General features: G+C 73.1%; 33 protein-coding genes, 1 rRNA gene and 2 pseudogenes. 15 read left to right on the plus strand and 21 right to left on the minus strand.

What is annotated here, in order from left to right; translation table 11 throughout:
* Window positions 1-573: ribosomal RNA gene (locus ACFWEP_RS04690) — 16S ribosomal RNA — on the minus strand; the annotation flags it as partial.
* A gap of 697 nt (window positions 574-1270) precedes the next feature.
* Here ACFWEP_RS04690 and ACFWEP_RS04695 point away from each other — a divergent pair.
* Together ACFWEP_RS04695 and ptsP are read left to right on the plus strand one after the other, a co-directional pair.
* On the plus strand, window positions 1271-1720 hold the full coding sequence (locus tag ACFWEP_RS04695; RefSeq protein WP_387365532.1) for a PTS glucose transporter subunit IIA: 450 nt from the start codon (window positions 1271-1273) through the stop codon (window positions 1718-1720).
* A 76-nt stretch (window positions 1721-1796) separates the two neighbouring features.
* On the plus strand, window positions 1797-3467 hold the full coding sequence (ptsP, locus tag ACFWEP_RS04700) for a phosphoenolpyruvate--protein phosphotransferase (RefSeq protein ID WP_387365535.1): 1671 nt from the start codon (window positions 1797-1799) through the stop codon (window positions 3465-3467).
* A 72-nt stretch (window positions 3468-3539) separates the two neighbouring features.
* Here ptsP and ACFWEP_RS04705 read toward each other — a convergent pair whose 3' ends face one another.
* Window positions 3540-4505 carry a hypothetical protein gene (locus ACFWEP_RS04705; protein ID WP_387365538.1) on the minus strand — a complete coding sequence of 322 codons (966 nt, stop codon included), beginning with the start codon at window positions 4503-4505 and terminating at the stop codon, window positions 3540-3542.
* Between the two features lie 287 nt (window positions 4506-4792).
* Between ACFWEP_RS04705 and ACFWEP_RS04710 the strand changes: the two are divergent.
* Window positions 4793-5865, plus strand: a pseudogene (locus tag ACFWEP_RS04710) (IS110 family transposase).
* On the opposite strand, the gene ACFWEP_RS04715 reads toward ACFWEP_RS04710, so the two are convergent.
* A complete protein-coding gene (locus ACFWEP_RS04715) occupies window positions 5860-6384 on the minus strand; it encodes an SMI1/KNR4 family protein (RefSeq protein WP_387365542.1) in 525 nt (174 codons plus the stop codon). The pseudogene ACFWEP_RS04710 and the gene ACFWEP_RS04715 sit on opposite strands and share 6 nt — an antisense overlap.
* Before the next feature lie 80 nt (window positions 6385-6464).
* Here ACFWEP_RS04715 and ACFWEP_RS04720 point away from each other — a divergent pair, with 80 nt between their 5' ends.
* Entirely contained in the window at window positions 6465-6785 is a 321-nt protein-coding gene (locus tag ACFWEP_RS04720; RefSeq protein WP_387365545.1) for a hypothetical protein, read from the plus strand.
* A 55-nt stretch (window positions 6786-6840) separates the two neighbouring features.
* Here the strand turns inward: ACFWEP_RS04720 and ACFWEP_RS04725 are convergent, their stop codons facing one another.
* On the minus strand, window positions 6841-8817 hold the full coding sequence (locus ACFWEP_RS04725; protein ID WP_387365548.1) for an acetoacetate--CoA ligase: 1977 nt from the start codon (window positions 8815-8817) through the stop codon (window positions 6841-6843).
* Between the two features lie 261 nt (window positions 8818-9078).
* On the opposite strand from ACFWEP_RS04725, the gene ACFWEP_RS04730 reads away from it, so the two are divergent.
* Window positions 9079-11172: a TIM-barrel domain-containing protein gene (locus tag ACFWEP_RS04730; protein WP_387365551.1), complete on the plus strand. Its 2094-nt coding sequence runs from the start codon at window positions 9079-9081 to the stop codon at window positions 11170-11172.
* A 360-nt stretch (window positions 11173-11532) separates the two neighbouring features.
* Here the strand turns inward: ACFWEP_RS04730 and ACFWEP_RS04735 are convergent, their stop codons facing one another.
* On the minus strand, window positions 11533-12069 hold the full coding sequence (locus ACFWEP_RS04735; RefSeq protein ID WP_387365554.1) for an NUDIX domain-containing protein: 537 nt from the start codon (window positions 12067-12069) through the stop codon (window positions 11533-11535).
* Window positions 12070-12129: 60 nt separating this feature from the next.
* Here ACFWEP_RS04735 and ACFWEP_RS04740 point away from each other — a divergent pair, with 60 nt between their 5' ends.
* Both ACFWEP_RS04740 and ACFWEP_RS04745 read left to right on the plus strand, forming a co-directional pair.
* Window positions 12130-12933, plus strand: coding sequence for a M15 family metallopeptidase (locus ACFWEP_RS04740; RefSeq protein ID WP_387365557.1), 804 nt, complete (start codon window positions 12130-12132; stop codon window positions 12931-12933).
* Between the two features lie 73 nt (window positions 12934-13006).
* Window positions 13007-13372: an Mpo1-like protein gene (locus ACFWEP_RS04745; RefSeq protein WP_387365560.1), complete on the plus strand. Its 366-nt coding sequence runs from the start codon at window positions 13007-13009 to the stop codon at window positions 13370-13372.
* 61 nt (window positions 13373-13433) lie between these two features.
* Here the strand turns inward: ACFWEP_RS04745 and ACFWEP_RS04750 are convergent, their stop codons facing one another.
* From ACFWEP_RS04750 to ACFWEP_RS04770, 5 genes are all read right to left on the minus strand, one after another.
* Window positions 13434-13670: a hypothetical protein gene (locus tag ACFWEP_RS04750; RefSeq protein WP_387365563.1), complete on the minus strand. Its 237-nt coding sequence runs from the start codon at window positions 13668-13670 to the stop codon at window positions 13434-13436.
* A 205-nt stretch (window positions 13671-13875) separates the two neighbouring features.
* On the minus strand, window positions 13876-14481 hold the full coding sequence (locus ACFWEP_RS04755; RefSeq protein ID WP_387365566.1) for an ATP/GTP-binding protein: 606 nt from the start codon (window positions 14479-14481) through the stop codon (window positions 13876-13878).
* Complete coding sequence (locus tag ACFWEP_RS04760) at window positions 14462-14899, minus strand: DUF742 domain-containing protein (RefSeq protein ID WP_387365569.1); 438 nt, start codon at window positions 14897-14899, stop codon at window positions 14462-14464. The genes ACFWEP_RS04755 and ACFWEP_RS04760 overlap by 20 nt, the downstream gene beginning before the upstream one ends.
* Window positions 14900-14908: 9 nt before the next feature.
* Window positions 14909-15352 (minus strand): roadblock/LC7 domain-containing protein, encoded by a 444-nt coding sequence (locus tag ACFWEP_RS04765; protein ID WP_328722845.1) that lies wholly within the window; start codon window positions 15350-15352, stop codon window positions 14909-14911.
* Complete coding sequence (locus tag ACFWEP_RS04770; protein WP_387365572.1) at window positions 15349-18114, minus strand: nitrate- and nitrite sensing domain-containing protein; 2766 nt, start codon at window positions 18112-18114, stop codon at window positions 15349-15351. The genes ACFWEP_RS04765 and ACFWEP_RS04770 overlap by 4 nt, the downstream gene beginning before the upstream one ends.
* A 497-nt stretch (window positions 18115-18611) precedes the next feature.
* On the opposite strand from ACFWEP_RS04770, the gene ACFWEP_RS04775 reads away from it, so the two are divergent.
* Window positions 18612-19040, plus strand: coding sequence for a hypothetical protein (locus ACFWEP_RS04775; RefSeq protein WP_387365623.1), 429 nt, complete (start codon window positions 18612-18614; stop codon window positions 19038-19040).
* A gap of 66 nt (window positions 19041-19106) precedes the next feature.
* On the opposite strand, the gene ACFWEP_RS04780 is transcribed toward ACFWEP_RS04775, so the two are convergent.
* The 5 genes and pseudogenes from ACFWEP_RS04780 to ACFWEP_RS04800 form a co-directional block, all read right to left on the minus strand.
* Window positions 19107-23825, minus strand: a complete 4719-nt coding sequence (locus ACFWEP_RS04780; protein WP_387365575.1) for a hypothetical protein — start codon at window positions 23823-23825, stop codon at window positions 19107-19109.
* A 66-nt stretch (window positions 23826-23891) separates the two neighbouring features.
* A complete protein-coding gene (locus ACFWEP_RS04785; protein ID WP_387365578.1) occupies window positions 23892-24803 on the minus strand; it encodes a hypothetical protein in 912 nt (303 codons plus the stop codon).
* A gap of 91 nt (window positions 24804-24894) precedes the next feature.
* Window positions 24895-26424, minus strand: coding sequence for a hypothetical protein (locus tag ACFWEP_RS04790; protein WP_387365581.1), 1530 nt, complete (start codon window positions 26422-26424; stop codon window positions 24895-24897).
* 367 nt (window positions 26425-26791) lie between these two features.
* On the minus strand, window positions 26792-27676 hold the full coding sequence (locus tag ACFWEP_RS04795; RefSeq protein ID WP_387365584.1) for a hypothetical protein: 885 nt from the start codon (window positions 27674-27676) through the stop codon (window positions 26792-26794).
* Window positions 27677-27705: 29 nt separating this feature from the next.
* Window positions 27706-27795, minus strand: a pseudogene (locus tag ACFWEP_RS04800) (YbhB/YbcL family Raf kinase inhibitor-like protein); the annotation flags it as partial.
* Window positions 27796-27957: 162 nt separating this feature from the next.
* Here ACFWEP_RS04800 and ACFWEP_RS04805 point away from each other — a divergent pair.
* Window positions 27958-28653, plus strand: a complete 696-nt coding sequence (locus ACFWEP_RS04805; RefSeq protein ID WP_387365588.1) for a GntR family transcriptional regulator — start codon at window positions 27958-27960, stop codon at window positions 28651-28653.
* Window positions 28654-28798: 145 nt separating this feature from the next.
* Here the strand turns inward: ACFWEP_RS04805 and ACFWEP_RS04810 are convergent, their stop codons facing one another.
* The 5 genes from ACFWEP_RS04810 to ACFWEP_RS04830 all read right to left on the minus strand — a co-directional run bounded on the left by ACFWEP_RS04810 (window position 28799) and on the right by ACFWEP_RS04830 (window position 34416).
* The gene (locus tag ACFWEP_RS04810) at window positions 28799-29836 is read right to left on the minus strand and encodes an SGNH/GDSL hydrolase family protein (protein WP_387365592.1); all 1038 of its coding nucleotides are present in this window, start codon (window positions 29834-29836) and stop codon (window positions 28799-28801) included.
* Window positions 29833-30987, minus strand: a complete 1155-nt coding sequence (locus ACFWEP_RS04815; protein WP_387365595.1) for a glycosyltransferase — start codon at window positions 30985-30987, stop codon at window positions 29833-29835. Before ACFWEP_RS04815 ends, ACFWEP_RS04810 begins: the two co-directional genes overlap by 4 nt.
* Entirely contained in the window at window positions 30984-32117 is a 1134-nt protein-coding gene (locus ACFWEP_RS04820; protein WP_387365598.1) for a glycosyltransferase family 4 protein, read from the minus strand. The genes ACFWEP_RS04815 and ACFWEP_RS04820 overlap by 4 nt, the downstream gene beginning before the upstream one ends.
* Window positions 32118-32303: 186 nt before the next feature.
* Window positions 32304-33725, minus strand: a complete 1422-nt coding sequence (locus ACFWEP_RS04825; protein ID WP_387365601.1) for a HEAT repeat domain-containing protein — start codon at window positions 33723-33725, stop codon at window positions 32304-32306.
* A gap of 298 nt (window positions 33726-34023) precedes the next feature.
* Window positions 34024-34416 carry an ankyrin repeat domain-containing protein gene (locus ACFWEP_RS04830; RefSeq protein WP_387365604.1) on the minus strand — a complete coding sequence of 131 codons (393 nt, stop codon included), beginning with the start codon at window positions 34414-34416 and terminating at the stop codon, window positions 34024-34026.
* A gap of 391 nt (window positions 34417-34807) precedes the next feature.
* Between ACFWEP_RS04830 and ACFWEP_RS04835 the strand changes: the two genes are divergently transcribed.
* Window positions 34808-35002 carry a hypothetical protein gene (locus ACFWEP_RS04835; protein WP_275495276.1) on the plus strand — a complete coding sequence of 65 codons (195 nt, stop codon included), beginning with the start codon at window positions 34808-34810 and terminating at the stop codon, window positions 35000-35002.
* A 39-nt stretch (window positions 35003-35041) separates the two neighbouring features.
* The gene (locus ACFWEP_RS04840) at window positions 35042-36643 is read left to right on the plus strand and encodes a hypothetical protein (RefSeq protein WP_387365608.1); all 1602 of its coding nucleotides are present in this window, start codon (window positions 35042-35044) and stop codon (window positions 36641-36643) included.
* Between the two features lie 105 nt (window positions 36644-36748).
* Here ACFWEP_RS04840 and ACFWEP_RS04845 read toward each other — a convergent pair whose 3' ends face one another.
* Window positions 36749-38248 (minus strand): PLP-dependent aminotransferase family protein, encoded by a 1500-nt coding sequence (locus ACFWEP_RS04845; protein WP_387365611.1) that lies wholly within the window; start codon window positions 38246-38248, stop codon window positions 36749-36751.
* Window positions 38249-38349: 101 nt separating this feature from the next.
* Here ACFWEP_RS04845 and ACFWEP_RS04850 point away from each other — a divergent pair, with 101 nt between their 5' ends.
* From ACFWEP_RS04850 to ACFWEP_RS04865, 4 genes are all read left to right on the plus strand, one after another.
* On the plus strand, window positions 38350-39018 hold the full coding sequence (locus tag ACFWEP_RS04850; protein WP_387365614.1) for a YitT family protein: 669 nt from the start codon (window positions 38350-38352) through the stop codon (window positions 39016-39018).
* Window positions 39015-39779, plus strand: a complete 765-nt coding sequence (locus ACFWEP_RS04855) for a glycerophosphodiester phosphodiesterase family protein (protein ID WP_387365617.1) — start codon at window positions 39015-39017, stop codon at window positions 39777-39779. Before ACFWEP_RS04850 ends, ACFWEP_RS04855 begins: the two co-directional genes overlap by 4 nt.
* Window positions 39780-39834: 55 nt before the next feature.
* Complete coding sequence (locus tag ACFWEP_RS04860) at window positions 39835-41208, plus strand: MFS transporter (protein ID WP_387365620.1); 1374 nt, start codon at window positions 39835-39837, stop codon at window positions 41206-41208.
* 265 nt (window positions 41209-41473) lie between these two features.
* The gene (locus tag ACFWEP_RS04865) at window positions 41474-41848 is read left to right on the plus strand and encodes an RNA polymerase-binding protein RbpA (RefSeq protein ID WP_007262928.1); all 375 of its coding nucleotides are present in this window, start codon (window positions 41474-41476) and stop codon (window positions 41846-41848) included.
* Window positions 41849-41899: the final 51 nt, after the last annotated feature.

Genomic DNA, 41899 nt, shown 5'->3' on the forward strand with positions numbered 1-41899 from the left:
CCGACGTGACAAGCCGCCTACGAGCTCTTTACGCCCAATAATTCCGGACAACGCTTGCGCCCTACGTATTACCGCGGCTGCTGGCACGTAGTTAGCCGGCGCTTCTTCTGCAGGTACCGTCACTTTCGCTTCTTCCCTGCTGAAAGAGGTTTACAACCCGAAGGCCGTCATCCCTCACGCGGCGTCGCTGCATCAGGCTTTCGCCCATTGTGCAATATTCCCCACTGCTGCCTCCCGTAGGAGTCTGGGCCGTGTCTCAGTCCCAGTGTGGCCGGTCGCCCTCTCAGGCCGGCTACCCGTCGTCGCCTTGGTAGGCCATTACCCCACCAACAAGCTGATAGGCCGCGGGCTCATCCTTCACCGCCGGAGCTTTTAACCCCGTCCCATGCGGGACAGAGTGTTATCCGGTATTAGACCCCGTTTCCAGGGCTTGTCCCAGAGTGAAGGGCAGATTGCCCACGTGTTACTCACCCGTTCGCCACTAATCCACCCCGAAAGGCTTCATCGTTCGACTTGCATGTGTTAAGCACGCCGCCAGCGTTCGTCCTGAGCCAGGATCAAACTCTCCGTGAATGTTTTCCCGTAATCGGGATCACAACACGAGAGCGGAACGACCAGGTCGGAATATGACCGGTCGTTCACAGCGTCCTCGCTGTTGTTGCCCACCGGACCGTTAAGTGCCGGTAGGACTTTTCAAAGGAACCACCAACCTGCCGAAGCAGGCCGGGGTATCAACATATCTGGCGTTGACTTTTGGCACGCTGTTGAGTTCTCAAGGAACGGACGCTTCCTTCGGTCCCGTTTCACCGGGGCCCTCCGGGCGCTTCCCTTCGTTCTTGCGTTTCCGACTCTATCAGACTCTTTTGCGTCCGATTCCCGGTCGAAGCGGGTCAAGCAATTTTCACTTTCCAGTTCTTCGCTTTCGCGCTTCCCTTTCCGGCGAGTCCGACTCTATCAGGCAATTCCATTCCCTCTGACCCGGCCCCCGCAGGCATGCGGAAGCCCGATCCGGGCAAGATTTGACTGGAGATTCGCCGCCGACCCCAGGACACGAAGTCGCGGCGGGGTCAAGCAGGTTTACGACAGTACAGCCTCGCCGGGAGACGAGGCAAATCGCTCCCGGTGCACTTCTACGTCAGCCAAACGGGACATCTCAGGCGGAACCGCGCCTTAACATGACTTACTCTGCTGAGGAGTACGCCGCCCTGCGACATGAAGCGGGGGTGGTCGTCGAGCAGGCACGCCCCAGCTCCACCTCCCGGAGGCACCCATGACCCACGTGACGTCCCCCCTCAGCGGACAGGCCATCGGACTGGCCGCGGTCCCCGACCCGGTCTTCTCGGGCGCGATGGTGGGGCCCGGCACGGCCATCGACCCCGTCCGGGAGCCCGGCGAAGCGGTCTCGCCGGTCGACGGAGTCGTGGTTTCCCTGCACCCGCACGCGTTCGTGGTGGTGGACGGTGAGGGACACGGTGTACTGACGCACCTGGGCATCGACACCGTCCAGCTCAACGGCGAGGGGTTCGAACTCCTCATCAACAAGGGGGACACCGTCGCACGCGGACAGGCCGTCGTGCGGTGGAATCCGGTCGACGTCGAGGCGGCCGGGAAGTCTCCCATCTGTCCCGTCGTGGCCCTGGAGGCCACGGCCGACTCCCTCTCGGACCTCCTGGAGTCGGGCGAGGTGAAAGCGGGCGGCGCCCTTTTCGGCTGGCAGTGACCCTGCCTTTCCATGACGAACCAGTCCGACGTACACCGCGGGGGTTCCACCGCCGCACAACCGAAAGGCGGGTGAAATGGAGACAACGCTGCGAGGCGTCGGCGTGAGCCACGGGGTGGCCATCGGCGAGGTCCGGCACATGGGGACCGCGGTGCTGGAACCGCCGGTCAGGCAGATCCTCCCGGAGGAGACGGAACGGGAGAAGGGGCGCGCCCGTCAGGCCGTGGAGGCCGTCGCGGCCGACCTGGTCGCACGCGGCAATCTCGCCGGCGGCGAGGCGCAGGGGGTGCTGGAGGCGCAGGCCATGATGGCGCAGGACCCCGAGCTGATGACCGACGTCGAGCGGCGCATCGCCGAGGGGAGCACGGCCGAGCGCGGTCTGTACGACGCGTTCGCCGCCTACCGCACGCTGCTGGCCAACGCCGGGGAGTACCTCGCGGGGAGGGTCGCCGACCTCGACGACGTACGCAACCGGATCGTGGCGCGGCTGCTCGGAGTGCCGATGCCGGGGGTCCCGGACAGCGACCATCCTTATGTGCTCATCGCACGCGATCTGGCTCCGGCCGACACCGCGCTGCTCGATCCGGCGCTGGTGCTCGGTTTCGTCACCGAGGAGGGCGGGCCGACCAGCCACAGCGCGATCCTGGCGCGGGCGCTCGGGGTGCCGGCCGTCGTCGCGCTGCCCGGGGCGGGCGAGCTGGCCGAAGGCGTGGTGGTCGCGGTGGACGGCGGCACCGGAGAGGTCTTCGTCGAACCCAGCGCCGAGAAGCGGGCCGCTCTGGAGGGTGCGGCGGCGGCACGTGAGGCGGCGCTGGCCGCCTCCAGCGGCCCGGGCGCCACGTCCGACGGGCACAAGATGCCGCTGCTGGCCAACATCGGCGGCCCGGGCGACGTGCCGGCGGCGCTGCAGGCCGGCGCGGAGGGCATCGGGCTCTTCCGCACGGAGTTCCTGTTCCTGGACGACAGCGAGCAGGCGCCCTCGGAGGAGAAGCAGATCGCGGCGTACCGCGCGGTGCTGGAGGCGTTTCCCGAGGGCCGGGTCGTCGTCCGGGTGCTCGATGCCGGAGCGGACAAGCCGCTGGCCTTCCTCACCCCGGCCGACGAGCCGAACCCCGCGCTCGGGGTGCGGGGGCTGCGCAGCCTGCTGGACCACCCCGACGTCCTGCGCACCCAGCTGACCGCGCTGTCCAAGGCCGCCGGGGGGCAGTCGGCTCAGCTGGAGGTCATGGCGCCGATGGTCGCCGACCGCACCGACGCGAAGCACTTCGCCGACGCCTGCCGCGAGGCGGGGCTGCGGGCGAAGGTCGGGGCGATGGTGGAGATCCCGTCCGCCGCGCTCCGGGCCCGCTCGGTGCTCCAGGAGGTGGAGTTCCTCTCGCTGGGCACCAACGACCTCGCGCAGTACACCTTCGCCGCCGACCGGCAGGTGGGCGCGGTGTCCCGGTTGCAGGACCCGTGGCAGCCGGCGCTCCTGGACCTGGTGGCGCTGTCGGCGGACGGGGCGCGCGCCGAGGGCAGGAGTTGTGGAGTCTGCGGTGAGGCCGCGGCCGATCCGCTGCTCGCCTGTGTGCTGACCGGGCTCGGGGTCACCTCGTTGTCGATGGGCGCCGCCTCCCTCCCCTACGTACGGGCGACGCTCTCGCAGTACACGTTGGCGCAGTGCGAGCGTGCCGCCGCCGCGGCGCGGGCGGCGGACTCCGCGGAGGATGCGCGGAGCGCTGCACGGGCGGTGCTGGAGGGCGCGTAACGGCACCCGGAGGCAAGGGTGCGTGGGGCTCCCCGCCGCGGTGACGGAGAGCCCCGTGCGTGTGGGAGCGGGTCAGTGGTGGGGCCGGGGTTCCTCGGCTCCGATGTCGAATCCCGCGCGGTAGTCCACGTCCGGTTCAGGGCCTACCGGTTCACCGGTACCCGCGTCGGTGCAGTACGCGGAGAACACCTCACCGGCCGTCAGCGGGAGGAGGCTGCCCCGGTCGAGCCGCCAGCCGTGGACGCGGTCCGGCGCGTCGGGGGTGGCGGTGCGCAGGACGACTCCTCCTGGCGCCTCCAGCGCGACACCCACCGCGAGTACGGTCGCGAGCTCCGTCCCTTCGGCGGGTGAGAGAACGGGCGGGCGGCCGCCGTCCTGCCGGGTGTGGAGGACGGCGAGGAGCCGGTCGTCGGTGGAGCGGATGGAGCAGACGATGTGGTGGGTGCCCGCTCCGGCGGTTTCCAGAAGCCGGAGAAGCAGGTGCGAGGCGCGGTCGAAGGCGGCCCCGCCGATGTCCTGGCCGCAGTCGGCGCACGCGCCGAGGTCCGCCAGGAGCACGGTGGCGTACTCCCAGGTCGCGCGGCGCACCACGCGGGAGACGAGGAGTGGCAGGAGCCGGTCGAGCGGCTGCCCCGTGTAGGGGATCGTGGCACCGGCGGCCGCGATCTCGGCGGTGAAGCGGGTGCGGGCGTCGGCGCTGTCGGGGTCGAGCCGGTGTTCCGCGCAGAATTCGCCGAACTCTGTCGGGTCGAAGAGCGCCAGGCTGGTGTGGAGTCCCTCGGCCTCGAACCCTCGCAGCAGCCCCTCCACCTCGCGCAGGTAGGCGGCGTGGTCGTCGAACGGGAAGGTCTGGTAGGTGCGCATTGCCGCGAAGTCCTGCGGGTCGACCAGGACGCCGACCGTGCCGGGTACTTCGCGGCGCAGGGCGCGGCGGCCGGCCCGGGGCCGCCGCCGGTCGGGCGGGGTCCCGGTACGCCGGGTGCGTCGGGTGGTGCCGGCTGCGCGGTCGTCGCGGTCGGTGTGTCCGGTGCGGTTCATGAGCGGTGCTCCCCCTGGGTACGATCCAACTGTGCTCACTCAGCGTAACCAGAGGGTCTGACAGTGAGGATGTACTCGGCATTCCCCGGGGGCCTGACTCAGGGTCTGACTGACGCTTCGGCTGTCTGTCCGTTGAATCGTCGGCCTTCGAGGGATGCCACCGCGTGTGCTCGCGGGCGTCCGTGACCTCATAGGAGCTTGGCCGTCAGCCTCATCACTGTCTCGTCCGTCTGCCCGGGCAGCACACGCTGATCCTGTATCCATACGGAAGGACGGCAGAGCCGAGCATGTCAGCGCCCGAGATAGCGGTGATCGGTGGAATCGACACCCACACCGACGTTCACCAGGCCGCAGTGATCGACTCGGTCGGCCGCCACCTGGACACGCAGCCGTTCGAAACGAACTCGGTCGGCTACGAACAGCTGCTGGCCTGGCTGCGTGCCCAGGGCGAGGTCATCGCGGTCGGGATGGAGGGCACAGGCGCCTACGGCGCCGAACTCGCCCGGTTCCTCACGGCCAGCGGCATCACTGTCGTCGAGGTCGACCGCCCGGACCGAAAGGCCAGGCGGGCCCACGGCAAGTCCGACCCGATCGACGCCTACGCGGCGGCCACCGCCGTCCTGTCCGGTCGCGCGAGCGGAACTCCGAAGAGCCGGGACGGGATCGTGGAAGCGATCCGCGCGCTGCGTGTGGTCCGCAAGAGCGCGGTCAAGGCGCGGACGCAGACCATCAACCAGATCCGCGCTCTGATGGTCACCGCGCCCTCCGCCCTGCGGGACAAATTGCGAGGACTGCCCACCAGCCTGCTGATCGACACCCTCGCCCGGACCCGGCCCGTCGGTGACCTCACGGACCCGGCCTGCGCGGCCAAGACCGCGCTCCGCCGCCTCGCCCGGCGTTACCAGGCCCTTCAGCAGGAGATCAAAGAGGCCGACGCGGACCTGGCTCCCCTCGTGACTCGGGCGGCACCCAGCCTCGTCGCACTGCCCGGGGTGGGCACCGAGACGGCCGGCCAACTGCTGATCACCGCGGGGGACAACCCCGACAGGCTCCGGTCCGAAGCATCTTTCGCGCACCTTTGTGGGGCCGCCCCGATCCCCGCCTCGTCCGGCCGGACCAACCGTCACCGCATCAACCGCGGCGGGGACCGCAACGCCAACAGTGCCCTCTACACCATCGTCCTGGTCCGCATGCGGCACGACCAACGGACCCGGAATACGTCGCCAGACGCACCACCGAGGGCATGTCCACCAAAGACATCATGCGGTGCCTCAAGAGGTTCGTCGCCCGCGAGGTCTATAGGCACCTCAGGAGCACAGGCATTTTGAACACGGCGGTCTCGGGCGGAGGTGGATCATGATGCCGACTGGCTGCCGTCCGCGTCGTCGAGCGACGCGGCCGCGGCCAGCCGCTCGACGAACATCCGGAAGTCCGTTGCCAGCGGGAGCTCCGTGTCGGTGTCCACGTCGAACCACGTCACGGACGGCTCCCCGCGCTCTCCGCATGTCCGGTAATCGAGGGCGATCCAGCAGTGGCCATCACCGGAGAGCAGAACGAGAGGTGAAGGAAGACCCCATTCCTCAACCAGGTAAGGCGAATCCAGCAACGACGGCTGGCCGTCGTGACGGCCGATGCCCATCATGTCGTCGAGCGGAACGTGGTTCTCGCTCCACGACGTCGGCACATCGGTCGGGAACGCGTTCCACACCTCCGCCACCAGGCCGCCGTTCTGGACTCGCAGGATCTCCAGCAACGAGGCTGGCAGAAGGACACCGAGCTGGCGCTCGGCATCCTGAACGACCGCGTCGGTCAGCGGTAGCTGAACCCCGTACAGGCCCTCGCCCCAGAACGTCGCCTTAACCTCATCAAACCGAGCCACGAGCGCATCCTACGGACCTCGCCGCCCGACTTGACGATCTATAGGAGCTTCACTGGTACTCGCGACGGGGACCGGTGGTCGTGGCTGCGGGCCCGGCCGATGGCCTGCCGTGCGGGAGCACCACCTCGACCACGGTCGCCGAGCACTTCCGAGTTGATCTCCACCGGGGCCGGAACACCCGGTCGGCCGCTGCCGCCGGGTCCGAGCTCCGGCAGGAAGGCGACCGGGTGATCATGCGCGGCCACCTTCACCTGACCGACGACGAAGGCGCCTGCCTCCGGATGAGCCACTGGACTGTGCTGTTCGACCTGGCATCACCCGTCCCCAGCAGCCTGGACGGGTCCTGGGTGGAGATCGGCGTCGGAACACAGAGCGTCTCCCTTCACCCCTACCGGACCTGACCACCATCAAGTTCCCCGGTCCCTCGACTGCCCAACGGAGCGGCAACGGGTCGCGTCAGCGACGGGTGCGGGCCAGTTCGGCGTAGAAGGAGAGGAGGCCGACGTCGTCGATGGAGCCGGCGTTGACCGCCTTGTCCAGGGGCGTTCCCTGGAGAAGGCGCTTGACCGGGACCTCGATGCGCTTGCCCGTGAGGGTGTGCGGGATGGCGGGTACCTCGATGACCTCGTCGGGCACGTGGCGCGGGGAGAGGTTCTCACGAAGGGTGCGCGCGATCGCGGTGCGGAGCCCGTCGTCGAGTACGGCGCCGTCGGCGAGGTGGACGAAGAGCGGCATCCAGTAGCCGCCGTCGGGCTGTTCGATGCCCACGACGAGGGATTCGCGGATCTGCGGCAGCCGCTCGACGGCCTCGTAGATGTCCGCGGAGCCCATACGCACGCCTTGGCGGTTGAGGGTGGAGTCGGAGCGGCCGTGGATGATCACGGAGCCGCGTGGGGTGAGGGTGATCCAGTCGCCGTGGCGCCAGACGCCGGGGTAGGTGTCGAAGTAACTGTCGTGGTACCGGCTGCCGTCCGGGTCGTTCCAGAAGCGCAGCGGCATGGAGGGCATGGGTGCGGTGACGACGAGTTCGCCGACCTCCCCCAGGTGTGGCTTGCCCTCCGCGTCCCAGGACTGGAGGTCGGTGCCGAGGCAGGGGGCCTGCAGTTCGCCGATGTGGACGGGGAGGGTGGCGACCGCGCCGGCGAAGCAGCTGCAGACGTCGGTGCCGCCGCTGACGGAAGCGATCCACAGGTCGTCGGTGATCTCGTCGTGCAGCCAGCGAAACCCGTCCGGGGGCAGTGGCGAGCCGGTGGTGGCCACGCACTGGACGCGGCTGAGGTCCAGGTCGCGCCCGGGGTGGGCGCCGGCTTTGCGGCAGGCCATGACGTAGGCGGCCGAGGTGCCGAAGAAGGTGGCTCCGGTCTGTTCGGCGACGCGCCACTGGGCGCTGATGTCGGGGTGTCCGGGGCTGCCGTCGTACAGCACGACGGTGGTGCCGGTGAGGAGGCCGGATACGAGGAAGTTCCACATCATCCAGCCAGTGGAGGTGTACCAGAAGAAGCGGTCCTCGGGACCGAGGTCGCAGTGGAGTCCGAGCTGCTTGTAGTGCTCCAGCAGGATGCCGCCCTGGGACTGCACGATGGCCTTGGGCAGTCCGGTGGTGCCGGAGGAGTAGAGGACCCAGAGCGGGTGGGCGAAGGGGACTTGTTCGAAGCGGGGTTCGGGGTCGCCGGCGGTGAGGTCGCCCCACGCGAGGGTGCCCTCCGGGGCGGGGGTGCCGAGGAGCGGTACGTGGACGACGGCACGCAGGGTGGGGAGTTCCCGGCGGAGTTCATCGACGGTCTCGGTCCGGTCGTGTTCCTTGCCGCCGTAGCGGTAGCCGTCGATGGTGAAGAGGACGACGGGTTCGACCTGCTGGAAGCGGTCGAGGACGCTGCGGGCGCCGAAGTCGGGGGCGCAGGAGGTCCAGACCCCGCCGACGGCGGCGGTGGCGAGAAACGCGACGACGGCCTGGGGGATGTTCGGGAGGTAGCCGCTGACCCGGTCGCCGGGGGTGACGCCGAGGGCGCGCAGTTCCGCGGCGAGGGAGCCGACCTGGCGGCGGAGTTCGGACCAGCTCATCACCGCCTGGGCCTGTGTCTCGTCGACGTGGAAGAGCGCGGGTGCGTCGGCGCGCAGCGGGTCCTCGGAGGTGCGCAGGGCGTGTTCGGCGTAGTTGAGGGTGGCGCCGGGGAACCATTCGGCGCCCGGCATGGAGCGGTTCGCGAGGACGGTCTCGTACGGGGTGGAGAACCGGATGTCGAACCATTCGGCGACGGCCCGCCAGAAGGTGTCGAGCTCCTCGACGGACCAGCGGTGCAGGGCCGGATATCCGCCTTCGGTGGGGGCCCCGTGGTGTTCGGCCGCCCAGCTCTGGAAGCGTGTGACGGCCGCTGCGGCGACGCGTTCGGGGCCGGGCTGCCAGAGGGGGGCTTCGTCGGCTGCTGAGGTCATCGGGCGGCTCCTGGCTGGCGGGTGCGCGGGTGGGCGTCCGGCGCCCACGGGCGGGGGGTGGTCTGCGTGGGCGACCGCCCTTGAGGACGATGCCATGTGATCGTCCCCGGCACCAGGGTCGGTCGGGCGGGTTCGGGGCGTGGCGGTCGTCGGGCCCGCGCGGCGCCCGGACCGGGGTGTGCGTGTACGTCCGCCGGGCCTGGGGTGAACGGAAGTTGAACGAAACGCTCGCCCGGTTCGACTGGTGGCAAGGTGTGCGCCATGGACGGTCATGACCTGGTGCGCACGGTGAAGTTGATGGGTTCGGTCGGCGGTGTGCGGACGGCCTGGAGGTCGTGGCGCGGGGACCTCTGGGCGCCGCGGCAGCGGGGGCCGGAGCTGGCCAGGGTGCCCGGACCGCTGCTGGGGGCGGATCCCGGGCCGGGGGGCGGTGTGGTGCGGTTCGCCCGTTCGGAGCTGAGCATCCGGGTGGCGGCGGGGGGAGCGGTGTTCTGGGCCTGGGACGGGGCCGGCCGGCTTCCGTCGTGCGGCCTGCCGGGCACGGAGCCGGCGGCCGATCCGCGGGCGCGGCTGGAGCCGGGCACGGACGGTGGCTGGCAGGTGGTGTCGGAGCGTCTGACGGTGTCGGTGTCGCGCGACGGGGCGGTGGAGTTGCGGACTCCGGGTGGGGTCCGGCTGCGGCGGGAGCTGCCGCCGCGCTGGTGGGAGGCGGTGGGCGGGGGGCCCGTGCGGTGGGTGCAGCGGGCGGAACTCCCGGCGGACGCGCGGTTCTTCGGGCTCGGCGGGCCGCCGTCGGGCCCCCGGTTGCGGAGCGGTACCTACCCGCTGGGCGGGGCGGGTACGGGGCGGTCCGCCCAGAGGGACGGGGGGACGGCCGGGAACCCGTCGGCACCGGTGATGCCGGTGCAGTTCGTGGTCTCGGACGCGGGGACTCATCTGGTGTTCTACGACAGCTCCGGGACGGGCCGGATGACCATCCGTGAGGGTGAGGAGGGCGCGGGCTCGGGGCACGACCGGCCGGGCGGGAGCGAGGTCCGGGTGGACGGCGGGCCGTTGCGGTGCTGGGCGGTGGCGGGGACACCGGCCCGGGTGCTGCGGGGCTGGACTGCGCTCACGGGCGCTCCCGCGCTGCCTCCGCCGTGGGCGCTGGGGCCGCAGCTCGCCGTGGAGGAGGGGGCGGGCGAGCGGGAGGTACGGCGGATCGCGGCCGGACACCGCGACCGCGGTCTGCCGCTGAGCGCCCTCCACCTGGTCGGTGGTGAGGCGGACGACGGGCCCGCCCTCGCGGAGTGCGCTCCGGCTCCCGGTCTCGCGGAGCTGGCGGAGCGGTTGCGGGCCGACGGGGTGCGTCTGATCGCGTCCGGGCCGGTGCGGCGGGACCCGGTGGACGGCGCCGCACCGGAGGAACGGTCGGGCGCGAGTGCCCGGGGGGATGGTCCGCGGTCCCTGGTGTGGCGCGATCCGGCGGATCCGGTGTCCTCGGTACCGCGCTCCCGGGAACGGCCCTTCCAGCTCTCCTCGCCCGTCCGGGCCGGGGCGCAGCGGTACGGCGGTGCCGTCACCGCCGGCGCGGCGGACGGCTGGCCGGGACTGCGCGCGGTGCTGGCCACGGTCGTCGGGCTCGGTCTGAGCGGGGTGCCGTACGCGGGCCCGGACGTGGGTGCGTACGAGGACGCGGACTCGCCCGAGCTGTATCTGCGGTGGCTCCAACTGGGTGCGCGTCTGCCGCTGTTCCGCGTCCGGGCCGGGTCGTGCGCGGGCGGCGCCGAAGGGCGCGAGCCCGGGGAGGAGGTGCTGGGACACGCCCGGGCGGCGTTGCTGGAGCGGGAGCGGCTGGGCCCGTATTTCCTGACGCTGGCGTACGTGGCGCGGCTGACCGGTGCGCCGTACGTACGGCCGGTGTGGTGGGACGCTCCCCGGGACCGGGGGCTGCGGGACTGCGAGGACGCGTTCCTCCTGGGGGACGGGCTGCTGGTGGCGCCGGTGCTGGAGCCGGGCACGGTCCGGCGGACGGTACGGCTGCCGCGCGGGCGCTGGTACGACACGGTGACGGGTCGCTCGTACGAGGGGCCCGGGCGGGTGACGGTGGAGGCGCCGCTGTCGCGGATTCCGGTGCTGGCGCGGGCGGGCGTGGTGATTCCGGTCCGGGGTGAGGAGGGCGCCACGGAGCTGGAGGCGTGGGCACCGCGCCCGGGGCGCCGGGGTGGCGGTGTGCTGGTGCGGAGCGCCGGCACGGGGCGGGGCAAGCCGGTGGTGGAGCGTTTTCGCACGCGGTGGGAGGACGGCCTGGTGGTGGTGGAGCGGGACGGCCACGTCGGGGAGGTGCCCTACCCGGTGCGGGTGCGGGGCGTGTGACCGGGCCGCCGGCCGGGCGCTCCGGGGTCTTTCGTCGGGATCGGGCCGGATCAGGGAGCGGGGTCCTGTGCCGTGCGTCGCAAGGCGGAGGAGGGCGGCGACGCGGGGTGTCGTCGACCGACGACAACGCCGCGAGGTGCGGCGCGGGCCCCCGCGAGCCCGGCCTGATCCAAACGGGAGGCCCCAAAGCGTGTTGCGGAAGTGGCGCCGTCCGCCCGGAGGGCGGGTCCGGCGGCGTCCGGTGCGTGCGATCGCAAGACGGAGGGCCGCCCCGGTACTGGATGTATCGGGGTGATCCCGACAACCCGGCTAGTGTGCGTGCCGGGCATCGCCCGACAGGCGGGGCTTTCGCAACACGCTTTAGCTGTAGCGGCCCGTGAACCAGGCGTGGACGGCCTCGGTGTGCAGGGGGAACGCCAGTTCCCGGGGTGAGCGCAGCACCTCGTATCCGGCGGTCTCGTCGGTCGGGGCGGACGGCGGGAGCAGGCCGAGCGGACGGGCGGGGAGGAGGCCGAAGAGGAGCAGATGGCCGTCGGGTGAGCTGAGCGCGTCGGCGAGGTCCACCTGGTCGGCGGTGGCCTCGATGCCGGTCTCCTCGCGGAGTTCGCGGACCACGGCGTGCCGCCAGTCCTCCCCGTGGTCGATGAACCCCCCGGGCAGGGCGAGCCGGCCGATTCGCGGCTGGATGGTCCGGGTGACGACGACCAGGCCTCCGCCCGCCTCGTCGGTGACGGGAAGCAGGGCCACCGCGACGGGGAGCGGGTTGCGGTAGGCGATCGTCCCGCAGGCGGCGCAGGGACGGGGCCAGGCGTCCGCGTGGAGTGCGGAGGCGGGGTACGGGGCTCCGCACGCGGCGCAGTGCGAGTCGCGGACGGGCGGTGCGGTGGGCTCGGACACGGGCCGGACTGTATCGGATCACGCTTCCCCGGGGGGCCGGAATCTGATAGCGATGTGCACATGACAAACAGGACCGGTACCGCGCTTCTCGTCCCCACCGTCGTCGCCCTGCTGGCCGTGACCGCGACCACCCCGTCGGCGTGGGCGCGGCCCCGGCCGAAGGCGCCGGAGGGGTTCGTGACCTTGCGCTCCGTGGATCCCACCGTCATCGAGGAGATCCGGTACGCCACTGCGCACACCTTCATGGGCGTCCCGGTGGACGGATACCGGCAGCCGGTGTGCGTCCTGACCCGGCCCGCCGCCGAAGCCCTGCACCGGGCGCAGACCGCGCTGCTCCGCGAGGGCTACTCCCTGAAGGTGTACGACTGCTACCGGCCGCAGCGGGCGGTGGACCACTTCGTGGGCTGGGCGAAAGACCTGGACGACCAGGTCATGAAGGAGGAGTTCTACCCGCGGGTGGACAAGTCCCGGCTGTTCGACGACGGTTACATCGCCGAGAAGTCCGGGCACAGCCGGGGCAGCACGGTCGACCTGACGCTGGTGGAGCTGCCCGCCGCACCGACGAGGGCGTACCGGCCGGGCGAGCCGCTCTCCCCCTGCTACGGGCCCCGCGACACGCGGTTCCCCGACAACTCGGTGGACATGGGCACGGGTTACGACTGCTTCGACACCCTCGCGCACACCGAGGATCCGCGCGTCCAGGGCGCCCAGCGGGCCAACCGGCAGCTGCTCAAGAGGACGCTCACCGGCCTCGGGTTCGTCAACCTGGCCGAGGAGTGGTGGCACTACACCTTCAAGCCGGAACTCTTCCCGGACACGTATTTCGACTTCCCGGTGGACCGGCTTTCCCTGAAGGGCCGTTGAGAGCGGGGAGGAAGCGGAGCCGCCCGCCCCATGGGGCGTTTCCAGGCGGGGCCCGAGCCGTTACCTTGCCCCTATGACGCAACAGACATTCGATTCGTACGAGGAATTCTGGCCCTACTACGTCGCGATGCACTCCAAGGCCGCGACCCGCTGGGTCCATCTGACCGGGACCCTGACCGGGCTGGCGATCACCGCCTACGGGCTGGCACGCGGCCGCAAACGGTATGCGGCGGCGCTGCCGCTGATCGGGTACGGAACGGCCTGGCCGGCCCATTTCCTGATCGAGGGGAACAACCCGGCCACCTTCGGTCACCCGGTCTGGTCCCTGCGAGGGGACGCGCAGATGATCCGGACGATGCTCGCCGGGCGGGACGCCGAGCTGGCGGAGACCGCCGCCAAGTGGCTCGCGGAGAACGCGGCCGAGCCGTCCGCCGGATGATCAGCACGAGGCGGGGAGGCCGGTGGCGTGCGCGCCGCCTCGTCGACCGGCGCCGCCCCGGTCAGTGCAGCAGGCACTCCCACGGCTCGATGTCCGGCTGCCCCGGAGGCAACTTCCCGGTGCGGTAGAGGTGGAGCCAGGCTGCGGCGCGGCGCTCGGCCTGCTTCTCGTTGACCGGGTCGCCCCGCTCGTCGAGTTCGAGGACGTTGGTGAAGACCGCGAGGCGGATCTCCATCCGGGAGGGTGACTCGCGCAGCTCGTCCCAGTAGTCGATCCCCTCCAGGACGGGATGGCCCAATGCCCCCGGGCAAGGTGCCCCGCGAAGCGTCGCAACGCTCCCGAGGCCCCGTGGCTGATGTGCGATGTCGTGTGAGGAGCGCAGGAACCGCCCACGGTCCCCGGTGATTCGGGTCGCCGTCGGGCGTGGGGCGCCCAGGACCGGATGTGCGCGGGCGTTCCGGCGGAGCCCGCGGCGCACGGCCGCCCGTGCGCGCGGGGCGTCCTCAGGTGCCGGCCGGTTCCCTCAGGCGCCCGGTCCGGGCCAGGGCGTGTTCGACGAGTTCGACGAGGACGTCCCGGACCGAGGACCGGTCGCGGGCGTCGCAGAGCAGGACCGGGGTGTCGGGGCCGAGGTCGAGGGCGGCCCGCACGATGCCGGTCGGGAAGGTCTGCGCGCCCTCGAAGCAGTTGACGGCCACGGCGAACGGGATCGCCCGGCGTTCGAAGTAGTCCACGGCGGCGAAGCACTCCTCCAGACGGCGGGTGTCCGCGAGGACCACGGCGCCCAGGGAGCCCTGGGCCAGTTCGTCCCAGAGGAACCAGAAACGTTCCTGCCCGGGAGTGCCGAAGAGATAGAGCACCAGCTCCTCGCGGAGGGTGATGCGCCCGAAGTCCATCGCCACGGTGGTGGTCCGCTTGGTCTCCACCCCGGACGTGTCGTCGACGGGCCGCCCGGCCTCGGTGAGGTGTTCCTCGGTGCGCAGCGGTCTGATCTCGCTGACCGCGCTCACCATCGTCGTCTTGCCGACGCCGAACCCGCCCGCCACCAGGATCTTCAGGGTGACGGGCGCGACGGCCCGCTTGCGGCGGCTAGAGCGCCCGAAGGCCATTGATCACCTCGCGCAGAAGGTTCACGTCCGGCAGTTCGGCCGGCGGAACGGGTCGGGTCACCTGCACCAGCTCCTCCTCGACGAGATCGGCCACCAGCACCCGTACGACTCCCACGGGGAGGTCCAGGCCGGCGGCGAGTTCGGCGATCGACTGGGGCACGGCGCAACAGAGTTCGACGATCTCCACGTGTTCCGGGGAGAGGGCGGCGTCCCTGTCCGGGTCGTCGGCGGCGGGTTCGGGGACGACGACCGCTATCAGATCGAGCCGGAGGCGGACCCCGCCTCCGGTGCGTCCGCGGGTCATCGCGTACGGGCGCACGACCGGCCCCGCGTCCGCGTCGAACCAGGGCAGGGGCAGGCCGCCGGAGGCGGCGGCCGGCGATCCGGGGTCGGCGTCCCGGGCCGGGTCTGCGCTCATGCCACCCCCTCACCCTCCGGCTGGTGTACCGGGCGTACGGGGTGCGTTGACCAGGTGGGCCCCCACGCGCTTGACCATGAGCGTCATCTCGTACGCCACCTGGCCCACGTCGGAGTCCGCGTCGGCCAGTACGGCCAGGCAGCTTCCGTCCCCGGCCGCGGTGACGAAGAGGAACGCCTCGTCGAGCTCCACGACCGTCTGGCGCACCTGGCCGGCGTCGAAATGCCGTCCTACGCCCTTGGCCAGGCTGTGGAAGCCGGAGGCTACGGCGGCGAGGTGCTCGCCGTCCTCCCGGCTCAGGTCCCGGGAGGTGCCGGTGGCGAGTCCGTCCCGAGACAGGACCAGGGCCTGCCGGATGCTGGACACGCGGTCCACGAGTTCGTCGAGCAGCCAGTTGAGTTCGCCGGACCCCCTGCGTTCGGAGTCGTGTGCGGCGGCGTGCGGTGCGGTCATCGGCCATCCCCTCCCGGTGGTGTTCCTCGGTCCGAGCCGCCCGTGTCGGTCGGCTCGCCCGCGTTCTGCCGTCTTCCGCGCTGCCAGCCCCGCTGGAGCGAGGTCATGCGGTCGCGGACGTGTTCGGCCTCGCGCTGGATGTCGTCGCCTTCGGCCGCGGGGGCCTCCTGCTCGGTGCGGCCCTCCGCCTCCTCGCGGAGCTGCGGTACGAGGCTCGCCTGGCGGATGCGCCGGGGCAGGCCCCCGACGGTGTCGAGGACCCGCACGTTCACGGGCTCGGCGTCCGGCTCCGGGGGCCCGGGGGCGACTTCCGGGGCCAGCGCCGGGACCGGGACCCGCGGTACCGGTACCGGTACCGGGTCCTCGTCTGCCTCCCGGGGGACCGAGCGGGCCGGCCCGCCGGAGCGGGGTGCGCCGATGCGACGGCCGTGCTCGGCGACGAGCGTCGGCGGCGTACGGCGGGGCAGCGGCGCCGGTCCGTCGAACCGCATCGGGCGCACGGGCGGCACCGGGCCCTCGTGCTCGTCGCCCGCCTGCTGGTGCTGCTCCTGTTCGTCGCCCCGGCGTGGTTCACGGGCGCGGAAGAGGCCGCCGCGTTCGCTGTCGCTGTCCTCCAGATCGCCGAGGCCGCCGAGGACGGGGGCGAGCGCCGGGTCGAGTGCCCGGTCGCGGGCGCGCTCGAAGGCCGCGCGCTCGCGGGGCCCCATCGGGGCCTCCAGCTCGACGGGACCGTCGATCGGGTGGCTGCCGCCGGGTCCGGCCGGGGGGAGCGGGGAGGGCGCGCCGGCCCCCTTCTGCTCGGTGCGGGGCCCGGGCAGCGCGCGTTCGGTCCTGCGGTCGAGCCGGAACCCGGTGCCGTGGGTCTCCGGTGCCTCGGTGAGCAGGTTGGCGGGGATGAAGACGACCGCGGTGGTGCCTCCGTACGGGGACTTCTGCAGGGAGACCCGCACCTTCTGGCGCTGGGCCAGCCTGCTGACGACGAAGAGACCGAGCCGGTCGGTGTCGGAGAGTTCGAAGTCGGGGGTCTCGGCGAGCCGCAGGTTCGCGTCCAACAGGATCTCGGGGGTCATGCCGAGTCCGCGGTCGTGGATCTCCAGGGTGAAGCCGTTGGAGACGCGGTCCCCGTGCACCTGTACGCCGGTGTGCGGCGGTGAGAACGCCGTGGCGTTCTCCAGGAGTTCGGCGATCAGATGGGTCAGGTCGGCGACGGCGGGTCCGCCGACGCCGATGCGCGGGAGTCTGCGGACCTCGATCCGCTCGTAGTCCTCGACCTCGGCGACGGCCGCGCGCACCACGTCCATCAGCTGGATCGGCTTGCGCCACTGGCGGGACGGGGCGGCGCCGGAGAGGATCACCAGACCTTCGGCGTGCCGGCGCATACGGGTGGTGAGGTGGTCGAGGCGGAAGAGATCGGCGAGTTCCTCGTCGCTCTCGGTACGCCGCTCCATCGCGTCCAGCAGGGTCAGCTGGCGGTGCAGCAGTACCTGGTTGCGGCGGGCGAGGTTGACGAAGACCTCGGAGACACCGCGCCGCATGTCGGCCTGTTTGACGGCGGCTTCGACGGCGGCCCGCTGGAGGGTGTTGAGCGCCTGGCCGACCTGCCCGATCTCGTCGGGTTCGTAACTCAGGTGCGGGGCCTCGGTCTCCACGTCGATCTGCTCACCGGCGGCGAGCCGGCGCATGACTCCCGGCAGGCGTACGCCCGATGCCTCGTGGGCCTCCCTACGGAGCCGGGAGAGGTCGCGGACCAGCTCGCGGCCGATCCGTACGGAGACGAAGACCGAGACGAGCAGGGCCAGGAAGCCGAGGACGCCCGCGACGCCGGCGAGGACGAGCACCCGGTAACCGGCGGGTTCGGCACGGTCCTGGAAGCGGTTGGTCATCTCCGTGTAGTCGTTGGCCAGCCTGTCCAGTACGGGGGGCGCGGCCCGCTGCCACCGGGCCGTGTCGATGCCCGCGCGGTCGCGTGCCTCGCCGCCCGTGATGAGGGCGTTCTCGGCGGTGCGCAGAGGTTCGGTCTCGGGGCTGGCCCAGAACCTTTCGACGCGCAGGCGTTCGTCACCGGGGAGCATGTCGAGGTTGATCTGGTAGAGCAGTTCGCGCTGGGCGACGAGGGCGGCGACCTGACGCAGATCGGCGTCGGTGAGCCGCGAGGTGAGAAGGCCGGAGGCGACCAACGCGTCCTCGCGGGAGAGCAGTTCGCGAGCCCGGGAGACGCCGACGAGCGCGCGGACCTGCTTGTCCAGCGAGACGTGCTCCATGGTGCGCAGACCGTTCAGGAAGCGGTACGCGGGGTCCACGAGTCGGTCGTAGAAGTCCATCGCGCGCAGCCTGGTGATACCGCGGTTCTCCACGGACTGGCGGAGCGACGGGAGGCCGTCGGCCGCGCTGAGCACCGCGTCGAGACGGTCCTGGGAGTCGCTGCTCAGCTCCGCGCGGATGTCGTCGCGGCCCGCGCCGTCGCGGATCGCGTCCACCGTGCGGTCGGTGACGGCCTGCTGTCGGCGCAGCAGCGGCAGCGCGTCGGAGGCCCGGGGGTCGGCGAGGAAGACGAGCGTCTGGCGTCGTTCGTCCTGGAGCGAGCGGACCGCCTGCTCCAGCGGGTGACCGACCCTCTCGACGATGGAACCGGCGTCCATCATCTGGCTCGCCTGGCGTCCGGTCACATAGGTGGCGAACGCCCAGAGCGCGGTGAGGGAGACGAGGGGCACGAGAAGCAGTGCCGCGATCTTCCTGCGGATGGACTTCCCGCGAAAGCGCATGGCCTCCCCCAGCTCGACCCCCGCGCACGGAGGTGTGTCCGTCGGTTCCGCGTCTCGAAACGGCGCGAGCCTACTACTGACACTCTGACAACTCGAAGGACCGTCCGGGCGATTTTCGGCCTTCCCGCACGGAGTTGACGCGATTCGTTCCCGCAATTCCGGACGCGGAACTCGGCGTGCAGCAGAAACACCCGTGGCGGGCCCCACCCAATCCGATACCGGACACTGGCCGGAATCACGCGTTTCGTGACCCCCGGCCGGGCGAATCGTTGCCAACTCGCGGGAATCTTCCTCCCCATGTATTCGTCCATGCGTACGGGGCAGGAGTCACGCCGGGGGCCGGTGCGGCAGGCCCGCTCGATTCGCCGCGCGGACGTCCCGGCCGATCCGCGTAGAACGGCGGCAAGCCGGGCAGTCACCCTCAAGTCGGTCAGCGGTGGGGAGTTGAAGGTCCTTTGAGCACTCGGGAATACCGGGGCGCCGCGTCGTCGGACGCCATGCCGGTGCGGGGCGCGCGTGTGCCCCGTCAGTTGTGGGTGGAGGAGCCTGCGGACCGCAGACGGATGCCCGATCCCGTCCGCACGGCGGCGGTACGCGCCGTGCTGATCGTGTCGCTGACGCTCATCCAGGCGATGGTGGCTTTCCTCTGCGCCCTGGCGGGATCCTGGCTCGCCTTCCCGATGGTGCTCGGCTCGGTGGCCGGCACGGTCGGGGCGACCTGGTCGGTGCTCGACGTCTGGGTGACCCGTCAGGTGTGGAACCAGCGGCACGGTGTGGTGTCGGTGCCGAGCAGCACGGCCCGGCAGATGCGACGCGAACGCCGTCGGGCCCGCCGCGCTGAGCGCCGGGCCCCGCGCGAAGGCGGCGCGGGCATAGAGGGGCGCGGGCACGGCGCGAGGGGCGGGCACCGGCTCTCGCGGGTGTGAGCCCGTCGGCCGTACGCACCGGAGCCCCCGCCGAGAGGCCGGGGGCTTGGGTGCGTACGGGCGCGGTCAGGCCGTGGGCTGCTCCGTGCTCCGCTTGAACATCCGGGTCGCCGTGATCTCCCCGTGCACGGTCTCGCCCTCCGGGTCCTGCTGGGGCAGGCCCGGCCGCAGGTGCTCCTCGACGCTGATGTACTTCAGCCCGGCCCGCAGGTCCGCGTCGTTGCGGAGCCTGATCACCAGGGGGAACTCGGCGAGCGCCGTCGTGTCGAACAGCCCCGTCGTGTAGAGGAGCTGGACGCCGAGCGCGTCCGACACCGCGCGCTGGAGCTCCAGCAGGTACGTGGCGTTGGCGCGGCCGATGGGGTTGTCGAGGAAGAGCGTGCCGGCGTGCCGGTGCTTGTCGCGGCCCCGGTCGTTGCTGCGGAGCGCGGCCATGGTGCAGTAGAGCGCGATGGCCGCGGTGAGCAGCTGACCGCCGGAGAAGACGTCCCCCATCTGGCCGACGGGTACGCGTTCGGCGCGCAGTACCGCGTCGGGCTTGAGGATCTCCACGGCGATGCCCTTGGGCCTCAGCGCCGCTTCCACTCCGCGCAGCAGCAGGGACATGCCGTCGCGGCGCAGGTCGGCGTTCTTCTTGAGGGCCGAGTGGGTCGCCTCGTCGATGACCTCGCCGAGACGCTCGCTCAGCGTGGCCTGGTCGGGTTCCTCGAAGCGGATGCGGAGGAACTCCTGCCCGGACCACTCCCCCAGCCCTTCGGGCAGCCGGGACAGCCGCTGCGCGGAACGCAGGGTGGCGAGGGCCGATTCCACCAGACCGCGCAGCCGGTCGACGATGGAGTCGCGGTTGCGTTCCAGCTGGGCGAGTTCGTCGGTGAGGACGCGGAGCCGGGGGGCGAAGGCGTCGGCCCACTTCTGCGCGTGCTCGGGCAGGGCGGAAGCGGGAAGTTCGCGGATCTGCTGGCGGGCGGGGGTGCGTACCTGTTCGTAGCGGGTGGAGTTCGCGTGGCGTACGAGGATGTCGCTCGCCTCCCTGACCGCGGCCTCGGCGGCGGAGAGGTCGGCCGCGCAGCCGCGCAGTGAGCGGCGCGCCTCGGCGGCGGAGGTCCGGGCCTCTTCGAGGGTCCCGGAGTGGGGGTCGGGACCGTCGTCCTCGCCCTCGGTGCCGTGGTCGCGCAGGAGGTCCCGCAGCAGGGCCGCGGTCTCGTCGAAGCCGCCGGCGGAGTCCTCGGCGGTGCGGTGGGCGTGCAGCAGTTCGGCGTGCGCGGCACGCGCGGTGTCCAGGGACGCGGTGGCGGCGGTGAGTTCGCCGGTGGCGGCACGGAACAGGGTCTGGGCCGCTTCGGCGTCGGCCGGGACGAGCTCTTCGGGCAGTTCGGTGTGGTGCGGCGACTCGTCCTCGGGGGCGAGGCGTTCGGCCTCGCCGCGCAGCCGGCCCAGCTGCTCGCTCGCGGTGGAGGCGCGGGTCTCCAGGAGCTGGACGAGCGATTCGGCGCGGGCCGCCGCCGCCTGCCGGGAGGGGCCGTCGGCGCCGTCGGTTCCTTCGAGGAGCTGGGCCGCGCGGGTACGCACCTTGTTGCTGAGGCGGTCGAGTTCCAGGAGGGCGGCGCTCTCGTCGCTTTCGGCCCGTGCCTGTTCGGCGCGGAGGTCGGCTCCGACGCCCACCTTCTCGTACAGCTGGGAGGCCGCCCGGTAGGCCTCGCGGAGGGCGGGCAGCGCCTGGCGGGCGGTGTGCTCACCCGGCTCGGGCAGGGTCTCCGGGGCGCCCGCGATCTCGGCGCGTTCGGCGCGCAGCGCGCGGGCGGTGCGGCGGGCGTCGTCGGCGGCACGCTGGGCGGCCCTGCGGTCCTCGTCTGCGGCGCGGGCGCGGTCCAGCCAGGTCTGTGCGCGGCCCTCCGACTCGGCGGCCTCGTCGACGAGTTCGCGGAGCCGGATCTGCCAGCCGGCGCGTTCGCGGAGCCGGTGGGCGAGGCCGGCCAGGGCATCGGCGGCACGGCGGGCTCGCTGGGCCGCCTCCTGGCGTTCCTCACGGACCCGGGCGGTGTCGGCCGCCGCCTCGTCGGCCTCGGCGCGGACCGTACGGGCCTCGGCGAGGGCCTCCTCGGCGGTCTCGGCGACCGTCCGCGCGGTGGCGGCCGCGGTGGCGAGTTCGGCGAGCATGCCGGGCGGGCAGTCGGCGCGCCAGGCACCGATGCGGGCGGCGAGGGCGCGGTCGCCGGCCAGCCGGGCGGCGAGGGCGCGGATGTCCTCGTCCCGGTCGGCGGCCCGGGCGCGCAGGGCTTGGCGCTCCTCGTCGGCGGCGAGTTCGTCGTGCATCGCCGGGTTCGGCGGGACGAGGAACACCTCGTCGGTGCCGCTGCCCGCCTCGGGCACCGGCGCGAGCAGCGCGGCGGCGGTGCCCACCGCGACGGTCGAACGGGGCAGCAGGGCTGCGCCGCCGAGTACCTCGCGGGCCCGGGTGTGGGCGCCGGGGTCGGTGATGACGACGCCGTCGACGAGTTCGGGGCGGGCGGCGAGGACGGCGGCGTGGTCGGCGGGGTCGACGGCCTGGGCGAGGTAGCGCCAGCCGGGCAGGGCGGGGATGCCGTGCTCGCCGAGGTACTCGACGGTGGCCAGCACGTCGGGGCCGGGCGGCAGCAGTCCGCCGTCGCCGAGCGCGCCGAGGATGCGGGAGTCGTCGGCGGCGGCCGTACGCAGGTCGAAGAGGCGGCGTTCGGCGGTCGCGATGCCCTGGTCGAGCAGTTCGCGCAGTTCGCCGGCGCCGCGGTCGAACTCCTCGGTGGTCAGGGACCGGGCGGTGGTGCGGCGGTCGGCCAGGGCTACCTGACGGTCGGTGCCGTGCGGGACGGGGCCGCCCTCACCGGGGATGCGGGCTCCGCCCGGGGCGGTGCCGTGGGGTTCGTCGGGGCCGGTGCCGCTGCGGGGCTGGGGCACGCCGGTGTTCGAGGGCAGGCCGAGGAGGTCGGCGAGGCGGCCTTCGGAGGCGAGGGCGTCGGCGGCGGCGCGCTCGTCCTCGTAGGACTGTTCGGCGGCCTGGGCGGCGTCGGCGGCGCGGGCGGCGGCGAGTTCGGCGCGGCTCTCGGCGGCGGCGGCTTCCCGGGCGTGGTCGGCCGAGGCGCGGGCGGCGTCGCGGGCGGTGTCCCAGGCGGCGACCGCGGCCTGTTCCGCGTCGCTCGCGGCGAGGGCGGCGCGGGCGGGGTCGGCGCCGGGGGCGGTGTCGTCGAGCCAGCCCGCCCGGACGGCCTCGGCGGTCTCCTGCTCGACCTCGGCGAGGCGTTGGCGCAGGTGGCCGGCCTCGCTGCGGGCGCGCTGGGCCTCGGTGGCGGCGGTGGTGGCGTCGCGGTGGGCGCGCTCGCCCTCGGCCTGGAGGGTGTCGGAGCGCTCCTCCTCCTCGTTGGCCACCCGTTCGCCGTCCTCGGCGGCGGTGTGCAGGGCGCGTACCAGGTCGCCGGCTGCGGTGGCGCGGGCGGCGAGCGCGGGCGCGGCGTCGCGTTCGGCCTCGCGGATGGCGACGGCGACGCGCGCCGAGCGGTCGGCGGCGGCGCGGTGGCGCAGCACCGCCTCGGCGGCCTGCCAAGCGGAGTGCAGGGTACGGGCGTCGCCGAGCTCGCGGCGCTGGGCGGCAGCGGCCTTCTCGGCCGCGGCCAGGGCCAGGGAGGCGTTGCGGTAGGCGAGTTCGGCGGCGACGAGGGCGCGGTGGCCCCGGGTGCGTTCGGCCTCGGTGACGGTGTGGGCGGCGGCGGTGACGTGCTGGGCCAGCTCGGTACCGCGGCCGCGTTCCTCGGTGGCGCGGGCAGAGAGACGTCGCGCGAGGGTACGGGTGCGGCGTTCCGCTCCGGCGTGGACGTCCCGGCTGCGGGACCGGGCGGCGGTGGCCTCGACGATCCGCCCGAGGAGGTCGGCGGAGCCGGCGGTGAAATCGCGTTCGGCGGTGAGTTCGGCGCGGCGGCCGAGCTTGTTGCCGAAGCCGCTGACGAGGTCGGCGAGGCCGTCGGTGTCACGGGTGTCGGTCACGGCCCGCAGGAGCAGGTCGGTGAAGTCGGAGTCCTTCTTGACCGCGAAGAGTCCGGCGGCCTCGCCCTCGTCGGCGTTCATCTCGCGCTGGTAGCGGAAGAGTTCGGGGTCGAGTCCGAGGTCGCCGAGGTGTTCGTTCCACCGGTCGTGGATCTCTTCCCAGTGCACGTCGAGGTGCTGGTAGAACTTTCCGGCGTCCGTGAGGGCGTCGCGGAACCCCTTCATGGTGCGGCGTCGCCCCCGGGCGCCGGAGGTGCCCTCGGCGGGGCGGCCGACGGTGGTGGCCTCGGCGACGGGGAGGTTGTCGAGACTGAGTCCCGGTCCGGGCCGGAAGGAGTACCAGGCCTCGGCGAACCGGCGCGGGTCGTTGGAGACCTGGTGGCCGCGCCACTCGCTGACCTTGCCGACGACGACGCATTCGCCGGTGAGGGTGTGCTGCCACTCCAGGGCGACGTGCCCGCAGTCGTCGGCGAGCAGGAACTTGCGGAGCACGCCGGAGCTGGCGCCGCCGAGGGTGTTGCGGTGGCCGGGCAGCATCACCGAGAAGATCAGCTTCAGCAGGACGGACTTGCCGCCGCCGTTCTCCAGGAAGAGGACGCCCGCGGGCGCGGGCCTGCGCGGCGGGCCGACCGGTTCGTCCTCGAAGAACTCGGCTTGCGCCGGGGCGGGTTCGGGTACGGGCGCTCCGACGCCGCGCAGATCGAGAACGGTGTCGGCATAGCGCGCACCGGCCGGTCCGATGGAGTAGAGGCGGACCCGGGACAACTCGTACATGGCGGCGGACTCTCGTCGTTCGTGAAGCGGAACGGGCAGAACAGGTGGAACGCGGTGGTGGGCGCGTCAGCCGTGGAAGGGGAGGCCGGCGTCGGCCGCGAGTTCCAGGTCGTCGGTGTCGCGCGGTGGCAGCAGGGTCGCGCCGCCGTCGGTGACGGGGACGACCCCGAGCTCCAGCAGTTCGGCCATGGCGGCGCTGCCCGCCATGTCGCGCACCTGGAGCTGGTAGCGCGCGGTGGTGCGGTAGGCACCGCCCGCGTCGTCGCCGGTGCGCTGGAGGAAGCCGGAATCGGTGAGGAAGGCGACGGCTTTGCCGATGATGCCGGTGGTCGATCCGGCGAGGCGGCGGGCGTCCTTGGTGGCGCCGGTCGCGCTGCGACGGGCGTAGACGCGCCAGCCGGCTTCAAGTCCGGGGGCGTCGCTCGTGGGGTCGGTGTTCTCGCCCTGCTCGGCGGCCCGCTCCTCCAGCCGCAGGCACGCCTGGCGGACGAACGCGTCGACGCCGTTGACGGTGATGCGGCCGATGTACGCGTCGTCGGCGAGGTCCTCGGGCCGGGGAAAGGCCATGGCGGCGACGGCGAGGTGGGCGAGGCCGTGCAGGAACCGGTCGGCCGCGTCGGAGGAGGCTCGGCGGGCGTAGTCGCCCATCCGTACGGCGAAGACCGAGTCCTCGTCGGCGGTGACGGCCATGCCGGCGCGGGTGGACACCTCCAGGACGACCAGGCCGAGGCCGGTGGCGACGGCGTCCGCGAGTCGTCCGAAGGCGGGTTCCTCGCGGTAGCGGCGCAGCAGGTCGGCGTACTCGGCGTCCCGGGCGGGCACCAGTTTGGGCTGGAGTCCGAAGGAGACCAGCCGTGCGGCGTCGGCGGCGTCGGCCGGGGTGACGGACGCCTGCCCGGGGGCGGGAGCGGGCTCCACGGCGGGGGTGACGGCGGGTTCGTCCCACGCGTCGGTGTGCTCGGCGCGGTGGTCGCTCACGACTGGGGCTCCTCGGTGCGGAGTTGCTTCGGTACGGACAAGGGGGCGCGGCGGTCTGGGGCGCCGGCCGGCGGGGAGCTCTGCGGAGCACTCATGACGCCTCCTTGCGGTCGGCGGCCATGCCGGCCGCGTCGAGCAGGGCGGTGCCGACGACGAGGTCGGCGCCACCGAATTCGGGGTCGCTGAGCTCGGTGCCGTCGTCCACGGCGAACAGCAGGCGCCGCTCTCCCTGACGGTAGGCGGTGCCGACCGGCGGGCTCGCCGCGTGGACCGCAAGCAGGGCCACCAGGTACGGCAGTTCCGGGTCGCCGGTGGCACGGGCCTCGGCCAGCAGTCCGGAGAGCCGACGGGGGGCGTCGTACTCCAGGTCGAGCAGGACCCTCGCACGGGCGAGCTGGTCCTCGCTGAACCGGCTGTCGTCGGGGGTGGCGATCAGGTCGGGCTCGGGCATCTCGGCGCCCAGGTGTTCGCGCTCCACGGGCGGGGAGAGCAGCAGGTCGACGAGGTCGCCGACGCGTACGGAGGTGGGGGTGCGCAGTCCGGTGCCCCGGGCGAAGAACGCGTCGGTGGCCCGGATGGACTGTTCGACGGGGAGCGGCAGGATCGGGGCGAGGAGCTGCCCGTAGAGGTCGAGCCCGGTGCGCGAGGCCGGGGTGGCGAAGGCCTGCCGGTCCTGTTCGGCGCGGAAGAGGGGACCCGCTTCGAGGAGCCGGGACTGCAGCTGGGTGTGGCGGCGGATGCAGTCCTTGACGATGTCGACGAGTTCGGCGGCGCGGCGCTTGTTCTCGGGTTCCTCGGCCTCGTCGCGCGCCTTGCGGATGTTGGTGAGGATCGCGTTCTCGTGGCGGTAGCGGTCGGCGACGTGGTCGAGTGCCTCGGCGATCATGTCGGGGACGGCGTTCAGCCAGTCGACGGCGCGGACGTTGCGGCGGGTCGCCTCCAGCGTGCGGCGGAGCGTCTCGGCGTACTGCACCGTGCGGTAGCGGGCCTGTTCGGCGGCGAGCTGCGCGTCGGCGAGACGGCCCCGGCTGACCAGCACCTCCAGCTTGACCTCGGCGGCGATCTGCGCGCTGGTGACGTCGGTGTCCAGGGCGCCGACGAGGACGTTGACGGCCTCGTCGGTCGCCCGGAGGAAGACGGTGCCACCATGGCCGGGCACCTCCTCGACGAGCTTGAAGTCGTAGTCCCTGCGGACGTACACGCCGTCGGGTCCGAAGGTGCCGTAGACCGCCCGGAACCCGCGGTCGACGCTGCCGACGTTGATGAGGTTCTCCAGCACCCAGCGGGCGACCCGCTCGTGCTCGACGGCGGGGCGGTCGGGAGCCTGGGCGTGGACCCGGGGCAGCAGCCTGGTCACTATCTGTTCGTGGTCGGCGCCGGTGTCGAAGTCCATGTTCAGGGTGACCACGTCGATCGCGGCGAGGGCGACCTCGGCCATCGAGTAGACGGTGTACTCGCCCGCGAGGTTCGCCTTGCGCACGTCGAGATCGTGCAGCGGCGCGGTGCAGGCGAGCGCGCGCAGCCGCCGGGCGAGCCCCTCGTCGGCGGCCGGGCCGGGTGCGGGCCGCGGGCCCGCGCTGAGCTGGGGCGCGGCGTTGTCCGTATCGGCAGGCGAAGTCACGCGTCACAGATTAGGTCCTCACCCTGACAACGGTCGAAACGGCGCAGATCCGGCCGCTCCGCCCAGCGGGCGTCCGGGCCGGTACGAGGGCGTGCGCGGGCGTCACCGGGAGCCTGCGGACCGGCGCGGGGCGCCCTCCCTCGGCGGGCCCGGACCGCCCCGCCGCAGGCGGCGGACCTCCGCGGGCCCGGTCACCGGCCGGCCGTCGCCCGTCCCCTCGCCCACGCACGGTGAGCACGGAAGCAGCCGGTGTCCGCGAAGGTGCGGGGCACCCGGGCGGTGCGGGCGGCACTCGGACCACCCCTCGAACCGGCACCCGGCGGGCGGGCTGCGAACGGCTGCCCGGGCAGCGACCGTTGAGGCGTGTTCATGTCCTTTGCGAGGGCTGGAACGCCTCCGCCGCGGTGAACGCGTCACTGATCGGCGCGATCAGCGACGCGAGGCGGCGGGTGCCCGCGTCGCCGATCGGCGCCCACAACGCGGCGCAGTGCTCGTCCGTCATCTCTTCGATGTGCTCACGTGCCGCACGGCCGGTCTCGGTGAGCATGGCGTGGGAGTCGAGCCAGCCGCGTGCGGCGAGGCGCGCCGTGGCCGCGTTCCACTCGCCGTCGGTCCATTGACGGGTCTTTCGTACGAGAGCGGTCGGGAGGCAGCCGGTCGCGGTGTGCAGAACGAGGCAGTCGCACGGCCCGAGGCCGTTGTCGGCGAGCACGACGAGATGGGCGTCCCCGCGCCACTCGCGCGCCACGGTGATCTGCTGCCACAGAGCCACCAGAGGATCGGAAGGAAGCGGGACCGATGCGTTCGCGGCGGCGAGCACCTTGCCGGCGTAGTCGGCTCCGGCGACGACCGGGTCGATGAGCGAGCGCGCCTCGGCCAGGTGTTCGTCCCCGAGCCGTACGCCGGCGCGCCGCATCGCGCGTCCGGCGGCGAGGAAGCGGGCGGCCTGCCACCGCTCGGGCGGTGCGGCGTCCCACACGCCCACCATGGCCCGCACGACCCGCGGGCTGAAGTTGTAGAAGGCCGCGAGCGTGACGTGCCACGGAACCGCGCCCATGGCGGCGGACCGGAAGGCCAGATACGCCGGCCCCTGGTCGGTCACGCCGAGCGCGGCCGCCTCCTCGGCGCTCTCGGGGGCGAGATAGATGAACAGGTGGGCAGCGCTGACGGCTTGGCTGACGAGCCGCACGGCGTTCAGGTCCGTCGGACCGCCGCCGGTACGGACGGAGCCGGGAAGGGTGTCGAGGTGCATGGCGGTGCTGTCTCCAGGATCGGGCAGTCGGTTCCGGCAGTGGCCGTCGATGCCGCGCGTCCGAGGGCGCGACCGGCGACGGTGAAGCCGAGAACGGCAGGTGTGGCGTCGGCCGGGACGACGTCCGCCGAGGGGCTGTTGAGGGTGTGCTCCCGGCGAAGGGCGTGGCAGGCACGGCGGGACGTTCGCCTCCGGACGGGGGACCCCAGCCGGTCTCGATCGACAGTAACACGCATAATCGATTATCTCGGGAATCGTCTGATCGCCAGTAGGATGGTCTGATGAATCCGACGTCACGAGCCTCGACCGCGCCGGGGAAGCAGATGCTCTCCGAGCAGGTCTACGCACACCTGCGGGACGCGATCATGCGTGGGGACCACGCCCCCGGCTCCCCCCTCAAGCCGCAGGACCTTGCCAAGGAGCAGGGCGTGAGCCTGGCCGTGGTGCGTGAGGCGCTCGTGCGGGTGGTCGGCGACGGGCTGGCCGACCGGCTGCCCAACCGCGGTTTCGCGGTGCCGTCCTTCTCCGACCGTCGCTGGCAGGAGATCGCGGAAGCCCGCCGGACCGTCGAGCCGGTCGTGTTGCGCATGTCCGTCGAGCGTGGCGACGTCGAATGGGAGGCCCGCGTGCGGGCCGCCCACCATCGGCTGGTCCGTACTCCGGCGTACGCGCCGGAGGAGGGCTCGCACTACACCTCCGCTTGGGCCGAGGCGCACCGGGTCTTCCACCGCACGTTGCTGGAAGGGTGTGGAAACCGCGCCCTGCTGGAGACCTTCGACCGGTTGTGGACCGCGAGCGAGCTGGCCCGCCGGTGGTCGGCGCAACGCAGCCCCGGCCGGGACGGCGTCGAGGAGCACCGCGCGCTGGAGGAGGCGGTGCTGGCCCGCGACGCCGACACCGCGGCGGCTGTCCTGACCCAGCACCTGACTCTGACCGCGGCTGCGCTGACCGACGATCCGGCTCCGGCCCGAACCTGACGAAGGCACTCGGGCCGGGTGGTCGGCCGGGCTCCCCGGTCACCGCCGCCGGCGATACGGCAATGCGGCGGGGCCGGTCACCGACACCGCGCGGTGCGGTTCGGGCGGAGCCCGGATGCGCCCGGGGGCGCGGGCTTACGGGCCTTCAGGGGCCCGTGTCCGCGAGCGCGGCGAGCACCGCGGTGGCGGCCTCCGGGTCGGCGGTCGCCGCCGGGTGTTCGTCGGAGGCAGGCGCGGTGGAGGGGATCAGAGCGGTGGAGGGGGTCGGCGCGGGTGAGGGGACCACGGCGGTCAGGGCGGTCAGGGCGGCGAACACGGTCCGCCGGTGCTCCCGGTCGAGGCGGGCGGTGGTGCCGAAGGCGGCGTGACCGGCCTCCCGGGCGGCCAGCAGGAACAGTTGGGGCAGCAGGTCGGTGGAGCGGCGGGCCAGCCATCCGGCGCCCTCCGTGACGAGCAGCCGGGCGGAGGCCGCACGGCCGGGGCGGGGCAGCCGGGGCTCGGCCCCGGGCGGCGCTCCGGTCGCGAGGCCGCGCGCGGTGAGCAGACCGTGGAAGTCCGCCGCCACCTTGCGGTGTCCGCGTTCGGCGGGGTGGAGGCGGTCCGGACTCCACAGCGAACGGTCCGCCACCCAGGCGGGGTCGCAGGCGTGGAGGTGGACCGCCGCGTACCGGGCCGAGAGGTGGTGCACGACGGCGTTCACACCCTGCTGGCGGCGCGCGAGCGGGCGGCCGAGCGCGGCGGGCAGCCCCAGGACGGCCCCGGGGTCCGGCAGACAGGCCGTCAGGAGTACGGCTCCGCCCGCCGCCAGCAGGGCGCAGACCTCGTCCATGCGGTGGGCGAGGCGGTCCAGGTCGAAGGGGTGGCGCAGGGTGTCGTTGGTGCCGAAGACGACAGCCGCGAGGTGCGGGCGGAACGCGGCGGCGGCGGACGCCTGGTGTTCGCGCACGTCGGCCGAGAGCGATCCGCTCACCGCGTAGTTGCGGAACTCCACGCCCCGGGAGCCGTCGTCGAGCGAGTCCGCGAGGAGTCCGGCCCACCCTCTCAGGCCCTCGGCGGCCGGGTCTCCGACCCCCGCGGTGAACGAGTCGCCGAGGGCCGCGAACCGCAGCGGGGCGGGCGCGTCCCCCACGCTGCCGGGGACGGGGAGGTCGTCCCGGAGCGTGACGTCGGTGGGCGCGCTCATGCCCGGGCCTCCCGGGCCCCGTGGCGGCGCGGTACGTCGTGCGCCCGGAGGAACGCGGCGACCGAGCGGTCCCAGCCATAGAGCTCGGCCCGCTCCCGTGCGGTGGCCCGGCGCTCCTTCTCGGGGCGGGCGAGCAACTCACGTACGGCGGCGGCGAACGCGTCGCCGGTGTCGGCGGCGGGCAGTCCGGCGCCGGCGACGACCTCGGGCAGCGCCGAAGTGGCGCTCGCCACCACAGGGGTGCCGCAGGCGAGGGCCTCCAGAGCGGAGAGGCCGAAGGTCTCGGCGGGGCCGGGGGCGAGGACGAGGTCGGCGGACGCCTGGAGAGCGGCCACCCGGTCGCGGGAGGCGATGTGCCCGAGGAAGAGCACGGGCAGGCGTTCGGCCCTGGCGCGGCGCTCCAGAGCGGCCCGCTGCGGGCCGTCCCCGGCCACCACCAGGCTCACCCGGACCCCACCGTGCGCGCGCAGCGCGGCCAGGGCGTCCAGGGCGCGTCCGGGGCGCTTCTCCACGGAGAGCCGGGAGCAGAGCAGGAGGAGGACGTCCTGGCCCCGGAGCAGGCGGGCCCGCAGCCGAGGGTCGCGGCGCTCGGGGTGACAGCGCAGAAGGTCGACGCCGAGAGGTGCCCGGACCACGTTGGTGGCGCCGGTCCGCAGGAACTCGCGGGCGGCCCATTCGGTGGTGCAGACGATCCGGGTGAAAGCGTGTGCGCTGCGGGAGTTGAGGCGGTCGGCGGCGATGCCGGCGGCGCGGTCCGGGACGCCCCAGGTGCGCAGGACGCCGTGGGCCGTCTCGTGCGAGACCATCACGGCCGGGACCCGGGCACGGCGGGCCCACTCGCCGGTCCAGCGCAGGCTGGTGCGGTCGGAGACCTCCAGCCGGTCGGGACGCAGCTCCTCCAGCAGGGCGGTGAGCCGGCGCCGGCCCAGCAGGACGCGGTAGCCGCCGCTGCCGGGCAGTACCGGGCCGGGCAGGGTGACCACCCGGCCCGCCGGGGTGCGGTAGTCGGCGGCCTCGGCGCCGGGGACGACCAGGACGGGGTCGTGCCCGGCTTCGCGGTAGCCGCGGCCGAGTTCGTCGAGGGCGGTGCGCAGTCCGCCGGAGGAGGGGGTGACGAAGTTGGCGAGTCTGACGATCTTGAGCCCGTTCACGCGGCCACCGCCGCGCGGTCGCGCAGCACCTCGTCGTAGTGGTGCAGCAGCAGGTCGCCGACGGCTTCCCAGGTGCGGGCCCGCACCGTCTCGCGCCCGGCCCGTCCGTATGCGGCAGCGCGATCCGGGTCGGCGGTGAGCGCCCGGACCGCGTCGCGGACGGCCGCGGCGTCGAGCGGCGGGACCAGCAGTCCGGTGCGGCCGTGGTCGACGAGGTCGAGCGGTCCGCCCGCCGCGGGTGCGACGACCGGCAGCCCTGACGCCATGGCCTCCTGGACGGTCTGGCAGAAGGTCTCGTACGGGCCGGTGTGGACGAACAGGTCCAGCGAGGCGTATATCCGGGCGAGTTCGGCGCCGGTGCGGCGGCCGAGGAAGGCGGCTCCGGGCAGGGCGGCGCGCAGCGAGGTGCCGCTGGGGCCGTCGCCGACGACGACCACCTTGACGCCGGGGACGCCGCAGGCGCGGGCGAGGAGTTCGACGTGCTTCTCGGGTGCGAGGCGTCCGACGTACCCGACCAGGCGCTCGCCGTCCGGGGCGAGGGTCCGGCGCAGCCGCTCGTCGCGCAGGCCGGGGTGGAACCGTACGGTGTCGACGCCCCGGGGCCAGAGATGGACGCGCGGCACACCGTGCGCGACGAGATCGCCCAGTGCGGCGGTGGAGGGGGCGAGGGTGCGGTCGGCGGCGGAGTGGACGGCGCGCATGCGGCGCCACGCGGTCTGCTCGCCGGTCCTGAGATAGGTGCGGGCGTAGCCGGCGAGGTCGGTCTGGTAGACGGCCACGGTGGGCAGCCCGAGCCGCGCGGCCACGTTCATCCCGCGCGCGCCGAGCACGAACGGGCCGGCGAGGTGGACCAGTTCGGCGCGGTGGGCGGTGAGGGCGGTGGCCAGCCTGCGGCCCGGGAGCGCCACCCGGACCTGCGGGTAGCCGGGGAGCGGGAAGGAGGGGACGCGGACCACCGGGCAGGGGGCGCCGGCGTCGAGGGCCTCCGCGGCGTCCGCGCCGGCCGCGGCCGGCGCGATGACGAGCGGCTGGTGACCGCGGGCGGCGAGGTGCCGTGCGGTCTGCAGGGTGCAGTGGGCCACGCCGTTGATGTCCGGCGGGAATGATTCGGTGACGATGACGACACGCATACGGGGGTTGTTCTCAGCCCGGGCGTGAGCGGGCCGACAAGGATCTGTCCGGCGGGACAACGTCCCGTGGCCGTTGTCACCCGTGCAGGGCGCAGGTACCGGCGCGCACGCGGACGGCGCTCCGGCGCGTCGCGCGCCCCGGGGTGCCGGCGTCCCCGGGGCGTCACCGCGCCGTTCGGCTCCGGGTCAGACGCCGGTCGCCTCGGGCTCGATGCGGCTGCGCACGGCGGTCTGCACCTCGGCCTCTTCGGCGGGGTCGGCGGCGAGGCGGCGCAGCCGCTCGGCGACGCGGACGTCCCCGGTCTCCGCGTGCAGCGCGGCGATCTCGCGGGTGGTCTCCTCGCAGTCCCACAGGCATTCGACGGCGAATCCGGTCGCGAAGGACGGATCGGTGGCGGCGAGCGCGCGGGCGGCTCGGCCCCTCAGGTGCGAGGAGGGGGTCTCCCGGTAGACGTGGCGCAGGACGGGGGCGGCACAGGCGATGCCGAGGCGGCCCGCTCCGTCGACCAGCGGCCCCAGCCGCAGGGTGTCGGGCCGGCCCGCGCGCACGGCCTCGCGCAGCGCGCCGAGGACGAGCGGGGCGTCGGCCGGTCCGCCCCGGCGGGCGAGGATGCCGGCGGCGGAGGCGCCGAGCGCGTCGGGCCGGTGCGCCCAGCGGCGGGCCCGTTCGACGGCGGCTTCGCCGGGCATCCGCTCGAACGCGGCGACGGCGGCCTCGGCGACCGTGCGCGAGGGGTCGGCGACGGCGGCGTCGATCAGGTCGAGCACCGCGGGGTCCTCGGCCTCGGCGAGGTAGTGCAGGGCGGCGCAGCGGGCGCCCTCGGGTCCGCTGCGGGCCGCTGCCACGATCTCGGGCCGGTCCTCGGTGCCCGCGACGGCGGCGAGGCAGCGTGCGGCGGGCACGTGCAGCGCCTTGCCGCGTTCCAGTGCCTGCTGGGCCCAGTCCAGGACGGCCTGGACGCTCCATCCGGGGCGGGGGCCGCCGCCGGGCGACATCTGGCGTTGCCAGCGGTCGAAGGAGCCGCGTTCGGTGGCGGCCTTGATGCGGGCGCCGACGGCTGCGCGCGGGTCGTCGGCCCACAACCGCCAGGGGCGCGGTTCGAAGGCGTCGCGTACGGCGGCGGCGAGCCCGGCGGCACCCTCGGGGGTGTCGGCGAAGCGGGCGAGGACGGGCAGCGCGAGGGAGCGCAGGCCGGCGTCGTCGTCGCGCAGGGCCAGCTCGTCGAGCGCCCACGCCCAGTTGGCGCCGGTGGCGGCGTACTGCCGCAGCAGCACGAGGGCGTCGTCGCGTCCGTACGAGGCCAGGTGGCCGAGGACCGCGAGAGCCAGCCCCGTACGGGAGTCGTCGGTGTCGAGGTGGTCCTCGGGATCGGCGAGGTGGCGCTCGATCTCCTGAAGGCCGCCGTCGAGGTCGATGTAGAGCCGGGCGTAGTAGAGGGAGCGGTTCTCGACCTGCCAGTCCTGGCGGGGATCGCCCAGGACGCACGTGTTGAGTGCCGCGAGCGCCTCGGTACGGGATGCGGCGAGCGCGTGGAGCGTGCCGTCGCCGCGGCCCCTCTGCAGCAGGCCGAGCAGGGTGCCGCTCGGCGCTATGAATGGATCGAACATGGAGAAAGCCTCACATCAAGCTGTCGACGCAACCGGGACTGTGCAGTACCTGGGTGGTGTCCGGAGGTACGGAGCCGGGAAGACCCCGTCCGCGATCCGGAAGAACACCGTCTAGGCCGCGCAGCGACATGATCGGCCGACCGCCGTCTTCTGCCTGGTGTCGAGCATCTTCCTCTGCCTCTCGTCGGTGGTCCTGAGCGGACCCGCGACGTCATGATGACCCAGCCATTTCGCCACCGCGACCACATTTCCGACGGACCGGTCGTCCTGGGCCGTGCCGCCCGCGCGGGCGGCGGTGTCAGCGCGCACCGAACAGTTCCAGCAGGTCGGCCTTGCCGAACATCCGCGCGGTGTCCACGGCGGAGGGCACCCCCGCGGCCGGATCGGCGCCCGCGTCGAGCAGCGCGCCGATGACCGCGGACTCGCCTTTGAAGACGGCTCCGGCGAGCGGGGTCTGGCCCCGGTCGTTCGCGCGGTCGGGGTCTGCGCCGCGGTCGACGAGGGCGGTGACGGCGGGTGCGTGGCCGTGGTAGGCGGCGAGCATCAGCAGCGAGTCGCCCCGGTCGTTGGTGAGGTTGGCGGGCACTCCCGCGTCCACGTAGGCGGCGAGGGTGTCCGTCTCGCCGCGGCGGGCGAGGTCGAAGACCTTCGTGGCCAGTTCGACCAACTCGGGGTCGGGGGTTTCGCTCATCGGACGGACCGCCTTCCTTGACCGTTGTCGTTGCCGTAGTCGTCACCGCTGCCCCGCCGGGGCGTACGGCGCCGGGGCCGTGCGGGTAAACCGACAGGGTACTGCCCCGCAACGGCGCGGGTCCGGGACACCGGGAGGGACGGCTCCGGGCCACGGCGGACGCGGGCGGCCCGGGACGACCACGGCCTTCCGGAGCGGTTGCGATGCGGTTTTCCTCACACCCGCAACGACGTTCGGGCGCACCCGGTGCAGGGCCGTACGACCACCTTTGCTGGACCGGTCGGGTGAAAACACCACCTTCTCACTCCAATGCACCTTTTATCGTATAGATACACCGGGTGAGCCTGGAAGGACTCATGGTGACCGTCCCTCTCAACCAGGAGAACCGCTCATGATCCTTTCCATCTCGGGCGTGGTACTGCTCGGCATCATCGCCTTCCTGTTCTTCAAGAAGGACGGGATGAAGGCGTCCCACGGCCTGATCTGCGCCCTGTTCGGCTTCTACCTGGCCGGCACCGCCATCGCGCCCAGCATCACGGCGGGCGGGGCGAGCCTCGCCGGCCTGCTGGGCGGGATCAAGTTCTGACCCTCCGCACCCACCCTCACCCCCCTCCAGGAGACAGACGTGGCCCGGCGACCACTCCCCCGCATTCTCAAGCGCGGCGGCGCTTCGATCACTCGCGGTCGCGAGGTCGCGCGCACGGCCGCCGACAGCGCCACCGACGTCCTCCGCCCGCTGATCGCGATCACCCGTGGTCTGCGGCTGCTGGCAGTCGCAGGACGCCAGAGATGGGCCGCGACGCCCAAGGAACGGCGCGGTTCCAGGCTGTTCCTCGTCGCGGCCTGCCTGACCGCGGTGGCGCTCCTCCCGCACGGGCCGGTCCTGGCCGTGATCGCGGTGATGGGCGCCGCCGCGTGGAAGGGCCGGGACCGCACCCCGGCGAGGACCGGCCCGGACGAGGCCGGGGAGGCCCGGCTGCGCACCCTGTACGAAGCGCTGGTCCCCTACTTCTCCGTCGCCGACGACCCCGCACCGCTCTTCGCCCACGGCGGCGACTGGGAGCGGCCCTTCGGCGACTACGCCTTCGACGGCGACGGCCGGCTCGCCCGGCTCCGGGTGACCTACCCGGCCTGGTTCACCGACGGCGAGAGCGAGGCGCGGACCCGGATCGAACAGGTGGTGCACGCCAAGTCCGGCCGGGGCCGCGAGTACCGCTTCGTGTGGGACGAGGAGGCCAACCGGCTCGCCATGACCGTGCTCGGCCCGCTTCCCACCACGATCGCCGCCCAGCGGTTCGTCACCGCCCCCGGGGAGACCGTCCTCGGATTCACCGACCCGGGGGCGGTGGGCCGCACCGTACCGGTCCAGGACGGTGACGCGAACCACGACGCCTCCCCCGTCGTCTGGCGGACCGGCCCCCGCTCCGCGGAGCCGCATCTTCTCGCCGTCGGAACGCCCGGCAGCGGTACGACGACCCTGCTGCGCTCCATCGCGCTGCAGGCCCTCCGTGACGGCGACGTGCTGATCGTCGACGGTGGCGGCAGCGGGGAGTACGGCTCTCTGGCCGGGCGCGAGGGTGTCCTCGCCGTCGAGTGCGGGCTCGCGGGCGCGCTGGCGACGCTGGAGTGGGCGGCGCACGAGACGGAACGGCGGCTCATCGACGCCAACCGCGAGCGCCAGGCCGGACGCCCCGCCGCCGGGAGCTCCGGGCGCCCGCTCTGGATCCTGCTGGACCGCCCGTCCGTCCTCGGGCACCTGGCGGCGGCGGACGGCCGGCCCGACCCGCAGGATCTCCTCCAGGTGCCGCTGCGGCACGGCCGTGCGGCCGGGGTCACCGTGGTGCTCGCCGACCAGTTCGACGCGGTGGACGGCCTCCCGGACGCGGTACTGACCCACACACCGGCCCGTGTCGTCCTCGGCGCCGCCGCGCGCGAGCAGGTGGCGGCCGTCCTCGGCGCCGAGCCGCACACCACTCCGGTGCCCGGCGTGCCCGCCGGACGCGGTTACGCCCGCCTGGGTGCGGGCGAGGTGCTGAGGCTCCAGGTCCCGGCCACCCCGGACCCGTACGACGAGGCCGCGGGCGAGGCGGACCGCCGGGCCGTGCTCGCCCTGCTCCCGGAGCGCACGGCCGGGCAGGCAGCCCCCGAGGCGGCTGGGGACGGCGGGGACGCGTTGGACGAGCGGGACGCGTTCCGCGCACCGGAGCCGGCGGTCGCGGAGAGCTGACCCCGGAGGCACGGCGGGCGGGAACGGCGGGCGGGAACGGACCGGAGGGTCCGCGGCCGCCCGCCGGGCTTTCCCCCGTCGTCCGCCCCGCCCCTCCCGGCCCTCTCAGGCCACGAAGGTCCTCGGCGCGTCGACGCCCGCCCCCGCGCCGGCCCGGACCAGCGCCGCCGCCGCGGCCAGCCGCGCCGCCGCCTCGTCCGCCACCGGCCCGCCCACCGTGAACGGCAGCCGGACGTACCCCTCGAACGCCCCGTCCACCCCGAAGCGCGGCCCGGACGGCACCCTGACCCCCACCCGCTCACCCGCCACCGCCAGGCGCGACCCGGAGAGCCCGCCGGTACGCACCCAGAGGGTCAGGCCCCCGCGCGGCACCTGGAACTCCCAGTCCGGCAGCTCCCGGCGCACCGCCGCGACCAGGGCGTCGCGGTTGCTCCGGGCCTGTTCGCGCCGGAGCCCGACCGCGTCGGCCCAGCCGCCGGTACGCAGCAGCCAGTTGATGGCGAGCTGCTCCAGGACGGGCGTCCCCATGTCCGCGTAGGCGCGTGCCGAGACGAGGCTGCGGATGGTGTCGGGCGCCGCCCGGACCCAGCCGATCCGCATCCCGGCCCAGAACGCCTTGCTGGCGGATCCCACCGTGATCACCGTGCTGCCGGCCGGGTCGAAGGCGCAGACCCGGCGGGGCATCTCCACGTCCTCGTCGAGGGGCAGTTCGTGCATCGTCTCGTCGACGACCAGGACCGTGCCCGCCGAGCGCGCCGCTTCCACCAGGCCGCGCCGCTGCTGCTCGTCGGCGAGGGCGCCGGTGGGGTTGTGGAAGTCGGCGACGACGTAGGCGAGCCGGGGGGCGGAGTCACGCAGGACCTGCCGCCAGCGGTTCAGGTCCCAGCCGCCGAGCCCGTCCCGCATGGCGACGGGCACCAGGCGGGCGCCGGTCTCCCGCATCAGCTGGAGGATGTTGGCGTAGCTCGGCGACTCGACGGCGATACGTTCGCCGCGCCCGGCGAAGAGGTGGCAGATGGCGTCGATGGCGCCCATCGCCCCGGTGGTCACCATGATCTGCTCGGGCATGGTGGGGACGCCGTGCTCGGTGTAGCGGTCCGCGATCATCCGGCGCAGGGCGGGCAGGCCGGCCGGGTAGTCGCCGTGCGTGTGGGCGTACGGCGGGAGTTCCTCCAGCGCGCCCCGGACGGCCCGGGTCAGCCAGGGCTCCGGGGCGGGCAGCGAGGCGCAGCCGAGGTCGATCATCGAGCCGAGCGCCTCGGGCGGCAGCGGTTCCAGGCCCCGGGCCGGCAGCGGGTTGCCCGCGGGGACCGCGGTCCAGCTGCCCGCGCCGCGCCGGGACTCCAGGAAGCCCTCGGTGCGCAGCGCCTCGTAGGCCGCGGCGACGGTGGTCCGGCTGACGGCCAGGGCGAGCGCCAGTTCGCGTTCGGCGGGCAGCCGTGCGGCGACCGGCACCCGCCCTTCGAGTACCAGCAGCCGGACCCCGTCCGCGAGGGCGCGGTAGGCCGGGGGCTTCCGGGCGCCGGGGGCGCCGGGGCGGGAGAGCGGTGCCCGGAGCTGGCGCGCGAGCTGGGCGGCCCCGACCGTCGAAGTCCACTGAGCCATGAAATCAGTCCACCTTCCTCGGATTGGCCATGGCTGGCGGCCAATCTCCGGCCACAGAGTGACACGAGCCGGTCCACCACCATCACAGCAGGGGGTACCCCATGTCCGCCACCGCCGTTCCGTCCCGCTCGTCCCTGGTCCGCAGGCTGGTGCGGCTCTACGCCGGGCTGGTGCTCTACGGCGCGAGTTCGGCGCTGCTGGTCGTCGCCGGGCTGGGGCTGGAGCCCTGGGGCGTGCTGCACCAGGGGATCTCGGAGCTCACCGGCATCGCCATCGGGACGGTGTCGATCGGGATCGGCGCGCTGGTGCTACTGCTGTGGATACCGCTGCGGCAGCGTCCGGGGCTGGGCACGGTCTCGAACGTCATCGTGGTGGGCCTCACGATGGACGTCGTCCTGGCGTTCGTCCCCGAGGCCCACGGGTGGGCGGCCAGGATCGCGGTGCTGGTGGTGGGCGTCGTCCTCAACGGAGTGGCGACCGGGCTCTACATCACGGCACGGTTCGGTCCGGGGCCGCGCGACGGGCTGATGACCGGGCTGCACCGCGTGACCGGCAGGTCGGTGCGCCTGGCGCGCACGGTGATCGAGGTCGCCGTCGTGGCGGCAGGGTTCGCGCTCGGGGGCTCGCTCGGGATCGGGACGCTGGTGTACGCGCTGGCCATCGGGCCGCTCGCCCAGTTCTTCCTGCGCCTGTTCGCCACCCCCGGGGCGCCGGGAGCGACCGGGGCCGTCGCCGGACCGTCACCGACGACCGCCATACTGCGGCGGTGAACTCAGGACGCCACCCGTATCTGGACCATCCGTCGACGATCCCGTTCGCCCACCGCGGCGGCGCGGCCGGTGGGCTGGAGAACACCGCTGCGGCCTTCCGCCGGGCGGCGGCGCAGGGGTACCGCTACTTCGAGACCGACGTGCACACCACCGCGGACGGCCGTCTCGTCGCCTTCCACGATCCGACCCTGGACCGGGTCACCGACACCGGGGGGCGGATAGCGGACCTGCCGTGGAGCGAGGTCCGGCGGGCCCGGGTGGACGGCCGTGAGCCCCTGCCGCTTTTCGAGGAGTTGCTGGAGGAGTTCCCCCAGGCCCGCTGGAACGTCGACGTGAAGGCCGAGTCCTCGCTCGAACCCCTCCTCGCGCTGATCCGCCGGACGCACACCTGGGACCGGGTGTGCGTCGGCTCGTTCTCGGAGGCCCGGGTGGCCCGCGCGCAGCGGCTCGGCGGCTCCCGGCTGGCGACCTCGTACGGCGTGCGGGGCGTACTGGCCCTGCGGCTGCGCTCGCTCGGGATTCCGGCGCCGCTGCGCCGTGGCGCGGTGTGCGCGCAGGTTCCGGTGAGCCAGAACGGCATCCGGGTCGTCGACCGCCGTTTCGTCCGTACGGCGCACGCCCTGGGCCTCCAGGTCCATGTCTGGACGATCGACGAGGCGGCGGAGATGAGCGCCCTCCTCGACCTCGGCGTGGATGGCATCATGACCGATCACATCGCGACGCTGCGTACGGTGCTGAGCGAGCGCGGGATCTGGTCCTGACGCCGGTCCGGCGGCCGGTGCCGGACGGAACGGACCGAGCAGGGGGCAGGGGAACTTGAGTACAGGAACCACGGGGACGGCGACGCCACCGGAACGTCCGGCCGGCACGCCGGAGGCCGTAGCGCGCAAGCGGGAACAACGAGGCTGGTACTTCTACGACTTCGCGTGCTCGGTCTACTCCACGAGCGTGCTCACCGTCTTCCTCGGGCCCTATCTGACCTCGGTGGCGAAGGCGGCCGCCGACTCCGACGGCTTCGTGCACCCCTTCGGCATACCCGTGCGGGCCGGGTCGCTCTTCGCGTACGCGGTCTCCGCGTCGGTGGTCCTCGCGGTCGTCCTCATGCCGCTGGTGGGTGCGGCGGCGGACCGTTCGGGCCGCAAGAAGCCTCTGCTCGCAGCGGCCGCCTACACGGGTGCGGTGGCCACGACGGCGATGTTCTTCCTGGACGGCCACCGCTATCTGCTCGGCGCCTTCCTGCTGATCGTCGCGAACGCGGCGATCTCGGTGTCGATGGTGCTGTACAACTCCTATCTGCCGCAGATCGCGGAGCCGGACGAGCGGGACGCGGTCTCCTCACGGGGCTGGGCGTTCGGTTACACCTCGGGCGCGCTCGTCCTCGTCCTCAACCTGGTCGTCTACACCGGGCACGACTCGTTCGGCCTGACCGAGTCGGATTCGGTACGCATCTGCCTGGCCTCCGCCGGACTGTGGTGGGGCGCTTTCACCGTCGTGCCGCTGCGACGGCTGCGCGACCGGTGTACCGCCCCGGGCGGCGAGGGAGCGGTCGGTTCGGGCTGGCGGCAGCTGATCGCCACCCTGCGGGACATGCGGCGCCATCCGCTGACGCTCTCGTTCCTGCTGGCGTACCTCATCTACAACGACGGGGTGCAGACCGTCATCTCCCAGGCCTCGGTGTTCGGCTCCGAGGAACTCGGCCTCGACCAGACGACGCTGATCACCGCCGTCCTGCTGGTGCAGATCCTCGCCGTGGCCGGCGCGCTCGGGATGGGACGGCTCGCCCGGGTGTACGGCGCGCAGCGCACGATCCTGGCCTCGCTGGTGGTCTGGACGGCGATCCTGGTGGCCGCCTATTTCCTGCCGGCCGCCTCGCCCGTCTTCTTCTACGTCCTGGCGGCGGCGATCGGACTCGTCCTCGGAGGCAGCCAGGCCCTCTCACGCTCCCTTTTCTCGCATCTGGTCCCGCGCGGCAAGGAAGCGGAGTATTTTTCCGCGTACGAGATGAGCGACCGCGGACTCAGCTGGCTGGGGCCCCTGGTCTTCGGCCTGGCGTACCAGCTGACCGGCAGCTACCGGCAGGCGATCATCTCCTTGGTGGTGTTCTTCGTCATCGGCTCCGTGCTGCTCGCGAGGGTGCCCGTGCGGGCCGCCGTGGCCGCCGCGGGCAATCCCGTACCGGAGCGGATTTAGACGTTGAAGTAAAAGGCCGGTAGTGTACGCCTTTGGCCTGCCCGGAAAGACCGTTACTGCGAGTGGATGACGTCAAGCTGTTGAGTGACAAATCCATTCAAAGGTGACAAACCGGGCAGCGGTGGGGAATCACCCCTGATACAGCAGCGGCAAGACGGGCGACGCATGGCCGGCAACGGGAATCTTTACCGCCGAGCGGACGTTGACCGGATGACGACGACAGCGACATCTGTCCTGTGGGCGACAAGCCCGGGAGGCACGATTCATGAGTGAGCGAGCTCTCCGCGGCACGCGACTCGTGGTTACCAGCTACGAGACGGACCGCGGCATCGATCTGGCCCCGCGCCAGGCGGTGGAGTACGCATGCCAGAACGGGCATCGATTTGAGATGCCCTTCTCGGTAGAGGCGGAAATTCCGCCGGAGTGGGAGTGCAAGGCGTGTGGCGCCATGGCACTCCTGGTGGACGGGGATGGCCCCGAGGAGAAGAAGGGCAAGCCCGCACGTACGCACTGGGACATGCTCATGGAGCGGCGCACCCGCGAGGAGCTGGAGGAAGTGCTGGCCGAGAGGCTGGCGGTCCTTCGCTCCGGAGCCATGAACATCGCCGTGCATCCGCGGGACAGCAGGAAGTCCGCCTGATCCGCGCAAGCACCGAACGGACGGCCGCACCGCATGCGGCCACTACAGCCT

Source organism: Streptomyces sp. NPDC060198 (assembly GCF_042728415.1).
GTDB lineage: Bacteria > Actinomycetota > Actinomycetes > Streptomycetales > Streptomycetaceae > Streptomyces.

Coding starts and splice junctions, on each gene's coding strand:
- ACFWEP_RS04695 (WP_387365532.1), top strand. CDS start 1,271: ATGACCCACGTGACGTCCCCCCTCAGCGGACAGGCCATCGGACTGGCC.
- ptsP (WP_387365535.1), top strand. CDS start 1,797: ATGGAGACAACGCTGCGAGGCGTCGGCGTGAGCCACGGGGTGGCCATC.
- ACFWEP_RS04705 (WP_387365538.1), bottom strand. CDS start 4,505: ATGAACCGCACCGGACACACCGACCGCGACGACCGCGCAGCCGGCACC.
- ACFWEP_RS04725 (WP_387365548.1), bottom strand. CDS start 8,817: ATGACCTCAGCAGCCGACGAAGCCCCCCTCTGGCAGCCCGGCCCCGAA.
- ACFWEP_RS04730 (WP_387365551.1), top strand. CDS start 9,079: ATGGACGGTCATGACCTGGTGCGCACGGTGAAGTTGATGGGTTCGGTC.
- ACFWEP_RS04740 (WP_387365557.1), top strand. CDS start 12,130: ATGACAAACAGGACCGGTACCGCGCTTCTCGTCCCCACCGTCGTCGCC.
- ACFWEP_RS04745 (WP_387365560.1), top strand. CDS start 13,007: ATGACGCAACAGACATTCGATTCGTACGAGGAATTCTGGCCCTACTAC.
- ACFWEP_RS04755 (WP_387365566.1), bottom strand. CDS start 14,481: ATGGCCTTCGGGCGCTCTAGCCGCCGCAAGCGGGCCGTCGCGCCCGTC.
- ACFWEP_RS04760 (WP_387365569.1), bottom strand. CDS start 14,899: ATGAGCGCAGACCCGGCCCGGGACGCCGACCCCGGATCGCCGGCCGCC.
- ACFWEP_RS04765 (WP_328722845.1), bottom strand. CDS start 15,352: ATGACCGCACCGCACGCCGCCGCACACGACTCCGAACGCAGGGGGTCC.
- ACFWEP_RS04770 (WP_387365572.1), bottom strand. CDS start 18,114: ATGCGCTTTCGCGGGAAGTCCATCCGCAGGAAGATCGCGGCACTGCTT.
- ACFWEP_RS04775 (WP_387365623.1), top strand. CDS start 18,612: ATGCCGGTGCGGGGCGCGCGTGTGCCCCGTCAGTTGTGGGTGGAGGAG.
- ACFWEP_RS04780 (WP_387365575.1), bottom strand. CDS start 23,825: ATGTACGAGTTGTCCCGGGTCCGCCTCTACTCCATCGGACCGGCCGGT.
- ACFWEP_RS04795 (WP_387365584.1), bottom strand. CDS start 27,676: ATGCACCTCGACACCCTTCCCGGCTCCGTCCGTACCGGCGGCGGTCCG.
- ACFWEP_RS04805 (WP_387365588.1), top strand. CDS start 27,958: ATGAATCCGACGTCACGAGCCTCGACCGCGCCGGGGAAGCAGATGCTC.
- ACFWEP_RS04810 (WP_387365592.1), bottom strand. CDS start 29,836: ATGAGCGCGCCCACCGACGTCACGCTCCGGGACGACCTCCCCGTCCCC.
- ACFWEP_RS04820 (WP_387365598.1), bottom strand. CDS start 32,117: ATGCGTGTCGTCATCGTCACCGAATCATTCCCGCCGGACATCAACGGC.
- ACFWEP_RS04825 (WP_387365601.1), bottom strand. CDS start 33,725: ATGTTCGATCCATTCATAGCGCCGAGCGGCACCCTGCTCGGCCTGCTG.
- ACFWEP_RS04830 (WP_387365604.1), bottom strand. CDS start 34,416: ATGAGCGAAACCCCCGACCCCGAGTTGGTCGAACTGGCCACGAAGGTC.
- ACFWEP_RS04835 (WP_275495276.1), top strand. CDS start 34,808: ATGATCCTTTCCATCTCGGGCGTGGTACTGCTCGGCATCATCGCCTTC.
- ACFWEP_RS04845 (WP_387365611.1), bottom strand. CDS start 38,248: ATGGCTCAGTGGACTTCGACGGTCGGGGCCGCCCAGCTCGCGCGCCAG.
- ACFWEP_RS04850 (WP_387365614.1), top strand. CDS start 38,350: ATGTCCGCCACCGCCGTTCCGTCCCGCTCGTCCCTGGTCCGCAGGCTG.
- ACFWEP_RS04865 (WP_007262928.1), top strand. CDS start 41,474: ATGAGTGAGCGAGCTCTCCGCGGCACGCGACTCGTGGTTACCAGCTAC.